This is a genomic window from Burkholderia sp. L-4 (assembly GCF_056856535.1).
The window spans coordinates 1,411,855-1,467,522 of the sequence record NZ_JBXEOX010000002.1 but is presented as its reverse complement, the minus strand read 5'-3'; the positions used below and the strand labels follow the sequence as shown (position 1 = coordinate 1,467,522).

56 protein-coding genes and 1 pseudogene (2 of these 57 cut by a window edge) are annotated in these 55,668 nt (G+C 65.6%); 28 read left to right on the top strand and 29 right to left on the bottom strand.

Annotation, left to right across the window (positions count from 1 at the left end; all coding sequences use genetic code 11):
• The 3 genes in view from AC1VVG_RS23540 to catC are tightly spaced (at most 43 nt apart) and all read left to right on the top strand, a layout consistent with a single transcriptional unit that may run on beyond the window.
• Positions 1-180: the final stretch of a muconate/chloromuconate family cycloisomerase gene (locus tag AC1VVG_RS23540; RefSeq protein WP_034185655.1), read on the top strand. It extends 954 nt beyond the left edge of the window; 180 of the gene's 1,134 nt are visible here — the last part of the coding sequence; its start codon lies off the left edge, out of view; its stop codon occupies positions 178-180.
• A gap of 32 nt (positions 181-212) precedes the next feature.
• The gene (gene catA, locus AC1VVG_RS23535) at positions 213-1,115 is read left to right on the top strand and encodes a catechol 1,2-dioxygenase (protein WP_482836409.1); all 903 of its coding nucleotides are present in this window, start codon (positions 213-215) and stop codon (positions 1,113-1,115) included.
• Between the two features lie 43 nt (positions 1,116-1,158).
• Entirely contained in the window at positions 1,159-1,449 is a 291-nt protein-coding gene (gene catC / locus AC1VVG_RS23530) for a muconolactone Delta-isomerase (protein WP_034185653.1), read from the top strand.
• Between the two features lie 139 nt (positions 1,450-1,588).
• Here the strand turns inward: catC and AC1VVG_RS23525 are convergent, their stop codons facing one another.
• Entirely contained in the window at positions 1,589-2,368 is a 780-nt protein-coding gene (locus tag AC1VVG_RS23525; protein ID WP_049036153.1) for an NAD(P)H-dependent oxidoreductase, read from the bottom strand.
• 86 nt (positions 2,369-2,454) lie between these two features.
• Between AC1VVG_RS23525 and AC1VVG_RS23520 the strand changes: the two genes are divergently transcribed.
• Together AC1VVG_RS23520 and AC1VVG_RS23515 are read left to right on the top strand one after the other, a co-directional pair.
• Positions 2,455-3,348: a LysR family transcriptional regulator gene (locus AC1VVG_RS23520; protein WP_034185652.1), complete on the top strand. Its 894-nt coding sequence runs from the start codon at positions 2,455-2,457 to the stop codon at positions 3,346-3,348.
• Positions 3,349-3,486: 138 nt separating this feature from the next.
• A complete protein-coding gene (locus AC1VVG_RS23515; protein ID WP_049036155.1) occupies positions 3,487-3,897 on the top strand; it encodes a DUF2471 family protein in 411 nt (136 codons plus the stop codon).
• A gap of 24 nt (positions 3,898-3,921) precedes the next feature.
• Here the strand turns inward: AC1VVG_RS23515 and AC1VVG_RS23510 are convergent, their stop codons facing one another.
• Positions 3,922-5,955: an NADPH-dependent 2,4-dienoyl-CoA reductase gene (locus AC1VVG_RS23510; RefSeq protein WP_034185650.1), complete on the bottom strand. Its 2,034-nt coding sequence runs from the start codon at positions 5,953-5,955 to the stop codon at positions 3,922-3,924.
• 75 nt (positions 5,956-6,030) lie between these two features.
• Between AC1VVG_RS23510 and AC1VVG_RS23505 the strand changes: the two genes are divergently transcribed.
• The 3 genes from AC1VVG_RS23505 to AC1VVG_RS23495 all read left to right on the top strand — a co-directional run bounded on the left by AC1VVG_RS23505 (position 6,031) and on the right by AC1VVG_RS23495 (position 8,358).
• Complete coding sequence (locus tag AC1VVG_RS23505; RefSeq protein WP_482836408.1) at positions 6,031-7,119, top strand: AraC family transcriptional regulator; 1,089 nt, start codon at positions 6,031-6,033, stop codon at positions 7,117-7,119.
• Between the two features lie 94 nt (positions 7,120-7,213).
• Complete coding sequence (locus tag AC1VVG_RS23500; RefSeq protein ID WP_482836407.1) at positions 7,214-7,759, top strand: hypothetical protein; 546 nt, start codon at positions 7,214-7,216, stop codon at positions 7,757-7,759.
• A 116-nt stretch (positions 7,760-7,875) separates the two neighbouring features.
• Entirely contained in the window at positions 7,876-8,358 is a 483-nt protein-coding gene (locus tag AC1VVG_RS23495) for a hypothetical protein (protein WP_226193645.1), read from the top strand.
• Positions 8,359-8,378: 20 nt separating this feature from the next.
• Here the strand turns inward: AC1VVG_RS23495 and AC1VVG_RS23490 are convergent, their stop codons facing one another.
• From AC1VVG_RS23490 to AC1VVG_RS23480, 3 genes and pseudogenes are all read right to left on the bottom strand, one after another.
• Positions 8,379-8,828, bottom strand: a complete 450-nt coding sequence (locus tag AC1VVG_RS23490) for an aconitase X swivel domain-containing protein (RefSeq protein WP_482836406.1) — start codon at positions 8,826-8,828, stop codon at positions 8,379-8,381.
• Positions 8,821-10,068 (bottom strand): annotated as a pseudogene (locus AC1VVG_RS23485) (aconitase X). Before AC1VVG_RS23485 ends, AC1VVG_RS23490 begins: the two are co-directional and overlap by 8 nt.
• A gap of 177 nt (positions 10,069-10,245) precedes the next feature.
• Positions 10,246-10,674: a MarR family winged helix-turn-helix transcriptional regulator gene (locus AC1VVG_RS23480; protein WP_482836405.1), complete on the bottom strand. Its 429-nt coding sequence runs from the start codon at positions 10,672-10,674 to the stop codon at positions 10,246-10,248.
• Between the two features lie 91 nt (positions 10,675-10,765).
• On the opposite strand from AC1VVG_RS23480, the gene AC1VVG_RS23475 reads away from it, so the two are divergent.
• The 5 genes from AC1VVG_RS23475 to AC1VVG_RS23455 all read left to right on the top strand — a co-directional run bounded on the left by AC1VVG_RS23475 (position 10,766) and on the right by AC1VVG_RS23455 (position 16,423).
• A complete protein-coding gene (locus tag AC1VVG_RS23475) occupies positions 10,766-11,686 on the top strand; it encodes a LysR family transcriptional regulator (protein ID WP_034185644.1) in 921 nt (306 codons plus the stop codon).
• 107 nt (positions 11,687-11,793) lie between these two features.
• A complete protein-coding gene (locus AC1VVG_RS23470) occupies positions 11,794-12,225 on the top strand; it encodes a MarR family winged helix-turn-helix transcriptional regulator (protein WP_034185643.1) in 432 nt (143 codons plus the stop codon).
• Between the two features lie 68 nt (positions 12,226-12,293).
• The gene (locus tag AC1VVG_RS23465) at positions 12,294-13,388 is read left to right on the top strand and encodes an HlyD family secretion protein (protein WP_482836404.1); all 1,095 of its coding nucleotides are present in this window, start codon (positions 12,294-12,296) and stop codon (positions 13,386-13,388) included.
• A 13-nt stretch (positions 13,389-13,401) separates the two neighbouring features.
• Positions 13,402-14,976, top strand: a complete 1,575-nt coding sequence (locus AC1VVG_RS23460; protein ID WP_034185641.1) for a DHA2 family efflux MFS transporter permease subunit — start codon at positions 13,402-13,404, stop codon at positions 14,974-14,976.
• A 16-nt stretch (positions 14,977-14,992) separates the two neighbouring features.
• A complete protein-coding gene (locus AC1VVG_RS23455; protein WP_482836403.1) occupies positions 14,993-16,423 on the top strand; it encodes an efflux transporter outer membrane subunit in 1,431 nt (476 codons plus the stop codon).
• Positions 16,424-16,568: 145 nt separating this feature from the next.
• Here the strand turns inward: AC1VVG_RS23455 and AC1VVG_RS23450 are convergent, their stop codons facing one another.
• The 3 genes from AC1VVG_RS23450 to AC1VVG_RS23440 form a co-directional block, all read right to left on the bottom strand.
• A complete protein-coding gene (locus AC1VVG_RS23450) occupies positions 16,569-16,979 on the bottom strand; it encodes a TIGR02594 family protein (protein WP_034185639.1) in 411 nt (136 codons plus the stop codon).
• Positions 16,980-17,249: 270 nt separating this feature from the next.
• Positions 17,250-17,474, bottom strand: coding sequence for a hypothetical protein (locus AC1VVG_RS23445; RefSeq protein ID WP_034185638.1), 225 nt, complete (start codon positions 17,472-17,474; stop codon positions 17,250-17,252).
• Between the two features lie 279 nt (positions 17,475-17,753).
• Positions 17,754-17,957 (bottom strand): cold-shock protein, encoded by a 204-nt coding sequence (locus AC1VVG_RS23440; protein ID WP_034185637.1) that lies wholly within the window; start codon positions 17,955-17,957, stop codon positions 17,754-17,756.
• Between the two features lie 370 nt (positions 17,958-18,327).
• Between AC1VVG_RS23440 and AC1VVG_RS23435 the strand changes: the two genes are divergently transcribed.
• The 3 genes from AC1VVG_RS23435 (at position 18,328) to AC1VVG_RS23425 (ending at position 21,941) form a co-directional block, all read left to right on the top strand.
• The gene (locus tag AC1VVG_RS23435; protein ID WP_482836401.1) at positions 18,328-19,239 is read left to right on the top strand and encodes a LysR substrate-binding domain-containing protein; all 912 of its coding nucleotides are present in this window, start codon (positions 18,328-18,330) and stop codon (positions 19,237-19,239) included.
• A 131-nt stretch (positions 19,240-19,370) separates the two neighbouring features.
• Complete coding sequence (locus AC1VVG_RS23430; protein ID WP_482836400.1) at positions 19,371-20,687, top strand: MFS transporter; 1,317 nt, start codon at positions 19,371-19,373, stop codon at positions 20,685-20,687.
• 12 nt (positions 20,688-20,699) lie between these two features.
• Positions 20,700-21,941: a metal-dependent hydrolase family protein gene (locus AC1VVG_RS23425; protein ID WP_482836398.1), complete on the top strand. Its 1,242-nt coding sequence runs from the start codon at positions 20,700-20,702 to the stop codon at positions 21,939-21,941.
• Between the two features lie 1,396 nt (positions 21,942-23,337).
• Here AC1VVG_RS23425 and AC1VVG_RS23420 read toward each other — a convergent pair.
• From AC1VVG_RS23420 to AC1VVG_RS23395, 6 genes are all read right to left on the bottom strand, one after another.
• On the bottom strand, positions 23,338-23,562 hold the full coding sequence (locus AC1VVG_RS23420; RefSeq protein ID WP_301741973.1) for a hypothetical protein: 225 nt from the start codon (positions 23,560-23,562) through the stop codon (positions 23,338-23,340).
• Positions 23,563-24,264: 702 nt separating this feature from the next.
• On the bottom strand, positions 24,265-26,127 hold the full coding sequence (locus AC1VVG_RS23415; RefSeq protein ID WP_482836397.1) for a methyl-accepting chemotaxis protein: 1,863 nt from the start codon (positions 26,125-26,127) through the stop codon (positions 24,265-24,267).
• A gap of 152 nt (positions 26,128-26,279) precedes the next feature.
• The gene (locus AC1VVG_RS23410; protein WP_069704567.1) at positions 26,280-26,951 is read right to left on the bottom strand and encodes an OmpA/MotB family protein; all 672 of its coding nucleotides are present in this window, start codon (positions 26,949-26,951) and stop codon (positions 26,280-26,282) included.
• Positions 26,952-27,008: 57 nt separating this feature from the next.
• Positions 27,009-27,773: a flagellar motor protein gene (locus AC1VVG_RS23405; protein ID WP_034185630.1), complete on the bottom strand. Its 765-nt coding sequence runs from the start codon at positions 27,771-27,773 to the stop codon at positions 27,009-27,011.
• Positions 27,774-27,786: 13 nt separating this feature from the next.
• On the bottom strand, positions 27,787-29,037 hold the full coding sequence (locus AC1VVG_RS23400) for a Crp/Fnr family transcriptional regulator (protein WP_034185629.1): 1,251 nt from the start codon (positions 29,035-29,037) through the stop codon (positions 27,787-27,789).
• A gap of 236 nt (positions 29,038-29,273) precedes the next feature.
• The gene (locus tag AC1VVG_RS23395; RefSeq protein WP_034185628.1) at positions 29,274-29,936 is read right to left on the bottom strand and encodes a glutathione S-transferase family protein; all 663 of its coding nucleotides are present in this window, start codon (positions 29,934-29,936) and stop codon (positions 29,274-29,276) included.
• A gap of 287 nt (positions 29,937-30,223) precedes the next feature.
• On the opposite strand from AC1VVG_RS23395, the gene AC1VVG_RS23390 reads away from it, so the two are divergent.
• Positions 30,224-31,579: a polyhydroxyalkanoate depolymerase gene (locus AC1VVG_RS23390; protein ID WP_049035779.1), complete on the top strand. Its 1,356-nt coding sequence runs from the start codon at positions 30,224-30,226 to the stop codon at positions 31,577-31,579.
• Between the two features lie 108 nt (positions 31,580-31,687).
• On the opposite strand, the gene AC1VVG_RS23385 is transcribed toward AC1VVG_RS23390, so the two are convergent.
• The 6 genes from AC1VVG_RS23385 to AC1VVG_RS23360 form a co-directional block, all read right to left on the bottom strand.
• On the bottom strand, positions 31,688-32,152 hold the full coding sequence (locus AC1VVG_RS23385) for a DUF3761 domain-containing protein (protein WP_034185626.1): 465 nt from the start codon (positions 32,150-32,152) through the stop codon (positions 31,688-31,690).
• 62 nt (positions 32,153-32,214) lie between these two features.
• Positions 32,215-32,352: an HHHH-motif protein gene (locus AC1VVG_RS23380; protein ID WP_006488624.1), complete on the bottom strand. Its 138-nt coding sequence runs from the start codon at positions 32,350-32,352 to the stop codon at positions 32,215-32,217.
• Between the two features lie 304 nt (positions 32,353-32,656).
• Entirely contained in the window at positions 32,657-33,091 is a 435-nt protein-coding gene (locus AC1VVG_RS23375; protein WP_049035781.1) for a cupin domain-containing protein, read from the bottom strand.
• Positions 33,092-33,115: 24 nt separating this feature from the next.
• Entirely contained in the window at positions 33,116-33,274 is a 159-nt protein-coding gene (locus AC1VVG_RS23370; RefSeq protein WP_185733030.1) for a hypothetical protein, read from the bottom strand.
• Positions 33,275-33,301: 27 nt separating this feature from the next.
• Complete coding sequence (locus AC1VVG_RS23365) at positions 33,302-34,309, bottom strand: glycine betaine ABC transporter substrate-binding protein (protein ID WP_241012823.1); 1,008 nt, start codon at positions 34,307-34,309, stop codon at positions 33,302-33,304.
• A gap of 143 nt (positions 34,310-34,452) precedes the next feature.
• Positions 34,453-35,313 carry a LysR family transcriptional regulator gene (locus tag AC1VVG_RS23360; RefSeq protein WP_231750644.1) on the bottom strand — a complete coding sequence of 287 codons (861 nt, stop codon included), beginning with the start codon at positions 35,311-35,313 and terminating at the stop codon, positions 34,453-34,455.
• A 275-nt stretch (positions 35,314-35,588) separates the two neighbouring features.
• Between AC1VVG_RS23360 and AC1VVG_RS23355 the strand changes: the two genes are divergently transcribed.
• Both AC1VVG_RS23355 and AC1VVG_RS23350 read left to right on the top strand, forming a co-directional pair.
• Complete coding sequence (locus tag AC1VVG_RS23355; RefSeq protein ID WP_206141133.1) at positions 35,589-36,377, top strand: HalD/BesD family halogenase; 789 nt, start codon at positions 35,589-35,591, stop codon at positions 36,375-36,377.
• An 81-nt stretch (positions 36,378-36,458) separates the two neighbouring features.
• Positions 36,459-37,679, top strand: a complete 1,221-nt coding sequence (locus AC1VVG_RS23350) for a M24 family metallopeptidase (protein WP_208456738.1) — start codon at positions 36,459-36,461, stop codon at positions 37,677-37,679.
• Between the two features lie 45 nt (positions 37,680-37,724).
• Here AC1VVG_RS23350 and AC1VVG_RS23345 read toward each other — a convergent pair whose 3' ends face one another.
• From AC1VVG_RS23345 to AC1VVG_RS23330, 4 genes are all read right to left on the bottom strand, one after another.
• The gene (locus AC1VVG_RS23345) at positions 37,725-38,492 is read right to left on the bottom strand and encodes an ABC transporter ATP-binding protein (RefSeq protein WP_034185621.1); all 768 of its coding nucleotides are present in this window, start codon (positions 38,490-38,492) and stop codon (positions 37,725-37,727) included.
• A gap of 33 nt (positions 38,493-38,525) precedes the next feature.
• Entirely contained in the window at positions 38,526-39,239 is a 714-nt protein-coding gene (locus AC1VVG_RS23340; RefSeq protein ID WP_034185620.1) for an ABC transporter permease, read from the bottom strand.
• Positions 39,236-39,925, bottom strand: a complete 690-nt coding sequence (locus tag AC1VVG_RS23335) for an ABC transporter permease (protein ID WP_034185619.1) — start codon at positions 39,923-39,925, stop codon at positions 39,236-39,238. Before AC1VVG_RS23335 ends, AC1VVG_RS23340 begins: the two co-directional genes overlap by 4 nt.
• A 173-nt stretch (positions 39,926-40,098) precedes the next feature.
• The gene (locus tag AC1VVG_RS23330; RefSeq protein ID WP_034185618.1) at positions 40,099-40,872 is read right to left on the bottom strand and encodes an ABC transporter substrate-binding protein; all 774 of its coding nucleotides are present in this window, start codon (positions 40,870-40,872) and stop codon (positions 40,099-40,101) included.
• A gap of 549 nt (positions 40,873-41,421) precedes the next feature.
• Here AC1VVG_RS23330 and AC1VVG_RS23325 point away from each other — a divergent pair.
• From AC1VVG_RS23325 to hutC, 3 genes are all read left to right on the top strand, one after another.
• Positions 41,422-41,736: a hypothetical protein gene (locus AC1VVG_RS23325; RefSeq protein ID WP_482836396.1), complete on the top strand. Its 315-nt coding sequence runs from the start codon at positions 41,422-41,424 to the stop codon at positions 41,734-41,736.
• Between the two features lie 132 nt (positions 41,737-41,868).
• Positions 41,869-42,996, top strand: a complete 1,128-nt coding sequence (locus AC1VVG_RS23320; protein WP_034185617.1) for a porin — start codon at positions 41,869-41,871, stop codon at positions 42,994-42,996.
• Positions 42,997-43,178: 182 nt separating this feature from the next.
• Complete coding sequence (hutC, locus tag AC1VVG_RS23315) at positions 43,179-43,874, top strand: histidine utilization repressor (RefSeq protein WP_034185960.1); 696 nt, start codon at positions 43,179-43,181, stop codon at positions 43,872-43,874.
• Between the two features lie 15 nt (positions 43,875-43,889).
• Here hutC and AC1VVG_RS23310 read toward each other — a convergent pair whose 3' ends face one another.
• Positions 43,890-45,131, bottom strand: a complete 1,242-nt coding sequence (locus tag AC1VVG_RS23310) for a glycosyltransferase (RefSeq protein WP_482837205.1) — start codon at positions 45,129-45,131, stop codon at positions 43,890-43,892.
• A 93-nt stretch (positions 45,132-45,224) separates the two neighbouring features.
• On the opposite strand from AC1VVG_RS23310, the gene AC1VVG_RS23305 reads away from it, so the two are divergent.
• Together AC1VVG_RS23305 and AC1VVG_RS23300 are read left to right on the top strand one after the other, a co-directional pair.
• Positions 45,225-45,845, top strand: a complete 621-nt coding sequence (locus tag AC1VVG_RS23305; protein ID WP_482836395.1) for a TetR/AcrR family transcriptional regulator — start codon at positions 45,225-45,227, stop codon at positions 45,843-45,845.
• 192 nt (positions 45,846-46,037) lie between these two features.
• Positions 46,038-46,391 (top strand): hypothetical protein, encoded by a 354-nt coding sequence (locus tag AC1VVG_RS23300; RefSeq protein WP_034185614.1) that lies wholly within the window; start codon positions 46,038-46,040, stop codon positions 46,389-46,391.
• Positions 46,392-46,428: 37 nt separating this feature from the next.
• Here the strand turns inward: AC1VVG_RS23300 and AC1VVG_RS23295 are convergent, their stop codons facing one another.
• From AC1VVG_RS23295 to AC1VVG_RS23280, 4 genes are all read right to left on the bottom strand, one after another.
• Positions 46,429-47,226: an alpha/beta fold hydrolase gene (locus AC1VVG_RS23295; protein ID WP_482836393.1), complete on the bottom strand. Its 798-nt coding sequence runs from the start codon at positions 47,224-47,226 to the stop codon at positions 46,429-46,431.
• 109 nt (positions 47,227-47,335) lie between these two features.
• A complete protein-coding gene (locus AC1VVG_RS23290; RefSeq protein WP_021157347.1) occupies positions 47,336-48,253 on the bottom strand; it encodes a LysR family transcriptional regulator in 918 nt (305 codons plus the stop codon).
• Between the two features lie 171 nt (positions 48,254-48,424).
• Positions 48,425-48,670, bottom strand: a complete 246-nt coding sequence (locus AC1VVG_RS23285; RefSeq protein WP_031399027.1) for a DUF3717 domain-containing protein — start codon at positions 48,668-48,670, stop codon at positions 48,425-48,427.
• 263 nt (positions 48,671-48,933) lie between these two features.
• Positions 48,934-50,469, bottom strand: a complete 1,536-nt coding sequence (locus tag AC1VVG_RS23280; protein ID WP_034185959.1) for an amino acid permease — start codon at positions 50,467-50,469, stop codon at positions 48,934-48,936.
• A gap of 587 nt (positions 50,470-51,056) precedes the next feature.
• On the opposite strand from AC1VVG_RS23280, the gene AC1VVG_RS23275 reads away from it, so the two are divergent.
• The 4 genes from AC1VVG_RS23275 to AC1VVG_RS23260 form a co-directional block, all read left to right on the top strand.
• On the top strand, positions 51,057-52,589 hold the full coding sequence (locus AC1VVG_RS23275; protein WP_059558532.1) for a sensor domain-containing diguanylate cyclase: 1,533 nt from the start codon (positions 51,057-51,059) through the stop codon (positions 52,587-52,589).
• Between the two features lie 129 nt (positions 52,590-52,718).
• Positions 52,719-53,789 (top strand): FUSC family protein, encoded by a 1,071-nt coding sequence (locus AC1VVG_RS23270; RefSeq protein WP_124609035.1) that lies wholly within the window; start codon positions 52,719-52,721, stop codon positions 53,787-53,789.
• A 330-nt stretch (positions 53,790-54,119) separates the two neighbouring features.
• Positions 54,120-55,454 carry an argininosuccinate synthase gene (argG, locus tag AC1VVG_RS23265; protein WP_034185610.1) on the top strand — a complete coding sequence of 445 codons (1,335 nt, stop codon included), beginning with the start codon at positions 54,120-54,122 and terminating at the stop codon, positions 55,452-55,454.
• A 212-nt stretch (positions 55,455-55,666) separates the two neighbouring features.
• On the top strand, positions 55,667-55,668 hold a 2-nt sliver of the coding sequence (locus tag AC1VVG_RS23260) for a shikimate kinase (RefSeq protein WP_226226880.1). The gene runs 496 nt beyond the window's last position; just 2 of its 498 coding nucleotides fall inside the window; only part of the start codon is in view: it crosses the right edge, with 2 bases visible at positions 55,667-55,668; the stop codon falls past the right edge of the window.

The window sequence follows — 55,668 nt, the reverse complement described above, 5'->3', positions numbered from 1 at the left end:
AGCACGTTCGATTCGCTGAAATGGGGCACCGAACTGTTCGGCCCGCTGCTGCTCACCGAGGAAATCCTCGTCGAGCCGCTGCGCTACCAGGATTTCAAGCTGCATCTGCCGGCCGCGCCCGGCCTCGGCATCACCTTCGACTGGGCCCGCATCGAACGGATGCGACGCGACGCCCGCTGATCCCCACACGACAACCGAAACCGGAGACACAGATGAACAAGCAAGCCATCGACGCACTGCTGAAGACCTTCGACGACGCCGCCGAGAAACCCGGCAACCCGCGCGTGCGCGCGATCGTCAACCGGATCGTGAAGGATATCTGCTACACGATCGAGGACTTCGACGTGCAGCCGAGCGAGTTCTGGACCGCGCTGAACTACCTGAACGAAGCCGGCCGCGAATTCGGGCTGATCGCCGCGGGCCTCGGCCTCGAGCGCTTCCTCGACGTGCGTATGGACGAGGCCGAGGAAAAGGCCGGCATCCAGGGCGGCACGCCGCGCACGATCGAAGGGCCGCTGTACGTCGCCGGTGCGCCGGAATCGGTCGGCCACACGCGTCTCGACGACGGCACCGATCCGGGCCAGACGCTGATCATGCGCGGCCGGGTGCTCGGCGAGAACGGCGCGCCGCTCGCGAACGCGCTCGTCGAGGTGTGGCACGCGAACCATCTGGGCAACTACTCGTACTTCGATCAGTCGCAGCCCGCGTTCAACCTGCGCCGCTCGATCCGGACCGACGCCGACGGCCGCTACAGCTTCCGCAGCGTGCTGCCGGTCGGCTACAGCGTGCCGCCGGGCAGCAAGACCGAGCAGCTGCTCGACCAGCTCGGCCGCCACGGCCACCGTCCGGCGCACATTCACTTCTTCGTTTCGGCCGACGGTTATCGTAAGCTGACGACGCAGATCAACATCGACGGCGATCCGCATCTGTGGGACGACTTCGCGTTCGCGACGCGCGACGGGCTGATCCCGCCGGTCAAGCAGGCCGAAGGCGCGGAAGGCAAGCCGTATGGCGTCGACGGGCAGTTCGCGCTGATCGACTTCGATTTCTCGCTGCTCAAGGACAAGCAGCACGTGCCGGGCAGCGAAGTCGAGCGCGCACGCGCACAGGCCTGAGCGCGCGCCGCGTTCGACGCATCGATCATTCAAGGAGTGCAGGATGCTGTTTCATGTGGAAATGACCGTTCGCCTGCCGGCGGACATGGATCCGGTCAAGGCGGCCACGCTGAAGGCGGAAGAAAAGGCGATGTGCCAGCGGCTGATGAACGAAGGCGTCTGGCGGCATCTGTGGCGGATCGCCGGGCAGTACGCGAACGTCAGCATCTTCGACGTCGAAAGCGTGCAGCAGCTGCATGACCTGCTGAGCCAGTTGCCGCTGTTCCCGTACATGGAGATGGACGTGCGGGCGCTGTGCCGGCACCCTTCGTCGATCCGGGACGACGATCGCTGAGCCACGATGAATCGCGGCCGTGCCCCACGGCCGCGCGATGTACGACACGAGCGGCCGGTGAAGTCTCGCGGGCCGCTCGTGTCGCTTTGCGTTTGGGAACGGTCGTCCGTGTCGCCGCGCACGCGGTGCGCGGCTGCCGTCATGCGGCCAGATGAACCGCGAATCCCGCCTGCCCCGGCGCGATGTCGTCCTTTAGCGTCAGCGCCGGAATCGCGTATTCCCCCGCGTTCTGCCGACGGAACGGAATCGGCGGCGTGGTCCACAGATCGTCGAGACGCCGGCCGAGCGCCGCGCGCGTTTCGTCGAAGCGTGCGTCGTTCATCTTCCCCGTCCGGTAGATCACGAACGGCGGCAGCACGTCGAACCCCGGGTAATACAGCACGCCGTGATGGATCGGGAACAGCACGTCCTCGATCGGCCCGTTGATGCCGCGCGGGCTGTAGTGCGACTCCCACCCGCCCGTCGTGACGACCACCATCGCCCGCTTGCCGGTCATCCTGCCTTCGCCGTAGCGATCGCCCCAGTGCGTATCGGAATGCTCGCCGACCCCGTACGCAAAGCCGTATGCATACACGCGCTCGAACCAGCCCTTCATGATCGCCGGCATCGAGAACCACCACAGCGGAAACTGCAGGATCACCGCGTCGGCCCACTTCAGCTTCTCCTGCTCGCGCGCGATGTCGTCGCTTTGCGTGCCCGCCGCGAATGCGCGCTTCGAATCGAGCGACGGATCGAAACGCGCGCCGGGCGCACGGTCGGTCACGTCGTTCGCATCGAATGCCGCCTTCCAGTTCATCGCGTACAGGTCGCTCACCTGCACCGCGTGGCCGGCCGCCTCGAGATGCCCGACGGCAAAGTCGCGCAACGCGCCGTTCAGAGACCGCGGTTCGGGATGGGCATACACGATCAGCACATTCATGTTCGTCACTCCGTCGATTGAATGACTGCAGGATGCGCCTGCCGAAGGTATATTTGAAATGAATTCCTGATATTCCAGGTATAGCCATGGACAATCTCAGACGGCTCGATCTGAACCTGCTCGTCACGCTGGACGTGCTGCTGGCCGAGCACAACGTCACGCGCGCGGCCGGGAAGCTGAACATGTCGCAGCCGTCGGTCAGCGTGCAGCTGCAGAAGCTGCGCGACCTGTTCGGCGATCCGCTGCTGCTGCCGGGGCCGCGCGGGATGCGGCCGACCGCGCGTGCGGAAGCGCTGCGCGAGCCGTTGCGCGATGCGCTCGAAGCGATCGAGCGCGCGGTGGTGCCGGCCACGCCGTTCGATCCCGCGACCGCGACGAACACGTGGCGCGTGGCCGCGACCGACTACGGCGAATCGACGATCGTGCTGCCCGCGCTGAATACGCTACGCTCGGCCGCGCCCGGTACGCGGCTCGCCGTGGTCGAACTCGTACCGCCGCGCATCGAGCAGGATACCGAACGAAACGGCATCGACCTCGTGTTCCATACGAGCGACGGGTCGCCGGCCGGCATGCGGCGCCTGCCGCTGTTCGTCGAACGCTACGTGCTCATCGGCCGCGCCGGGCATCCGAAGCTGAAGCGGCGCCCGACGCTCGCGCAGTTCGGCACGCTCGAACACGTGATCGTGTCGCCCGACGGCGGCGGCTTCTTCGGCGTGACGGACGAAGTGCTCGCGAGGGTCGGCGCCACGCGGCGCGTCGTGCTGTCGGTGCCGCACTTCCTGTTCGTGATGTCGGCCGTCGCGAGCACCGATCTCGTCGCGATGCTGCCCGAGCGGCTGGTGCGCGACGTGCCCGCGTTGCGCGTGGTGGACGCACCGGTCGAGGTGCCCGGCTATGAAATGTCGATGCTGTGGCATGAACGCGTGCATCGCGACCCGGCGCATCGGTGGCTGCGGGAGACGATCGCGGCGGCGGTCTGAACCGGCCCGGTTGCCGGACGACTGCCGCCTGCTGTCATCGGGGGCTTGAAAGTGCGTCGATTACTGTATATATTTACAGTGTTTCTGCGTCATTTGACCCGAATTCCGTCACCCGAGACGGTCTTTAGTGAGGCGACCATGTTCCAGTCATCCGCATTCGATCCCGAGCAACCCGGCTTCAATCCCGTCCACTTCGAGCGCGCCGCGCGGCAGGCGGTCGTCGATCTTCAGCGTGTCGTCGGCGGCCCCGCGCAGCGGGCGCTCGGCTTGCGGCGCCGCAGCCATCCGGCCGCCGTCCGCACGATGAGCTGGCAGGCGCTGCTGAATGTCGAGGAGCTGGCGTTCTCGAACACCGGCTTCCTGAACCGCAACGATCCGGCCGTCGTCGATGCCTTCATCCGGCTGCGCGACAGCCGGATGGTCGCCGCGGACATCGAGGAAGCCGTCGACTGGAAACGCGACGACGACGATCTGCCCGCCGTCTACCTGATCGTCAAGGCGATGCTGGAAGCGGAAGAGCGCGAGGCGCAACGCGTCGAGATGGAGTGACCGCCGCGACGCGCGGCCGTCCCGTTACAGCCGCGCCGCGAGCCGCGCGCCCTGGTCGATCGCACGCTTCGCATCGAGTTCGGCGGCCAGCTCCGCGCCGCCGATCAGGTGCACCGGGCGCCCGGCCGCCTGCAACGGCGCGAGCAGCGCGCGCTGCGGCTCCTGCCCCGTGCAGAGCACGATCGTGTCGGCTTCGATCAGTTCGTGATCGGTGCGCTGCTCGCCGTACGACACGTGCAGCCCGCGCGCGTCGATCAATTCGTAGTTCACGCCGCCGATCATCTTCACCTGCTTCATCTTCAGCGTCGCGCGGTGAATCCAGCCGGTCGTCTTGCCGAGCCCCTTGCCGAGCGGCGCGGCCTTGCGCTGCAGCAGCGTCACTTCACGCGCGGGCGCCGGGACCTGCGCGCGCGTCACGCCGCCGCGCGTCGCGGCGGGGTCGGTCACGCCCCACTCGGCCTTCCACGCCGGCAGATCGAGCGCCGGCGATTCGCCGTCCTGCACCAGGTATTCGGCCACGTCGAAGCCGATCCCGCCCGCGCCGACCACCGCGACGCGCCGCCCGACCGGCTGCTTGCCCGCGAGCACGTCGATATAGCTGAGCACGTTCGGCCCATCCTGCCCCGGAATCTTCGGGTCGCGCGGCGCGACGCCGGTCGCGAGCACGATCTCGTCGTAGCCGCCCGCGATCAGGTCGCTCGCGTCGACGCGGCGGTTCAGGTGCAGGTTCACGCCGGTCAGCTCGACCTGGCGGCCGAAGTAGCGCAGCGCCTCGTGAAACTCCTCCTTGCCCGGCACCTGCTTCGCCATGTTGAACTGACCGCCGATCTCGGCCGCGCCGTCGAACAGGTCGACGTGATGGCCGCGCTGCGCGAGCACGGTCGAGCATGCGAGCCCGGCCGGCCCGGCGCCCACCACCGCGATGCGCTTCGGCTGCGGTGCGGGCGTGTATTTCAGCTCCGTCTCGTGGCACGCGCGCGGATTCAGCAGGCACGACGCGATCTTGTTCCTGAACGCGTGATCGAGGCACGCCTGGTTGCAGCCGATGCAGGTGTTGATCTCGTCGGCGCGGCCCTGCGCGGCCTTGACGACGAATTCGGCATCGGCGAGCAGCGGGCGCGCCATCGACACCATGTCCGCGCAGCCGTCCGCGAGAATCTGCTCGGCCACTTCGGGCCGGTTGATCCGGTTGGTCGTCACGAGCGGAATGCCGACCTCGCCCTTCATCTTCTTCGTCACCCACGCGAACGCGCCGCGCGGCACCGACGTCGCGATCGTCGGCACACGCGCCTCGTGCCAGCCGATCCCCGTGTTGATGATCGTCGCGCCCGCGCGCTCGACGGCCTTCGCGAGCTGCACGGTTTCGCTCCAGTCGCTGCCGTCCGGAATCAGGTCGAGCATCGACAGCCGGTAGATCAGGATGAAATCGCGGCCGACCGCTTCGCGCGTGCGCTCGATGATCTCGATCGGCAGGCGGATGCGGTTCTCGTACGAACCGCCCCACTGATCGGTGCGCTTGTTCGTGTGCATCGAGATGAACTGGTTGATCAGGTAGCCCTCGGAGCCCATGATCTCGACGCCGTCGTAACCGGCCTCGCGCGCGAGCTTCGCGCAGCGCACGAACGCGCGGATCTGCCGCTCGACGCCGCGCGCGCTCAGCTCGTGCGGCGCGAACGGCGAGATCGGCGACTTGATCTTCGACGGCGCGACCGCGAACGGGTGATAACCGTAGCGGCCCGTATGCAGGATCTGCAGCGCGATCTTGCCGTCCTCCGCATGCACGGCCTCCGTGATCTCGCGGTGCCGCCGCGCGGCGGCCGACGTCATCAGCGTGCCGCCGAACGGCTTGGTCCAGCCGGCCACGTTCGGCGCGAAACCGCCCGTCACGATCAGGCCGACGCCGCCGCGCGCCCGTTCGGCGAAATATTCGGCGAGGCGCGGCAACGTCTTGCGGCTGTCTTCGAGGCCGGTGTGCATCGAGCCCATCAGCACGCGGTTCTTCAGCGTCGTGAAGCCCAGGTCGAGCGGCGCGAGCAGGTGGGGAAAGGAGGTGGTCATGATGGTCGAGCCTATAAGCGATGCTTGCCATCGTAGGCGCGCGCCGCCTTGAGCGTGAGGGGGCAAACAGCCATAATGCTTGTCATTTTCGGCCAAACAGACATGACCTCCCCTCTCGCCAAAGACCGCCTCGGGCTGCGCCGGCCGACGATTCCGGTCGCCTATACGCGCCTGTTGCTGCAGGCACTGGCCGCGCGCGGCGTCGACCTGGCCGCCGTGCGCGCCGGCACGGGCCTGCGCGACGCCGTGTTGGCCGAACCGGACGCGCGCGTCGCGCCGGCGCAATGGGGGCGGCTGGTGCTCAATGCGATCGAGATCGGCGGCGATCCCGGCATCGGGCTCGCGTTCGGGCTGCTGCTGAAGCCGACCGTGCACGGCTTTCTCGGCTACGCGACGCTGACCGCGCGGGACATCCGCGAAGCGTTGTCGGTCACGCAGCGCTACTTCCGGATGCGCAACCGCCAGTACCGGCTGACCTATGCGGAAGACGATCGTGGCGCGACGCTCGAACTGCACGGCGTGCAGGCGAGCCCCGTATTGCAGCATCACGTGATGTTCGAATTCGTGCTGACGGGGCTCGCGCAGAACATCTCGCAATGGGCCGGGCGCGCATCGCCGCCGATCGAGCTGCGGTTCGCGTGGCCGGAGCCTGCGTATTTCGCGCGCTATCGCGACCAGTTGCCGCCGGTGGAATTCGGCTGCGCGGCGAACGCGCTATGGATCGCGCGCGACGTGCTCGACTGGCCGCTGCCGCTCGCCGATGAAGTCGCGCACCGGCAGGCGCTCGTGCAGGTCGAGCGCGAGTATGCGCAGGTGCGGCAGGAAGAAGGCGACCTGGTCGGGCGCGTGCGCGCCGAGCTGGCGCGCGCAGCCGGCGACTACCCGGGGCCGGACACGCTCGCCCACGCGTTGCTCGTGTCGACGCGCACGCTGCGGCGCCGGCTGGAGGAAGCCGGGGCGAGCTACCGGCAGTTGCTCGACGAAGCGCGGTTTCGCGACGCAAAGCAGTTGCTCGCGGCGTCGGATCTCGACCTGAAGACGATCGCGGAGCGGCTGCAATTCACCGACCCGGCGAACTTCACGCGCGCGTTCCGGCGCTGGGCCGGGCAGACACCGAGCGCGTACCGGGAGGCGGCGGCGGCTGCGGGCGCGGCGCGCGACTGATGCCGGGCCGCCGGCACGAGGTGCCGGCCCGCGATTTCATCGGTATGATCAATGCCACGCCAAAGCGGCGCCGACCGGCGCACTCTCCCGCCCCATGTCCAATCAGACCACGCTGATCGAAGCGACGATCGACCGTATCGATACGAACCTCGTCCGGGTCGAGGCCAATATCGCGAAGGTGCCGCTTTACCGGCTCACGATGCAGAACGTCTGCTACTTCATCGGCGCCGGCGATATCGACGCGGCGGCCTTCAGGCAGATCGATCGATTGAAGCCCGGGATGGCCGTGCGCGCGTGCGTCTTCGACGATCGCGGCCGCCACCGGATCGCGTGGCTCAGAAGCGGCGATCTGGCGATCGCGCCTTACGATGCGCTCGGACAAAAGCGCCGCAACCTGTCGCTGCTGGCATGGGCGTCGTGCCTGTTCATGCTGAGCCTGCTGATCGGCGCGGCTGCGTTCAAAGCGGGCTGGGCGCTCGTCATCGCGCTGGCCGTGCTCGTGAGCATCATCAGCCTGCTGGGCACCCTGCTCGCGATCGCCGGCCTGTCCGAACGGGTCTTCCGGCCCCAGCGGCGCGAGGCCCAGGAAAAGTGGCGAGACGAACCCGCCGGATTCAAGGCGGAACGGGGCATCGGATGACCGATCGTGCCATGCAGATCGCGACCGGCGCCGTGACGTCCGTGAGCCAGAATACGATCCGTACGAAAGTCTGGAGCAACAACCTCGGCTGGACCACGCAAGGCATCGAGGAAATCGTGCTGCAACTCGACACGTTCGACGCACCGCTCACGGTCAGGACGGACAGCGCGCGAAGCCTGTTCATCGGCGCCGGCGACCGGCTGAATGTTGCGTACGTCCGAAGCCCGGATCGCGCCGCCATCTACGGCATTCGCAACGTCACTGACGGTTCGGTGTATCTCGTTCGCACCGCCGAAGTCGCCGGTGCCCGCACCGACGTATTCGTGACGATCGCCATTCTGGTCGCCATGGCCTTCGTCACCGGCATCATGTCCGCACTGCAACGCAGCACGGACGGCATGCTCGACATGGTGGCGTGGTTCGGCAGCACCGCGATTGGCCTCTTCGTGCTGAGTACGATCCTGCGCACCATGTTCGGCGTGATCGCGTGGCCGGAAATCCGGCGGCTCACGCAGCCCGGCGGCAAACGCGAGATGAATGCCGCCCGGCACGCGCTGTCGCTCACGCATGACGATACGCCGAACATCCGCTTTCTCTGACACGATACGCGCACGACGCGTCAGCCCCCGACGACGATCCGCGCGCCCCCTTCCCCCTCGCCCGCCTCGATCCGCACCTCCCCGGTCGCGGCGGCGATCGCGTCGTACACGTCGTCGCTCACGCACACCACCGGCACCGCGATCGCATACAGTTCGGCCGCCACGATCGCGCCGATCGAGATGATCAAGTCACGCTCCTTCAGCACGATCCCGACCGGCCCCGTGCCGTTGCGCACGGCTTCCGCGAGCACGCTGCTGCTCGAACTCGAACCCTTCGCATGCGGCATCACCATCACCTTGCCGGCGAGGCTCGCGCCGGCCTGCGGATGGCCGCGATCGACGATCCTGCCCGCGCCCGAGTCGTAGCCGCCCCAGAAGCTGAGCGGCTTGTCGAGCACGAACGGGCGCGCGCACGCGCTGCCCGGCACGAGCGTGTCGCCCGTCAGACCCTTGCCCGCGGCTTCAGTCATCGAATCGCACCTTTCCTTCGTACGCCGAGCGCACGCATTCGCGCATGCTGCCGTACGCGACCGTCACGCCGATGTTCGCGGGCGCATACGACGCCCATTTCCCCGAATTGGTCATCACGAGCCCCGACATCTGCTTCATCACGGGCGTGATGTACGTGCAGGTATCGACGACGATCTGGATGCCGCGCGCGGCGAACTTGCGCGCGAGGCCGGCCTCCTCCAGCTCCCACAGGATGAAGCGGCTCGTGTTCACGTAGAAATCGCACGCCGGCTTGCCGTCGAACGCGTCGAGCAACGTGTCGAGCGTGCGGAATTCGGCCAGCGAGAAATGCGGCGTGCCGAGCGCGACCGCGACGAGGGGATCGCCGGCCGCGCCGTGGTTCAGCGTGCGGCGAATCGCGTCGAGATCGGCCATCGCGACGTCGACCGTGCGTTGCGCCGCTTGCCCGTGCAATGCGACGTCGAGCGTCGGCGCTTCCGGCGTGATGCCCACCGCATGAAACAGCGCGACCGCACCGCTCGACGCGGCGGCCGCACCGAGTGCCTTGAGTTCGTCCTCGGTGGTGTCCGCCGGCAACCCGACGATCGCCGGCACGACCGCGCCCGCGATCCGGCCGATCAGCAGACCCAGCGCGGCAAAGTAGATGTCGCGCGACGGCAGGCCGGTGAAATCCGGCGCGTTGAACACGAGCCGCGCGGCGCGGTTCGCTTCGACATGGAGCCCCGCATACGGTGCGCGCCCGGTGATCGCGGCGGCCAGGTCGAGAAAATCGCCGTACCGGCTCGTGCGCGCGCCGAGCACCGAGTTCGCGAACACGATCGCATTCGATTCGGCCCACGCAATCTGCTCGCCCTTCGCGGGACGATGCTTCAGCTGATACGGCGCGCACGTGAAGCTCGATTCTCAACCGAGCTGCAGATGCGCATCCATCAGGCGCTGCGCGTCGCGCTGGATCGCGCGGTCGCCGTGGTACAGCTCGGGATGGATCAGGTCGAGCGACCCGACGTTCAGCGTGGTGGGCACCGCGACCTTCGTGCCGGTGTCGACGAAATACTCGACGAAATCGAGGCTCGTCCGGCCGTGGTAAAGACAGCCGTCGATGTGGGCGGACGTGATGTCGATCAGGTGCGGCGCGGACATCACGTGCGCGGTACGCACGACGATCCGCATCGCGCGCGCGACGCCGTCGCCGAAATCCCCGCGCAACATCGCGTCGTCGCGGTCGCTCAACTGCAGCATCGGTTGCTCCTCGTGACTCGTGCCCGGCAGTGCGCCGGTTCGTGTGATCCGTCAGAGGACTTTACAACTGGAAACAAAAACTGTCCAGATCAGGATTAATCCGGACAGTTTAAAAACCACTTCTCTCAGAAATCGACCACCAGCGCCATCATTGGATCGAAATTCGCTCCAGTTCGCCTAGCATTCCGCCGTCAGGCCGAACAGCTCGTCGCGCAAGGCATTCGCGCGATCGCGGCCGACCTGCGCCTCGTATTCGTCCTGCGCGGCCTGCCACGCGACCTGCGCCCGTGCGAACGTGCGCTCGCCGAGCTTCGTCAGGTGCAGCACATGCGCGCGCGCATCGTGCTCGGACGCGGTCGTCATGACGAAACCGTCGCGCTGCAGCGGTTTCAGCCCGCGCAGCAGGGTCGTCCGATCCATCACGAGCGTCTCGGCGAGTTCGCTCATCAGCTGGCCGGGCCGGCGCGTGAGATTCGCCATGATCGAGAACTGCGCGGGCGTGACGCCAACCGGGGCCAGATGGCGCTCGTACAGTTGCGTGACGAAGCGCGCCGCCTGACGCAGCGCGAGGCAGTGGCACGCCTGGGCAATCGAGGTGTCGTTCATGCTCCGCAATTTATATGTGCATATGCATAAAGTCAATGTACACTCCGCCGTAACGCGGCCGGCTGCCTGCCCTCGCGTCAAGGAGACGGACATGGACTACATCGACAAGCTGCGGATTTTCCGGTCGGTGGTGGAGATGCGCAGCTTCACGCGCGCCGCCGACATGCACGGTCTCGCGCGGCCGGTCGTGTCGCGCGCGGTCGCGGATCTGGAAGCGCGTTTCGGCAGCCGGCTGCTGCACCGGACCACGCGCCAGGTGTCGCTGACCGAAACGGCCGAGCGCATCTATGAACGCTGCGCGGCCGTGCTCGACGAACTCGACGCGCTCGAGGTCGAAGCGCAGACGCAGAACCGCGAACCCGAAGGGCTGCTGCGCCTCGTCGCGCACACGACGGCCGCGCTGAACCGCCTCGTGCCGCTGATCGCCGGCTTCAAGAGCGCGCATCCGAAGGTGCGCCTCGACGTCACGCTGACCGAGCGCCCGGTCGATCTCGTCGGCGAAGGCTACGACATCGGCATCGTCGTGCCGTACATGCTGACGAGCGAATCGACCGTCGTGCGGCTGATCGAGCGCATTCCGGTCGTGATCGTCGCGACGCCCGCGTATCTGCAAGCGCATGCGCGCCCCGAAACGCCGGCCGACCTGGCCGATCATCCGTTCGTGCCGATCTCGCCTTCGCTGCGCCGCCCCGCCCTGTCGTTTCGCGTCGACGGCGACCTGCTGACCGTGCCGTTCCGCTTCGACATCTCGTCGAACAGCCCCGTCTTCAACCGCGAAATGGTGATGAACGACTTCGGCATCGGCGTCGTCCCGAAAACGCTCGTCCAGGCCGAACTCGCGTCGGGCGCGCTCGTGCAACTGCTGCCCGACGCCGACCTCGTCGACGCATCCGTCGAGATCAAGCTCGCGTACGCGAACCGCGTGCTGCTGCCCGCGAAGGTGAAGGCGTTCATCGACTACACGGCCGCCTATTGCGACCGCGAAGGCTGGATCGTTCCCGCCGCGGCCTGACCGGGCGCGCGAACGCGCCATGTTGCAGTCGATTGGTACAGCCACGACACCAATCTGATCCCGCCCCGCCCATCGCTTCACGCGATCCCCCGCCCTAACATGTGCACATGCACAAGACCACGCTCACCGACGACGATTGCTTTGCGGTCCGCCAGGCCGCCCGGCGAATCTCGCAGTTCTACGAGCGCTATCTGTCGCGCGCGGGCGTCACGCCGTCGCAGTACAGCATTCTCGCGCTGCTGCGCGACCAGCCCGGCCTCACGATGGCAACCTTGTCGAGCGTGCTGGTGATCGAACGCACCGCGCTGCTGCGCGCGCTCAAGCCGCTCGTCGGCGCGGCGCTGGTGACGGGCCGGATCGAGCCGCCGTGCCGCGGCCAGACGTTCGCGCTCACCGCGCACGGCGAAACCAAGGTCGCCGATGCGCACGTGCACTGGCTCGCCGCGCAGGAAGCATTCGAGCGGTGTTTCGGGTCGGCACAGGCGGCCCGCCTCAGAGACGAATTGTTCCGGATCACGCACAACCTGCCGGAACGCTGATCGACGACTTCCCCGACGGACGGCACGCCGTCTTTCGTTTTGATAAGTGCATATACATAGGTGAATCGATGGAAACGACCCAAACCGCTGCCGCGTCACGCGAAGCAGCCACAACCGAGCAGCCCGCGAAGCAGCAACGCCGCGTGCCGTGGATGCGGATCGCGGTAGGCGCCGTCGTCGTCGTCGTGGCCGCGGCCGCGCTCGACTGGCTGTTCGTGCTGCGCTTCCAGGAGAGCACCGACGATGCGTACGTCGGCGGCGACGTGACCGTGCTCGCGCCGAAGGTCAGCGGTTTCGTCGACAAGATCCTCGTGACCGACAACCAGCGCGTGAAGGCCGGCGACGTGCTCGTGCAGCTCGACGCACGCGACTACGACGCGAAGCTCGCGCAAGCGAGCGCCGAAGTCGACAGCGCGCGCTCCGCCGTCACCGAACTCGAAGCGAAGCAGCAACTGCAATTCGCGGTGATCGGCCAGCACGCGGCGGACAAGAACGCGTCGTCGGCCGAACTGACGCGTGCCGCATCGGACCGCGTGCGCTACCGCGAACTCGTCAAATCCGACGCCGTATCGAACCAGATCGTCGAGCGCGCCGACGCCGATTACTCGAAAGCCGGCGCGGCCGTCGAACGCAGCGACGCCGCGCTGCTCGCCTCGAAGCGGCAGCTCGACGTGCTCGGCGCGCAGCTCGCCGATGCACGGGCCCGCGTGAACACCGCGCTGGCCGCGCAGCGCGTCGCGGCGCTCAACGTCGAATACACGACGATCCGCTCGCCCGTCGACGGCTACGTCGGCAACCGCACGGGCCGCGTCGGCATGCTCGCGAACGTCGGCGTGCCGCTGCTGACCGTCGTGCCGGCTTCCGGACTGTGGGTCGATGCGAACTTCAAGGAAGACCAGCTGCGTAAGATGCGCGCGGGCGATCGCGTCGACGTGTCGCTCGATGCGTCGAGCACGAAACTGCATGGCCACGTCGACAGCCTCGCGCCCGCGACCGGCGCGACCTTCAGCGTGCTGCCGCCCGAGAACGCGACCGGCAACTTCACGAAGATCGTCCAACGCGTGCCCGTGCGCGTGCATCTCGATCCGCAACCCGGTATCGATCACGTGCTGCGCCCCGGCCTCTCCGCGGTCGTGACCGTGCACACCGACCACGCGAACTGAGCGGGAGCCGACGATGACCACCGCGTTTTCCGGCGACCCCGCGTCGCAACCGACGAAGCAGCGCGTATTCGCGTTCGCGCTGATGTGCGTCGGCTTCTTCATGGCGACGCTCGACATCCAGATCGTCGCGTCGTCGCTGCGCGACATCGGCGGCGGGCTTTCCGCGAGCCAGGACGAACTGTCGTGGGTGCAGACGGCCTACCTGATCGCCGAGATCATCGTGATCCCGATGTCGGGCTGGCTGTCGAAGGTGATGTCGACGCGCTGGCTGTTCGTTGCGTCGGCCGTCGGCTTCACGATCACCAGCATGCTGTGCGGGCTCGCGTGGGACATCAACTCGATGATCCTGTTTCGCGGGCTGCAAGGCGCGCTCGGCGCCGCGATGATCCCGACCGTGTTCACCACCGCGTTCGTGCTGTTCCCCGGCAAGCAGCGGCTGATCGCGTCGACGACCATCGGCGCGCTTGCCTCGCTCGCCCCGGCGATCGGCCCGGTGATCGGCGGCTGGATCACCGACCAATGGTCGTGGCACTGGCTGTTCTACCTGAACCTCGTGCCGGGCATCGCGGTGGCCGTGCTCGTGCCGCGCTACGTGCATATCGACGAGCCCGACCTGAGCCTCATCAAGCGCGGCGACTATCTCGGCATCGTGCTGATGTCCGGCTTTCTCGGCTGCCTCGAATACGTGCTCGAGGAAGGCCCGCGCAAGAACTGGTTCGGGGACGACGTGATCATCATCTGCGCATGGATCTCCGGCATCTGCGGCTTCCTGTTCCTCGTGCATGCGCTGACCGCGAAGGATCCGATCGTCGACCTGCGCGCGCTCGCCGTGCGCAACTTCGGCATCGGCAGCCTGCTGTCGTTCGTGACCGGTATCGGGATCTTCGTGACCGTGTTCCTGACGCCGCTGTTTCTTGCGCAGGTGCGCGCATTCAGCTCGCTGCAGATCGGCATCGCGCTGCTGTCGGTCGGGGCGTTCCAGCTGGTCGCGCTCTGCGCCTATGCGTTCGCCGCGCGCTTCTTCAGCCTGCGCGCGCTGCTCGTGTTCGGGCTGATCTGTTTCGGCCTCGGCTGCTACCTGTACACGCCGATCACGCACGACTGGGGCTGGCGCGAATTGCTGCTGCCGCAAGCGCTGCGCGGCATCGGCCAGCAGTTCAGCGTGCCGCCGATCGTGACGATGGCGCTCGGCTCGCTGCCGCAGTCGCGGCTCAAATCGGCGAGCGGCCTATTCAACCTGATGCGCAACCTCGGCGGCGCGATCGGCATCGCGGTGAGCGCGACGATGCTCAACGACCGGCTGAATTTTCACTATCTGCGCCTGAACGAGCACGTGAGCGCCGGCGAACCGCAGATCGCGTCGCTGCTCGATCGACAGGCCGCGTACTGGGGCTCCGTCGCAGGCAATACGCTGAATACCGCGCAGGCCGGGCTCGCGAACCTGCATCGGCTGATCTATCGCGAAGCGCTGACGCTCACTTATGCGGATGCGTATTACGCGCTGTCGCTGTGTTTCGTCGTCGCGCTGCTCGCCGTCGTGTTTTCCAAACCCATTACGTTGAACGCGCCGCCGCCGGACGCACACTGAGGCCAAGGTCATCATCATGAAAAAGCTACTCGTCGCGCTGGCCGTCAGCGCATTCGCCGCCGGGTGCGCGGTGCAGCCCGCGCAGCATCCGGCGCTGTCCGAATCCGTCCAGACGCTCGCGCCCACCGCATGGGATACCGACGTGCCGCGCGCGGACATCGACGCCGCCGGCTGGTGGGCGCAATTCCACGATCCCGTGCTCGATCAACTGATCGCGACCGTGCTCGACGGCAACCTCGATCTGCAGGCCGCGGCCGAACGCGTGAAGCAGGCACAGGCGCTGACCGTGCAGAAACGTGCGGTGCTGCTGCCCGAACTCGACGCGACCGCGCACGCGTCCGACGCGCGGCAGAACACGCCGCCGCCGCTCGGCTACGTGCGGCAGGCAGGTGCCGGGCTCGCGCTGAGCTGGTCGCCCGACGTGTTCGGCGGCGAACGCCTCGACCTGCTCGCCGCGCAAGCGGAACTTGTCGGGCAGAAGCATGCGGAAGACGCGATGCGGCTCGCGCTGGCGGCCGATGCGGCATCCGCGTATGTCGATCTGCGCTGGGCGCAGCAGGAACTGAAGATCCTGCAGGACAACGCGAGGATTCGCCAGCATGCGCTCGAACTCACGCGCAAGCGGCAGGCGTTCGGGTTGTCGACCGAACTCGACGTGACCCGCGCGCAGAACCAGCTCGATGCGCTCGAAGCGCGGATTCCGCCGACGCAGGCGCAGATCTCGCATCAGCTCAACCTGATTGCCGTGTATTCGGGGCGCACGCCGGAAGCGGTCGACCGGCTCGTGCTGGCGCAGGCCGGGGAGATCCCGGCGCCGCCGATCGGGGCGCCGGGGACGCTGCCTTCGCAGGCGTTGTTGCGGCGGCCGGACGTGCTGACCGCCTATGCGCAGGTCGAACGGCGTGCGGCGCAAGTCGGTGTGGCGAAGGCCGAGCGGTATCCGAAGTTTTCGTTGAACCTGACGGACGGGATCCTGGCCGCGTCCTATCTCGGGTTGCCGACGTTGACCGACAACCTGTTCAGCGCGGCGCTGAGTGCGACGAGCCCGATTTTCAATGCGGGGCGGATTACCGCGGATATCTCGCAGAGTGAAAGCCAGATGCGCGAGTCGGAACTCGGGTTGCGGCAGACGATGCTGCAGGCATTGCGGGAAGTCGAGGATGCGCGCGCGAATCTCGTCAGCTCCGACGAGGCGACACGGAAGCTCGGTAGCGCGCTTTCCGCGTCGGACAAGGCGCTCGGATTGGCGAATCAGCTCTACAAGGGCGGTGCGACGGATTTTCTGGATGTGCTGTCGGCGCAGGAGGTGTATCTGCGGGATTCGGATTCGCTCAACCAGGTCAAGCGTGAGCATGCGCTGGCGGCGGTGGCGTTGTATCGGTCGCTGGGGGGTGGGTGGAGCAGGAATGACGCGGCCGGGGAGGTGGAGGCGGTGGCGAAGAACTAGGCGCGATCGCGATACGGTGCCGGCCGCTACATTGGCCGGCGCGCCGTGCATCAGCAGCACGATTCCGGACACTTGATCGACGACAACGCGATCGAGTCAACCGCCATCACGCGATTGCGAATTCGCACATGCCACCGCGACGCGGTCATCCCGCATCGGGCCAACGATAACCGATCACTTCGTTCAGCGGATACGCAAGCTCGCGCACCTCTTCCAGCTGATTGCCGCCGAACAGATGCACGTATTCGTCGTCGTGACGCAGATAGAACCCGACATGCCCTTTCCAGCTCGCCGGATCGTCGCGCGTCAGGATCGCGATGCAGCCATAGACCGGACGCTCCAGCGGCCGGCCCCATTCGAGCCATGAGCGCGCCAGTGCGGAGCCGGTGCCGCGGAATCCCGCGTGCGTCATGCACCAGTTGACGAAGGACGAGCACCAGGAAATCTTGTCGTCGTAGCCGACCAGGTTCGTGTGGTTGTTGTACTCGACGATGCGCGGGTTGATGCTGCCGGGCGGATGGCGGCGGATGCCGAGTTCGGCCAGCGCGACGGCCATCCATGGCGGATGGGCGGCCTCCGGATTGCGCTCAGGATTGGACAGGGTCACGTCGTTCTCGGGCGAGTGTGATGTGCGTGCAATCTTCGCACGAATCCGAAGGTTGGCAGCGCCACTCACCGACGACGTCGAAAAAGGAAAATCCGGCAGCCCGAACCGGGCGCGCGGATGCAATCGGAAGGTAGAGAATCGATCGCACGCGAGGTTCGGGCGCGCGCTGTTGCGCGCCCGGGTAACTACATGCGCCGGGTGGTCACCACGGCGTTGTGGTTAGCCGCGCGTATCGACCCAGTTGCGTGCCCAGTGTGCCGAGTGCCGCAGTGCCTGCGCTTCACTCTCGAAGTAGTCGAGCGAATAGAACCGGTAGCGGCCTTCCGCGGACGCGCTATCGACGCGCTCGAGCAGCAGGTTGGCTGAAAAACTGCCGTCGGGCAGACGATGCGCCGAGGGCTGGACGGCATAGCCGTTATATCGATGATTTTGTATGTTTTGCATTTCTAATTTTAATAATGTTCGACTGCGCGCGTGCCGTGCGATATGTGCACGGATGCGCCGATTCAACGCCATTGCGCGCTGAATCTCAAGCAGTCGGAAAGCGAAAATAAGGCGCTGCGGCCGGAGGAGGAATGAAGTGCAACGAGACGTGTGACGCCGGGTTGGCCGCTGAATGAACAGAAGCAGCCACGAACACGCGCGCCAACTTTAGGAGACCAGGCTCCGTGAGGATGTCGCTGCGACCCGGCGCCCATCGTGGGAGGCCGGGCCCTTCAAACTTTACAGCGGCTGGATGTTGGCCGCTTGCAGACCCTTCGGGCCTTGCTTCGTCTCGAAGCTCACTTTCTGGTTTTCAGCCAGCGTCTTGAAGCCGTCGGCACGAATTTCCGAGAAATGAGCGAACAGGTCGTCGCCGCCGTTGTCCGGCGTGATGAAGCCAAAGCCTTTGCTGTCGTTGAACCACTTGACGATACCGGTATCCATGAAGATTCCTTGAGAAAAAAATAGAGAGATTTGCTCTGTTGAAGAGCGCGTGAAGCGTCAAGGAGGGAGAGGACAACGAATACCGCTGTGGAGAGCGAGCAATTGATGAACAGCAATCGGACTTCTTGGACTTCGATGCACACACTAACCGCCGGGCAGGTGCGCGTCAACAGATAACTTGTAACTGTTTCATCTCGCGATCCGCTTTTCGGGCGAATCGATGTGGCCCCAACCGGCTGCGCGCCTGGCCTGGCGCGAATGGCACACGGTCCCCACGCGAATACGCCGATCGGCAACACCCTTCCCGCCGGATGATTTCCGCTCGATCCAACCGTATCATGTCGGTAGCCGCCTCCGATTCCCGCCTGCCATGCGCATCACGCCTCTCCCCCCACTGCAATGCCTCGTCGCGTTCGAAGCCGCCGTGCGGCATGCGAGCTTCACCAAAGCCGCCGCCGAACTGCACCTGACCCAAAGCGCGATCAGCCGCCAGATTCAACAACTCGAGGAATTCCTCGGCCGCTCGCTGTTCGTGCGCGAGCACCGCTCGCTGCGGCTGACGATCGCCGGCGAACAATACGCGGCACAGGTCCACCACCTGCTCACGCAATGCGCGGAAGCCACGCACGACGTGATGAAGCCGTACGGCGATCTCGAACTGACGATCGCGTGCTCGTCCGGCGTCGCGGTGCTGTGGCTGACGCCGCGGCTGCCGCACTTTCGCGCCGCGTATCCGAACATCAAGCTGCGCCTGATCGTGCGCGATGCGCTCGCATCGATGTCGCCGGCGGAATTCGACGTCGGCGTCTACTACGTGCGTCAGCAGACGCCGGCCGAATACACCGCGCGCCGGCTGTTCGACGAGGAAGTGTTTCCCGTCTGCGCGCCGGGCTATCTGGCCGGCCGCACGCTGGACGCGGCCGATCTCGCGAACGAAACGCTGCTGCGCCTCGAGGACGGCCAGCGCCAATGGATGTCGTGGTCCGAATGGTTCGACATGAACGACGTCGACCGGCAGAAGGCGCAACCGCAGGACATCACGATCAACTCCTATCCGCAGATCGTGCAGATGACGATTCTCGGCCAGGGCGTGTCGCTCGGCTGGCGCTACATGATCGACGCATGCATCGAAGCGGACCTGCTCGTGCGCGTGACGGAAGCGTCCGCGAGCCATGGCGGCGGCTATTACGTGATCTCGCCGAACGACCGCGTGCAGAACCAGGCCGCCCGCCTGTTCACGCGCTGGCTGTTCGAACAGGCGGAGCAGCAGACCGCGCCCTGACGCTCCGGGCGCGATGCATGCGTACAGCGCATGCGTGCATGCGAATCTTTCGTTTCAGAAAAAAATCCGGCTGTCCGTAGCATGGGATTCACGCGGGGCAGTCGTCCCGGCTTCTGACAAAGGAAAAGACCATGCAAGGAACGCTTTCCCCGCGCGCCGCGTCTGCCGTCGATGCGGCCGTGCAGCAACGCCGCCGCGCCATCGTCGCGACCGTGATCGGCAACGGCCTCGAATGGTTCGACTTCACCGTCTACAGCTTCTTCGCGGTGATCATCGCGAAGCTGTTCTTCCCGACCGGCAACGAACTGACGTCCGTGCTGCTGACCGTCGCGACGTTCGGCGTCGGCTTCTTCATGCGGCCGGTGGGCGGGATCGTCCTCGGCGTGTATGCGGACAAGGTCGGACGCAAGGCCGCGCTGTCGCTCACGATCCTGCTGATGGCGGCCGGCACGGCGCTCATCGGGATCGCGCCGACCTACGAACAGGCCGGCATCGCCGCGCCGCTCCTGATCGTCGTCGCGCGGCTGCTGCAAGGTTTCTCGGCCGGCGGCGAGATGGGCGGCGCCACCGCGTTCCTTACCGAATACGCGCCGCCGGAGAAGCGCGCGTATTACTCCAGCTGGATCCAGTCGAGCATCGGCTTCGCGGTGCTGCTCGGCGCGGCGACCGGCACGTTCGTCACGACATCGCTCGACACGCAGGCACTGCACAGCTGGGGCTGGCGGTTGCCGTTCCTGCTCGGAATCATCGTCGGGCCGGTCGGTTACTTCATCCGCAGCCACATCGACGAGACGCCCGCGTTCAGCGCCGTCGAATCGCAGGTGAAGGAAAGCTCGCCGCTGAAGGAGGTGCTGTCCACCTACCCGCGCGAGACGTTCGCGAGTTTCTCGATGGTCATCCTGTGGACCGTCTGCACCTACGTGCTGCTGTTCTACATGCCGACCTATTCCGTGCGCACGCTGCATCTGCCGCAATCGACCGGCTTCGTGGCCGGCATGATCGGCGGGCTGATGATCATGTGCTGCTCGCCGATCGTCGGCCGGCTCGCCGACGTGTGGGGACGGCGCGTGTTCCTGTCCGGCTCGGCGCTCGCGATCCTCGTGCTCGCGTGGCCGATGTTCGCGTGGATCAACCATGCGCCCGGGTTCGCGTCGCTGATCGTGTTCCAGGCCGTGTTCGGCGTGCTGATCGCGACCTATACGGGGCCGATCCTCGCGGCGTTCGCTGAGCTGTTTCCGACCAAGGTGCTGTCGACCGGGCTCTCCGTTGCGTACAACTTCGCGGTGACGATCTTCGGCGGGTTCGCGCCGTTCCTGATCACGTGGCTCATCGCCCGCACGGGCAGCAACATGGCGCCGGCGTTCTACGTGATGCTCGCGGCGGCCGTCAGTTTCGTCGGCACGCGCTTCGTGAAGGATGCGAAGCGTGCGGCCTCCACGACTCGATAAGGATTTTTCCATATGACCATTACCGTGCTGCAAGGCGGCGACGTGCTCGACCTCGAACGAGGCGTGTTGCTCGAACATCATCATGTCGTGATCGAAGGCGAACGGATCGTCGAAATCACCGATCGGCCGGTGGATTTGCCGAATGCGCAGGTGATCGACGTGCGCGGCAAAACCGTGATGCCGGGGTTCATCGATTGCCATGTGCATGTGCTGGCTTCGAATGCGAATCTTGGCGCGAATGCGACGCAGCCGAATATTCTTGCGGCGATCCGGTCGCTGCCGATTCTCGATGCAATGTTGTCGCGTGGGTTTACCAGCGTGCGGGATGCCGGGGGCGCGGACTGGAGTTTGATGCAGGCGGTCGAGACGGGGCTGATTCCGGGGCCGCGGATTTTTCCGTCGGGGAAGGCGTTGTCGCAGACCGGCGGGCACGGGGATTTTCGGCCACGGGGGGATTTGCTGGAGCCCTGCTCCTGCTGTTTCAGAACGGGGGCGATTGCGCGGGTCGTCGATGGGGTTGAAGGTGTACGGCTTGCCGTGCGTGAGGAGATTCAGAAAGGCGCGACGCAGATCAAGATCATGGCGTCAGGCGGCGTGGCTTCGCCGACCGATCCGATTGCGAACACACAGTATTCGGAGGACGAGATTCGGGCGATCGTCGACGAGGCCGAGGCCGCGAATACGTATGTGATGGCGCATGCGTATACGGGGCGAGCGATTGCGCGGGCCGTGCGATGCGGCGTGCGGACGATCGAACATGGGAATCTCGTCGATGAAGCGGCCGCGAAGATCATGCATGAGCATGGGGCGTTCGTGGTGCCGACGCTCGTCACTTATGACGCGCTGGCCAAACATGGGGCGGAGTTCGGGATGCCGGCGGATTCCATCGCGAAGGTGGCTTCCGTGCAGCAGAAGGGACGCGAGTCGCTTGAGATTTATGCGAAGGCCGGCGTGAAGATGGGGTTCGGGTCGGACCTGCTTGGCGAGATGCATGCGTTTCAGTCTGGGGAGTTTCGGATTCGCGCGGAAGTGCTCGGGAATCTGGAAGCGCTCAGGTCGGCGACGACGATGGCGGCGGAGATTGTGAATATGCAGGGGCAGCTTGGGGTGGTTGCCGTGGGGGCGATCGCCGACCTCGTCGTGCTGGATGGGAATCCGCTTGAGGATATTGGGGTCGTGGCTGATGAAGGCGCGCGGGTCGAGTATGTGTTGCAGCGGGGGGCGGTTGTGAAGCGGCGTGCCGGCGGGCGTTGATGTGAATTCATGCCGCGACTTCGGCAGGCGCGGTGCGGCCTCACGGACCACGCGGTCGTGACAGTTATCGAAGACGGCAGTGGGTGTGAGTCACGGCGTTTGCGGCAATGGCCGGGCGGCGTCGCCCCGGCCGGCCGTCGTGTTCATGCGACGCCTGCCTTCCATTCGCCAGAGCCGCATCAAACGGCCCGTGCAGGTGTTATAGCGGCGACGGCCCCCGGCCAGGTTCGTGGTATGGCTGCTCTTGGAGTGCCGGCGTCAGCCGTTGTCGACTCCTTATCTGCGTTGCCCGCAAACTCAAAGGCCGGTGGCCCCCTCGGCGCGATCAACACGGTGGCGCTACGCTCCTTGCCCTTTGTGTTTCGACTTCCGCCAGAATTCGCTTGCCTACCGCGCCGTAAAAGCGCAGCCCAGTAGAGCAACCGCGGATACGTAACGTGACCGTGCGTAAAAGGAACATCTTTCCTTGAGATGCGCTGATTGCATCCCAGGGTATGGAGATCGCCGGAAGTCGCAAGTTCAAGGGAAAGCCGGGGCGTATCCACAAGTGTTGAGGATAGAATTCAACGGCCACGCTGAAGCTGGTCCATTTTACTCGGCATGAAACCCAGCGATAGGAGCCATTGGAGATTGGCCTCTCGTTCGGGGCATCCCGCCTCGTCTTGTACCGCTCAAGATCCTTCCAGCCGGACAGCCACCGCACTACCTGGAGCCCGGAACCAAAGAAAACAATTACGACAAAGAAAAATCGGATGGTATCGAGCATATTCCGTGGCGTTAGGACGCACCCGCCACGAATCGCTTCGTCGGGTGCAGGTTGCCGACCACTCGTGCAGTGTGGGGACGGGATACCCAAATCTTGATGGCGCCGAAGGACCATAACGGGTCGAACGCGGGCGGTCATGGTCGGCTGCTTTCGACCCGGAGCGGACTGACCGGTTAGGCTACCTGTCCGTGGTAGTCCGGTCATCCTGCATATCTAGGCGTTTGGGGCGACTCGACCTACTCTGCTTGTCGGACTTCGAAATACAAATTGCCCGTTGTTTGTCGTGGCAGTTCATCTGATCCGACTTGATAACTAACCTCGAACGAACAGATATCCTCCTTTTGTTGCGCGGAATTATTTCGCACTGGCTGGCGCCTCTGCCGTTGAATTTACCCTCTCGACGACACAATAACGTAGTCGCAGATTGTTGACGATCTGTTGGCCCGCGTTGAATGGCCCTTCCTGGCCGGAACGCGACCAGCTGCCACCCTGTGACGTGCGGCCCGCGCAGATCGACCCGTTGCTGCCGTTCAATAACAAGGATGCCGACAGCTGTTTGAGTACCCGGAAGCGGACCCTCATGATGTGGCGTACGAGCTTTTTCGCCTCTTTCGCAAGCGAGCGTAGGCTCTACTGCGGGGGCTTCCACTCGCCCGCCCATAGATCGAAATACTTGAGAGCCGAGATGCGGCCGAGTACGACCTGTTCGCCAATATCGTCGACGACTTTGAACGGGATGGAAATCCCGAAATTGCCTCCCGACAATGGAAAGATCTCGGCGAATGGAGCCGCATTCCCCAATTTCTCAACCACCTCTGCTCGGCTCCTGGCGGCAACTATGACTTGAATGCCCATCAGCGCTTGAACTCCACGTTAGCTAGGTCGCAGAGCGCTGCCCTGACTTGGTCAATCGTCGCTTCGCTCACCGATTGACCGCGAACATCATAGACAAGCTGACATTTCCAGGGACCCGAAGGCAGGTGCGGTCGACCGTGCACGATGCGCGCTCGGTTGTACTCGATGCTTAGACAAGCGGCCTCCGCCGATTCCAAGCTATGGTTGGCTACTAGGACAAACTGGCGCAATTTTTCGTTTACAAATTCGGGTGTGAACATATGGGTCCGTTCTCGCCAAGAATGCCATTTTACTCAAAGCTTTCAAACGATTCTCAATGCGCTCGCGAAATGCTCGGATTACGATACGTGCTGCACCAGCGCGCTGTAGAGACGGCAGATTGAGACCCGAAAGCAGACTTCAGTGCGCGCCATGTGAGTGACCGCAATTAGCCGAACGCAGACAATGCGTCCGACAATCCGGCACCAAAACTGTGCTTCCTATTGAACAATGTCACTCAAGATAAGAATCCGGCGGCGACTTTCGCCACCATCGCAGCAATCACAGTGACAAACACCACCACATCCACCTCAGCCCTTCGATCTGGAAATGCGTTTCATTTCCATAATCGCCACAAATCCGGCACCAACAAGCAAAACGGCTGCCGCAGCCCCACGGCAGCCGTCCTCAGAAACGTCCCAACCCCAAACCCCAAACCACCCCTTACGCATCCACCTTAAAAGCCGAAACCAACTTGGTCAATTCCGCCGCCTGCTGCTTCAAACTCTCCGCCGCGGCCGCACTTTCCTCGACCAAAGCCGCATTCTGCTGCGTCATCTGATCGAGCGACTGCACCGCGTCCCCGATCTGATCGATCCCGGCGCTCTGCTCCAGGCTGGCCTCGGCAATCTCGCTCATCATCGCGCTCACGCCTTGAACCTGCGAGACAACGTCGCTCATCACCTTCCCCGCCTCACTCACCAGCCGCGACCCGGTATTCACCGTCCCCGCGCTATGCTCGATCAGCGCCTTGATCTCCTTCGCCGCCTGCGCACTGCGCTGCGCCAGATTCCGCACCTCCGAAGCAACAACAGCAAACCCGCGCCCCTGCTCTCCCGCCCGCGCCGCCTCCACCGCGGCATTCAGCGCCAGAATATTCGTCTGAAACGAAATACTGTCGATCATCACGATGATCTCGGAGATACGCTGCGACGCGTTGCTGATCTGCTCCATCGTCGTCACGACCTCGCCCACCACCTGCCCGCCACGCGCCGCCGTATCCGATGCGCCGTTGATCATCTTCGCGGCCGTCGTCGCCGTCTCGGTGTTGTTGCGCACCACGGCCGTGATCTCTTCCATCGACGAAGCCGTCCGCTCCAGGTTGCTCGACTGCCCTTCGGTACGCTCGCTCAGATCCGCATTCCCCGAAGCAATCTGCGCCGACCCGGTCGCAATCGACGCCGACGCCGCGCGAATCCGGTGCACGAGCGTCGACAGCGACGACACGAACCGGTTGAACGCATCCGACAACTGCCCGATTTCGTCCTGGCTCTCGACCGTCATCCGGCGCGTCAAATCGCCCTGACCACTGGCGATCTCCGACAGCAGCGTCGCCGCCCGACGAATCGGCGCGGCAATCGCACGGCCCACCAGCCAGATCACCAGCAGCGCAACCGCGAGGCCCACCACCGCCGCAACCAGCGCCGCGCTGCGAATGGCCCGCGTCACCGGCCCGAGCAATTCAGCCTGCGGTACTTCGACGACCACATACGCATTCAGCTCCGGAATGAACGACGTCGCGATGAAGCGCGCGCCGCCGTCGCCGTCGTAACTGAGGTACGCGTACGGCTTGCCGGCGAGCAGCGTCGACGACGCATCGCCCGGCAGCCCTGGCTGATCCTTCAGGAAATGCTTGCCGTCGATCAGCGACGTGTCGCGATGCATCATGAACGCGCCGTCGGGACGCACGAGATACGCGAACCCGGTCTGGCCGATCCGGTAGGCCGAAATGCCCTTCGCAAGCGCATCCACGGACAAGCTCATGCTCGCCGCGCCGATCGGCGCGCCGTCGAGTTCCACGCGGCTGTTGATGAACATCATGTAGCCGCCGACGGTCACCTCGCGATCCATGTTCACGTCGAATGCCTTGCCCGACGACAGGAAACGCGTCAGCCACTGATCCTTGTCGGTCACCTTCCGCTGCAGGCCGGCTTCGTTGTAGTAGTTGCCGCTCTTCACCGACACCCACTGCACGGACGCGGCCTTCTGCTCGTCCTTCACGTTCTTCGCGAGCTGGATCCAGTTGCGCGTGCCGGCGTCGGGTTCGCCGTCGGCTTCCCATTGCAGCAGGAACGCATCGCGCGCGAGAATGCGCGACGCTGCGATCGGGCCGGCCATCTGGCGCTGCACGTCGGCACGAATGCCGTTCACGGCGGTCGGCAACTCTTCACGGACGACGCGATCGCGCACCGCGTTGCCGATCAGACGAACGCTGAGCCCGCTCGAAATCGCGACAAACACGAGCAGGCAACTCGTCATGCTGAGAATCAGCTTGTTCTGAATGGAAAGCTTGCGCCAGAAGTGCATGGGGAACCCTCGGTAACCGCTCGGTCTGAGCCAGTTTGGGTTATCGGCATGCACGCGCGGAATCGCATCGCTGATTTCAGATATCGACCATGCGAGATTCGTTATGTTGATGACGGGCGGACATAAGCGTCGACCCATACGCAAGGATCGGATCAGTACGCAACGAAAATCGTGACGCGCCGATTCCTTGCCCTTGATGCGGCGTCGTCCCCCACAACGAGCGGCTGCGTATCGGCCCGCCCGATCGCCGCCAGCCGATGCGGCGCCACACCGCGCTCCGTCAGGTAGCGCACCACACTCCCCGCACGCGCCGACGATAGTTCCCAGTTCGATTCGTATTTGGCGTTGGCAATCGGCACATTGTCCGTGTGGCCTTCGACGAGGATGTCGCCGGTTGCGTGCGCGCTCAGTGCCTGCGCGATCTGGTTCAGCACCGGCGACGAATCGGGCAGCAGGCGCGCATCGCCGACATTGAACAGGATCTTCGCATCGATGCCGATCTCGACGCCGTGCGGCGCCTTAACCAGCGAGATCCGGCCATTCGACTTCAACGAATCGAGCAGCGCGAGCCACGGCGGTGGCGCATGGTCGGGTTTCACGGTGTCGGCAGCACTGGCAGCGCTTCCGGCCTGCCGCGCTAGCGTCTGGAAGCGCGCATCGAGCGCGTTGTATTTCGCGAGCTGCAGCACGTACAGCGCGAGAAACAGCACCATCAGCGTCGTGATGAGATCCGCGTACGAAATCAGCCAGCGTCCGGATTGCGCGCCTTCGAGTTCGTCATCGTCGCGATCGGCCGCGGATGCGCCGTCAGTTCGAGCTGTCATGCGGTCGAGAATCCCGGTTCGTCATATGGCGCTGGCGCCTGAACGCGCACACGTCCATCAAGCAAGCGATTCCGCCGCCCGCCCGCGCACATCGCCGGTCAGGCGCGTTTCGATCGTGTGCGGCGACTCCCTGCGCGAAATCGCGAGCAAGCCGTCGAGATACAGCTTGCGGAACCGCATCTCGCTGTCGATCTGCGCGCGCAGCTTGCCGTACAGCGGCAGAAACACGAGGTTCGCAAACGCGAGCCCGTAGAGCGTCGCGACGAACGCCACCGCGATGCCCGGCCCAAGCTGCGCGGGTTCGAGAATATGGCTCGTCACCTGCACGAGCCCGAGCACCGAGCCGAGAATGCCGAACGTCGGCGCATAGCCGCCGGCCTGCTGCCACACGCGCACGGCGGCGAGGCGGCTGCGCTCGTACGCATCGAGTTCGCGCTGCAACGCATCCTCGAGCACGGCGGTCGACACGCCGTTCGCCAGCAGTTCCAGCCCGCGGCGCGCGAACGGATGAATGCCGCTTACGTCCATCGATTCGAACGCGAGCAGCCCGTCGAGCTTCGCGCGGTCGCCCCATTCGAGCAGGTCGGACAGGTTCTTGCGATCGACCTCGCGCGCGCGCACGAACGCGAGCCGCAGCTGCTTCACCGCATCGAAGAAGCGTGCCCACGTGTTCTGGATCATCACCGCGCCGAGCGTGCCGCCGAGCACGATCACGAGCGCCTCGAACTGAAACAGCATCGAGAAATGACCGCCTTCCAGCGCGAAACCGAACACGATCGCCGCGCCGCCGAGCACCACACCGGCCAGGGTCAACAGATCCATACGCCTCCCCGTCTCATGCATCCGACGACGACGTCGACGCCACCGGCGCCACGCCCGCCGCAGGCGCCTTCGCCGCACGCACGGCATCCAGCACGCGCTGCTCGATTTCCTCGACCTCGATCGGGTCGAGCTTGATCTCGCGGCGCATCACCCATGACACCTCGTTGCGCCGCGCCTCGGTCATCACGGAAAACAGCTTGTCGGCCACCGCGCGATCGTCGAGGTTCGCGATCAGCTTCGCGAGATCGTACGTGTCGAACGCGCTGATCACGTCGAACAACGTGCGCTGGTCGACCCACACGAGATCCTCCAGCGCGCGCACGTCGCCGCCGCGCCGCGCGTTGCGCCGCGAGAAGTACGCAACGCCCTTCTGCTCGACGTAACTGAGCACCTTCGATTTGCGGAACGCGAACACTTCGTCGGCGATCTCGCCGTTCGACAGCTTGTTGAGCAGCAGCGTCTTGTCGACGCCGATCAGCGATTCGAGATCCGCCAGTTCGATGAGTTCGAGTTCGCTGTTGATCGACAGGTCGAGATCGTGATCGGCGACCTGCTGCGCGCGATCGATGATGCGCGCGGCGTCGAACGTGACGACCTGGCGCGCGTCCGATGAAGCCGCGTAGTCGACGGCACCGCCGGCACCGTCGGATTGCGCGGCTTCGATCGTGACGAGATTGAGTTTCTCCATGCGGCGCAGCATCGCGAGCACGTGCGGGCGCGAGTGGCCGGCAATCGCGCGGCATTTGCGGATCACCTCGGCGAGCGGCACGGAAGCTTCGGCGGCATGCGCCTGCATCGGCCGGCGCGCCCATGTATCGCCCGCGTCGCGCGTGTCGGCGCCCGCCATCAGCGACAGCACGTGCGCATACGACAGCACGCCCGGCATGAAGTCGGCATGCGTGTAAGTCGCAAGCTGGTCGTCCTTGCGCTTCACGCGGCGGATCATGGTTCGCACGATATGGCGCAGCAGCGCGGACACGCGCTCGATTTCATCGTCAAGCATGCCGGCTGGCACGACCGTGAGCTGACAGAACGACAGCGCCTTCGCGGTATGCGCGCGCGGCTCGGCCGCGAGCAGCGCCGATTCGCCGAAGAACTCGCCGCGGCCGAGCGTCGCGACGATCACGCGCTTGTCGTCGCAGCGCGTGGACAGCTCGACCTTGCCGTCGGTAATGAGGAAGATGACGGGCTCGCCGGCGAAGCCCTCGGAATAAATGATTTCTCCGGGCGCCGCCGTACGCGTCCACGATTGCTGACGATTCAAGTCGATTCCCCTGCTGCGCTGGTTGTTGCGGACTGCGCGTCGCCCGTCGAAAGCGCGCGATCGCGAGTCGTCCCCGTGACTCGTTTACGTCATCGGGCTCAACATCCTTTAGGGAATTCGTCCTCGTTTCCGACCGAAATCAAGGTAAAACGTTTGCGAGTGGCGCAAGCGCGTCGAATGTTCGTTTCGCCGCTTGCGCGCGTAGTGAAATTGAAAGCGTACGGCGGCCGTGTGCGTCAGAACTCCATGTCGAGTTCGTCGATGTCTTCATGCTCGGCCTTCGCCGCATCGATCCATTCCGCGACGAACGGCTGCGCGAGCACGCGCATGCAGTATTCGGCGATGTCCGGCTCGAGCTTGACGTCGTAGGTCAGGAAGCGCGTGACGACCGGCGCGTACATCGCATCGGCGATCCCGATCTGCGCGCCGAACAGCCAGGGGCCCCCGTACGCGGCGAGGCACTCGCGCCAGATCGTGACGATCCGCTCGATATCGTGCTGCGCGCGTGACCAGATCCGGAAGCCGGGAAAATGCGCGCGCAGGTTCATCGGCAGCGCGGAGCGCAACGCGCTGAAGCCGGAATGCATCTCGCCGCAGATCGAGCGGCAATGCGCGCGCGCATGCCGGTCGTCGGGCAGCAGCCGCGCCTGCGGCCGGATCTCGTTCAGGTACTCGGCGATCGCGAGCGTATCCCATACCTTGCTGCCGTCGTGCGTCAGGCACGGCACGAGGATCGACGGCGACAGCAACAGCAGTTCCGCGCGCGACGCCGCATCGATCGGCACACTGACCGTCTCGAACGCGAGGCCGCTCAGCTTCGCGAGCAGCCAGCCGCGCATCGACCACGACGAGTAATTGCGGCTGCTGATGGTCAGCGTCGTCAGTCCGGTGGATTCCATGTTGCTCCCTGCTGGTTGCCGTTCGTGCCCCTGCACCGAAACGGATGCATCACGCCGTGATCCGCACCACGCCTGTGCGACCCATTCGCCGAACTGGCGCAGCGCCGCACGGTGTCGCGACACGCATCGCACGCCGGAGCGGTGCGGCCACGCATCGACCGCACCTGCCCGTCGTCTTGCGCCGCCCGCGCCGCCGCGTTTCCGAACCGCGTGCAACGCGCGTGCCAGCCGCATGCTGGCACACGGCTTGCCTCGTTCCTTGCAACGCGGCGCAACGAGCGACGGCCATGAACCTGCTTGCCTATCCGTTTTACCAATGGTCTGCCGAATGCGTGCGCCCGGCGCGCGCATGGGCGGCCGCCACCCGTGCGACGATGTCGCTGTGGCCGCCCTCGACGTCGACGCCGACCGGCCGCATGCTCGACGCGCTGTGCGAACTGCTCGAATGCTGCGCATTCTCGCACCGGCGTCCGCCGTTCGGAATCGAATCGATCGCCGTCGACGGCGACACGGTGCCGATCGTCGAGGAAGCGGCGGCCGTCACGCCCTTCGCGACGCTGTTGCACTTCCGCAAGGCGCGGCCCGTCGCACGCCAGCCGCGCGTGCTGATCGTCGCGCCGATGTCCGGACACTTCGCGACGCTGTTGCGCGGCACCGTGCAGACGATGCTGGCCGATCACGACGTGTACATCACCGACTGGCACAACCCGCGCGACATCCCGCTGACGGCCGGGCGCTTCGGCTTCGACGAATACGTGGCGCACGTGATCGACTTCATCCGCCAGATCGGCCCGGACGCGCACGTGCTCGCGATCTGCCAGCCGACGGTCGCCGCGCTCGCGGCGGTTTCGCTGATGGCGGCCGGCGGCGATCCGGCGCAGCCCGCGAGCCTGACGCTGATGGCCGGCCCGATCGACTGCCGCGTGAATCCGACGAAGGTCAACGCGCTCGCGACGAGCCAGCCGATCGAATGGTTCGCGCGCAACCTGATCAGCGTCGTGCCGGCGGGCTTCGTGGGCGCGCAGCGGTGCGTGTATCCGGGCTTCGTGCAGGTCGGCGCGTTCATGTCGATGAACCCGGACCGGCACGCGGCGTCGTTCGCCGATCTGTACTACCAGCGCGCGAAAGGCGACCCGGCGAAAGCCGACACGCTGCGGCATTTCTACGACGAATATTTCGCGACGGCCGACCTCACCGCGGAGTTCTATCTGGAAACGGTCGAGAAGGTGTTCCAGCAATACGCGCTCGCGCGCGGGGAGCTGACGGTCGGCGACCGGCTCGTCGAACCGGCGGCGATTCATCGCACCGCGCTGTTGACGGTCGAAGGCGAGAAGGACGATATCTGCGCGGTGGGCCAGACGGTGGCCGCGCAGGAACTGTGTTCGGGGTTACCGTCGTATCTGAAGACGCACCACGTCCAGACGGGTGTGGGGCACTACGGCGTGTTCAACGGCAGCCGGTGGGAAACGCAGATCTATCCGATCGTGCGGGCGACGATCCATGACAACGAGCCGTACGATCGCACCGCGAATGCGGAAGGCGACCCAAGCGGCACCCACTACGTCACGCTGCGCGCCCTGCTCGATGCGCGCGCAACCGGGAGCGACGCAACGACGGAAACACGATCGCATCACGCGCACTGAGCGTGCGCGTCGCCGCAAACGAATCGCCCCGCCGAAGAGGCGGGGCGACGTTTGCTGCGGCGTTCGGGCGACGCGCGAGCGAAGGCACTCGCGCGCCGGCACCGCGCGTTACGAGCAGGCCTTGCCGTGCGACGCGTGGTAGCCCTTCGCCTTCGCGTCGGCTTCCGACATGTAGCTGCCGTGCTTCGTCTTGCCGTAGTACTTGTCGGTCGAGCAGTGGTAGACCTTCGTGCTGTCGTTCGCCCACACCTTGCCCGCACCGCCGCCCGGCGCGGCTGCCGTCGTCGCGGCGGCGCTCTTCGCGGGTGCCGTGCCCGATGCCGGCGCGGCGGACGCCGCCGTGGCCGGCGCCGCGGCCGGTGCGCTCGCCGCGGCGGCGGCCGATGCGCCGTACCACGTCTTCACACCCTTGTGGCCCGCACAGGCGCCCTTCTTCGATGCGCCCGAGTAGAACGAGCCGTCCTTGCACAGCCCGGTCGTGCCGGCCGGCGCGCTGGCCGGAACCTGCGCGAACGCACCGATCGACACACCCATGCCGGCGACCAGCGCGGCGATCAACATCGTTTTTTTCATGGTCCTCTCCTGATTTGCCTGAATGATGAAAACGTCCCGGGCATCCCCGGGCAAAGCCGCGGTTACCGCACCCAGCGGCACACGCGATGGTGGTGATGATCGAAATGGCACACGCGGTGCGAATGCGCTTCGGCCAGTGCCGGCACGAGCACGGCGCAAGCCAGTGCGGTTGCCGTCAGGATCTTCGCGATGCGGTTCATGGTGAAACTCTCCCGGATAAATCAGCCGGTGATCCGGCTGGTCACTCCTTAACGCCGGTCGTCGACCGGCCGTGCACCGCGCGGCCGCGCAATTGACGATCTTTGACATCGCGTCGCGAATCGGCGCTCGAAGCTGACGAATGTCTTTCTTTTCTTTCCGGATCTTCAGCGCCGCAACGGTTTGGAATTCGAAGCAACGTTCCGAAGCGGGAGGCGGGTCGCAGCAGTCCACAGCTCAATAAAAAACCGCCCGAAGGCGGTTGGTCTCGAGCATGCGCCCGGCGCGCGCCGGAAACCCGGCAAGCTATGCGCCCGCCTCGCCCCACGGCGTCGGCGCGGGTACCGCGCACGGCCCGTCGACGTCGATCGACTTGAAATCGGCGGGCCCGACGATCTCCAGGTACTCCATGTCCGGCGAATAGTCGAACAGGTAGTGGACGATCCCCGGCGCCTGGTGCACGCAGTCGCCGGCGGCTACCAGCGTTTCCTGTTCGCCATACATGAAGCGAGCCCAGCCCTTCAGCATGATCACGATATGGAACTCGGCCTCGTGACGGTGCCAGCCGGTGCCCGCCTCCGGTGCATGGTTTGCCCTGACGAGTTGCGCGACGACCTTGCCGTTCGTCGCGGCCGCGATGCCGAGATCGCGGTACAGGAAGAAGTCGCGCAGGCCCTCGCCTTGATAGGCGGTGTCCTGCGGCTTCACGTGGGAAAAAGCGGTGGTGGTCTGCTCGCTCATCGCTGTGCTCCTTCATCGAAAGGATCACGCGTGACAAGCATTTAGCGTTCCAGTTTGCAGCGGCGCGACGCCCGCGTGCGCAGCCCTGCCCGTCAGCAGCGTTTGCGCGATCATCGCCGCGCCGACATTCATGGCGCGTTTCTCAAACTGGGTTGCCGCCTGATCCGCAGGAATACCCGGCATGCAAAGCAGTCTTCGAGAAACCTGCTCTTAGCGTAGCCATTCACCCACCCGGGCGCGATTCGACGCGATCCATCGCGCGACACCCTTCTGCGGATCGGATTCACCGGCGGCACGGATATCGTTCATCAGCGAGCCGAGCGTCTGGTCGTCCATCTTCCATGCACCGAGCCAGCGCGCGACATCCGGACGTGTCTGACTGAAGCCGGCCTTCGCGATTGCATAGATCGCATCGGGTTGACCGAACACCTGCTTCGGGTCTTTCAGGTAGTGCATCGGATACTTCGCCCACACCCAATGCGGATTCCACAGCGTGACGACGATCGGCTGGCGACGCTTTGCCGCGCGATCCAGCGCGAGCAACATCGCAGCCTCCGATGACGGCAACACAGTCGCGTCGAGCGCATAAGCGGTGCGCGCCTCGCCCGTCAGTTTCATCAGGCCGCTGCCGGGTTCGATGCCGAAAATCGTCGGCTTGCCGTCGTGGCTGAACTGGGCGGCATGTGCGTTCAACTGGTCGATGCTGTCGATCGCGACGTAATCGGGCACCGCGAGGCCCAGCTGAGCGCGGGGAAACCACGGGCCGATCTTCTCGACGCGCGACTTGATCGCATCGTACGGCGGGCCGTCCGCGGATGGCAGCCAGACTTCGAACGTCAGATCGAGCTTGCCCTGCGCGACGCCGTTATAGATGATCGCCTTGTCGCCCGACTGCAGCGTGACGTCGTAGCCTTTTTCCGCAAGCAGCGCCTTCCACAGATTCGCGACCGCGATATTCTCGGCCCAGTTGTTCACTCCGATCACCACCGTTCCGTTGCCGGCGGCGTGCGCCGACGCCGAAACCGATAGCACGAAGAAAAGCATGAACCGCCCGAGTACCGGGCGACGCATGGTGACAATAAACAGGCGGGCAAGCAACGACAGGATCATGAGAAGGGCTCCTATTGAATGGGGAAGGCACTGAGGCAAGGCATAACGCGGCCGATGGAACCGGGCGGGAGCGATCGCGCGGACACCGGCATCCGTGGCAACGGTCATCCGTTCGCTCACAGATATATTTATTGCGCCAATTTCGTTTTGACAGCGAGGAATTCCGATAGGGACCATCGGAGAGGCCGAACGATCGCGTCGTTGCGTTGGGCCCGGCTCCCGCGAGGCTACGGGATGCGATGCACGATCATTCAGGCCGGCGACGGCGCGCTCGCCGCGCGGCGGCGCTCCTCGACCATCGTCTCGATCAGCAGAGCCAGATCGTCGGCTGCAGGATTGCGACTGCCGGGTGAGCGCAGCAGCTCGAGATCTGCGGGCGGCAGCGCCGGCAAGCCGTCTTCCATGTCCAGCACGCGCCAGTTCGCGGGCAGCGTGCAGCGGTCGATGATCGTCACCGCCGCACCGTGATTGACGGCGACCTTGATGCCGGTCGGGCTCTGGCTCGTGTAGATCACGTGATACTGCCGCCCGAGTGCCGCCAGTGCCGCGAGTCCACGCTGACGGTAGCAGCATGTTTCCGGAAACAGCGCGAGCGGCACGGACGCGCCGCCCGGTAACACGAAATCGCGATGCGCGGCCCACACCACGTCCTCGCGGCCGAGATGACGCCCACCGCTTTGCGCGCCGTGCCTGACGACCAGTGCCAGATCGAGTTCGCCCGCCTGCAGGCGCTCGATCAGCTCCAGCGACATTCTGCAATCGATATGCGGGCGCGCATCCGGCCGCAGGCGATAGAACTTTTCGAGCAGATCGGGCAACCAGAGCTCCGCGTAATCCTCAGGCAAGCCGAAGCGAATCACGCCATGAGCGCTCGTGCGTTTGAGTGCCGCTATCGCTTCGTTCTGCACCTGAATGATGCGGCGCGCATGGATCAGGAAGTTTTCCCCGTCTCGCGACAATGCCAGACGGCGACTGTCGCGCAGAAACAGGTGCGTTTCCAGCCGCTCTTCGAGCGTACGGATGCGAAGGCTGATCGTCGATTGCGTCCGGTGCATCTGCCTGGCTGCGGCGGTCACGCCGCCGCTGTCGACCACCGTGATGAACGCGCGCACCAGTTCTCCGTCGAGCGAGCTGAGTTGAGACCAATCGGGTTCGCTGATGTCAGTCATCGAAATTACTCGTTATCCAAGGGAATTTGTCGATCGAATCATTGACGCATCGATAGGCCGATTGTTGTCGAAAACAATTCAGGCCACAAACGCCTCACCCCTCGAAACTGGAGCCAACCGTGCAAGCAAGCCCGCCTCTCGCCGACGCAGAATGTACTGATCTGAGCGACATCGTCGATACCGACCACTATCCGTTGCATGACCCCGGGCACGCCGGAATGCGCGACCTGCTCGCAACGTGCCGGGCCCAGCTGACCGCCAGCGGCAGCGCGGTGTTGCGCGGCTTCCTGCGCCCCACCGCACTGGAACAGGCGCGCGTCGAAGGGCTCGGCTTCGCGAAAAAGACCTATTTCTCGAGCCGCAAGGTCAATGCGTATTTCACCGCCGACGATCCGTCGTTGCCCGCCACGGATCCGCGCCGCATCTTTATGGATCGCACGAGCGGCTTCGTCACGCGCGACGTGATCCCGGCCGATGCAATCGTTCACCGAATTTACGTGGCGCGTGCGATGAAGCAATTCGTCGCTGCATGTCTCGGCGAAACGCAGATCTGGGAATACGCGGACCCGTACGCCGGACTGGTTCAGAACGTCATGCCGCCCGGCACCGAACAGCCGTGGCACTACGACACCAACGAATTCATCGTGTCGATGATGACGCAGCAGCCCACGGCAGGCGGCGATTTCGAGTACTGCCCGAACATCCGGTCGCCCGAGGGTGAAAACTACGATGCGGTCGGCGCGGTGGTGCGCGGAGAGACGCGCACGCCGATCAGCGTGATTACGCTGCAGCCGGGCGATCTGCAACTGTTCAAGGGCCGTTTCTCGCTGCACCGCGTGACCCAGGTGCGCGGCGACATCGATCGTCACACTACGATCTTCGCCTATTCGAAGAAGCCCGGGGTGGTCGGCCGCCTCGAGCGAACCCGCCAGCTGTACGGCCGCGTATCCGAAATGCATCTGGAAGCCGAACAGACACTGGTCCGCGCGGACAACCTGGTCGACTGACGATGCGATTTCCCGATGGGTAGACCCATCCCATTACTTCGTTGTACTGACACTTATAACGTTACCCCTGCCATCATGACGATGCTTCGACCGACTCACCGCCCGGAAGATTGCGAGCCTACCGCCGACGAAATCGCCCAGATCCAGCGCGACCGGCTTGCCGCGGTTCGCCGCGAACTGAAGAAACGCGACCTGACCGCCGCTATCCTGTTCGACCCTACCCACATGCGATACGCCACCGGCTCTCGCAACATGCAGGTGTATTCGATGCGCAATCCCGCACGCTATCTGTTCGTGCCGGCCGAGGGAAAAGTCGTGCTGTTCGAATACGCGGGATGCGAATTCCTGGCCGACGGACTCGATACCGTGGATGAAGTCCGGCCCGCGACCGCGATTTCGTACTACTTTTGTGACGACATGCTGCGTCAGATCACGGAGCGCTGGGCGGACGAGATTGACGATCTGGTTCGCTCGTGCGGTGGCGGCAAGCGGATCGCGATCGAAAGTGCGACATCGGCGGCCGCATTTGCGTTGCAAGCGCGCGGCTATGAGATTTCGGACGCCCAGGAGCCGCTCGAACGCGCCCGTGCAATCAAGGTGCCGAACGAGATCAAGATGATCCGCGCGTCACTGCGCGCGGCGGAAGCGGGTGTGCGCAAGCTCGAGGCCGCCCTCGTGCCCGGCATCAGCGAGAACGAGCTGTGGTCGTACCTGCATCAGCATGTGATCGAGACCGACGGTGACTATGTCGAGACCCGCTTGATAAGCTCGGGCCCGCGCACGAATCCATGGTTCCAGGAAAGCAGCCCACGCAAGATCCAGGCGGGAGAACTGGTCGGGCTCGATACCGACGTGGTGGGCCGCTTCGGCTACTACGCGGATTTCTCGCGCACTTTTCTTTGCGGCGACGGTCCCGCGTCCGCCGCGCAAAAGACGCTGTACCGCCTCGCCTATGAGCAGATCCACACGAACATGGAGAACGTAAGGGCCGGCACCACGTTCCAGGAATTCATCGCGAAGGCGTGGCAGATCCCGCAGCCGTATCGCGCACGCCGCTATTTCGCGCTGGCCCACGGCGTCGGGATGACAGGCGAATACCCGTATATCTGTCATCGCGAGGACAACGATGCAAAGGGCTACGACGGCGTGATCGAACCCGGCATGACGCTGTGCATCGAGAGCTACATCGGCCACGAGGACGGAGGCGAAGGCGTGAAGCTCGAGGAACAGGTCTACGTCCGCGACGACGGCCAGCTCGAACTGCTGTCCGACTACCCGTTCGAGCGCCGCCTGCTCGCCTGAACGCCGCGCGAGACCGATCCCACGGGGCCTTTATGAAGCCGTCTCCTACTTCAAGCGCCCCGACAGAAACTGCCCGAGCCGCTCGCTCTTCGGATTCACGAGAATCTCCTGCGGATCGCCTTCCTCCTCGATCTTCCCCTGATGCAGGAAGATCACGTGATTCGACACGTTGCGCGCGAAGCCCATCTCGTGCGTGACGACGACCATCGTGCGGCCTTCCTCGGCGAGCTTCTGCATCACCTTCAGCACTTCGCCCACCAGTTCGGGATCGAGCGCCGACGTCGGTTCGTCGAACAGCATCACCTCCGGCTCCATCGCGAGCGCACGCGCGATCGCGACGCGCTGCTGCTGGCCGCCCGACAGGTGCGACGGATACATGCCCTCGACGCGCGGCGCGAGCCCGACCTTCTCCAGATACGTGCGCGCGCGTGCGATCGCTTCGTCCTTGCCGATCCCGAGCACGGCCATCGGCGCCTCGATCACGTTCTCGAGCACCGTCATGTGCGCCCACAGGTTGAAGTGCTGGAACACCATCGACAGCTTCGTGCGCATCCGTTGCAGCTGCTTCTGGTCGGCCACGCGCAGCGCGCCGTTGCGGTCGCGGGTGGTCTGGATCGGCTCGCTGCCGATCGTGATCTGCCCCGAGCACGGCTGCTCGAGGAAGTTGATGCAGCGCAGGAACGTGCTCTTGCCGGAGCCGCTCGAACCGATGATGCTGATCACGTCGCCGGCCTTCGCCTTCATCGACACGCCCTTCAACACCTCGTTGTCGCCGAATTTCTTGTGCAGGTTGTCAACGGTAAGCTTGTACATGCTGGGTCCTTCGTTGCGAATCGTGCGGATGCGTTAATGGCTGCGCGGCGCGAGGTACGCGAGCCAGCGCGTCTCGAGCTTGCGGAACGCCCAGATGAGCGTGAACACGACGGCGGCGTACAGCACGGCAGCGATGCCGTAGGCCTGGAACGACATGTAAGTCGCCGAATTGACGTCGCGCGTGACCTTCAGGATGTCGGGCACGGTGGCGGTGAACGCGAGTGTCGTCGCGTGCAGCATCAGGATCACTTCGTTGCTGTAGCTCGGCAGCGAGCGGCGCAGCGCGGACGGCAGGATGATGCGCGTATACAGCTTGAAGCGCGACATCCCGTAGGCCATCCCGGCCTCGATCTCGCCGGCCGAGGTCGCCTTGATCGCGCCCGCGAAGATCTCCGTCGCATACGCGCATTCGTTCAGCACGAACGCGAGCAGCGTGCAGTTCATCGCGTTGCGGAAGAACGTGTCGAGCAGCACGTGGTCGTGCACGACCTGCAGGCTGTAGATGCCCGTGTAGCACATCAGCAACTGCACGTAGAGCGGCGTGCCGCGGAACACGTACGTGTAGAGCCAGACGGGGCCCGAGATCCAGCGGTTCGACGACGCACGCGCGATCGCGAGCGGCACGGCGAGCGCGAAACCGAGCGCGATCGACACGACCAGCAGCCACAGCGTGATCGCGAGGCCGCTGAAGCGGTAGCCGTCGGAATAGAGATAGCTTTGCCAGTACTGGCTGACGAGTTCGATCACAGTGCGAGCCTCCGGACACCGACGGAATAACGCTTCTCGAGGTGATGCAGCACGACGTTCGACACCGTCGTGATCGCGAGGTAGATCGCGCCCGCAGCCAGCGTGAAGAAGAAGAAATCGAGCGTGCTCTTGCCCGCGTCCTGCGACGCCTTCACGACGTCGGCCAGGCCGATGATCGACACGAGCGCGGTCGCCTTGACGAGCACCTGCCAGTTGTTGCCGATGCCGGGCAGCGCGAAGCGCATCATTTGCGGAAACAGGATGCGATGGAACACGCGCCAGCCGCTCATCCCGTACGCGAAGCCGGCTTCGAGCTGGCCGCGCGGCACCGCGAGGAACGCGCCGCGAAACGTCTCGGTGAAGTACGCGCCGTAGATGAAGCCGAGCGTGATGACGCCCGCCACGAACGGGTCGATGTCGATCTGGTCCCAGCCAAGCATGTCGGTGAAGTTGTTCAGCAGGATCTGGATCCCGTAGAACAGCAGCAGCATCAGCACGAGGTCCGGCACCGCGCGGATCAGCGTCGTGTAGAAGGTGCCGATCGACTTGAGCATGCGGTTCGTCGACAGTTTCGCGCTCGCGCCGATGAGGCCCAGCACGAGCGACGCGGCGAGCGACAGCACCGCGAGCTTCACGGTCTCGACCGTGCCGGCCCACAGCAGCGGGCCAAATCCTTGGAAGATCATATGTGGGGTCCAGAGCGAGGTGGCTGGATTGTCAATAGCCATTAGCCGTGCATCAAACGATATCTGCGCACAACCTGATGCACGCTGCTCATCAAGTCGGACGCATCGCGTGAAGCGGGTTGCACCCGGTCACTAACGCGGCGCGCCACAACCGATGCGCGCCGCATGGACGTTCAGCCGCCGTAGACGTCGAACGCGAAGTACTTCTTCTCGAGCTTCCTGTACGTGCCGTCCTTGATGATGTCGGCGATCGCATGGTCGATCTTCGCCTTCAGGTCGGCGTCGTCCTTGCGCAGGCCGATGCCGGCGCCGTTGCCGAGCGTCTTCGGATCGTCGATGTCCTTGCCGGCGAATGCGAAGTTCGCGCCGCGCGGCGTCTTCAGGAAGCCGATGTCCGCCTGCACCGCGTCCTGCAGCGCCGCGTCGAGACGGCCCGACATCAGGTCCTGGTACACGCCGTCCTGGTTCTGGTACGGCACGACCTGCACGCCCTTCGGTGCCCAGTAGGCCTTCGCATAGGTTTCCTGGATCGTGCCCTGCTCGACGCCGACCGACTTGCCCTTCAGCGATTCGGCCGTCGGCTGCAGATTCGCGCCCTTCCTCGCGACGAGACGCGTCGGCGTGTTGAACAGCTTGTCGGAGAACGCGATCTGCTCGGCGCGCGCCGGCGTCATCGACATCGACGACAGCACGCCGTCGAACTTCTTCGCCTTCAGCGCCGGGATCATCCCGTCGAAGTCGTTCTCGATCCATACGCATTTCGCCTTCAGGCGGGCGCAGATCTCGTTGCCGAGATCGACGTCGAAGCCGACGACCTTGCCGCTTGCATCCTTCGATTCGAACGGCGGGTAGCTGGCGTCGACGCCGAACCGGATCGTCGACCAATCCTTGGCGTGAGCACCGACCGCGATGCAGGCAAGGGCAATACTGAGCGCGAGTTTCTTCATCGTGTTCCTGTCAAAGGCGAACTGGGCCGGGTTCCGGCCGGACTGCCCGCCGCGAACCCTTCCAACCCGGATATGCCCCTTCCGGCGGCGCTCCAAGTTGTACATACAACTTTGCCTTTTTCGGGAAGGTGCCAGCAATCCGTGTTTATCTCTAATTGTCGGCTGATTATGGTCGTGGTCCGTAATTTTCCTTAACTTTCAATTAATTAACGATTACACGATGTTGAATGAAGGCTTTCTCGCGGCAGACTGCTCCAGCCTGGAGCCGCGCGAAACCTGTCTAGACCTCGTGCCGCATGCCGTCCGCTTCCCAACCCGACCAGCCGGTAACCGGACAGCAGCTCCGTCAACGGGTGCCACGGCCGAGGGCGGGGCGCGTCGACGCATCGCGGGGATCGATCCGGGGCCGACCAATGCCGTTTTTATGCGTTCTTTTCAGGCCCGGCGCGAGTCTATACACCGTATCGTCACCGCGATTCCTAGAATGGGCGTCATGTCAAAGACGAGATCGCCACGCTGCACGGCACGAGGCGACCCGGGGATGCATGCATGAAACCGACCAGAACCGAATCCGCCGCTTCACACGATCTGCTGCCCGTGCGTTCGCGGCGCACGGGTCCCGACGACGACCTCGTGCTGCTGTCGATCCGCGTCGAATCGGACAACCTCGCGGCCGTGCGGCGCCGGCTGCATCGGGCCGTCGGCGCCGCGCTCAATTTCTATACGGCCGTGATCGACCGCCGCACCGGGCGCGCGTGCATCGAGTTCGAAGTCGCGCGATCGCAGGCGTCGCCGGCCATCCTGTCGATCCTGCGCGAACTGCCGGCCGCCGAGTTCGGCACGATCCGCCTGTTACAGCACTAACCGGCGTTCGCCGCCGCGCGTGACTCGCGTCACGCGCTCCCCCTTTCATCGATTCGAACGCGCGGATCCGCACGGACCCGCGCGGCGAATCGTCGTTCCCGTCTCGACGGGCCTTTCCAGGAAGCACACGCAATGAAAAAAGCAGTCGTCGGCACCCTCTCCCTCGCGTTCTTCGGCGCCGCCGCGCATGCGCAAGGCAGCGTCACGCTCTACGGGATGCTGGATGCCGGTATCGCCTATACGAACAACCAGTCGGGCAAAAGCGCGTGGCAGCAAGGCAGCGGCCTGCTGTCGAACACGGTCTTCGGCCTGAGCGGCAACGAGGATCTCGGCGGCGGCCTGCATGCGCTGTTCCGCCTCGAGAACGGCTTCAACCTGAACAACGGCACGCAGTCCTACAAGAACACGATGTTCGGGCGCCGCGCGTACGTCGGCCTGCAGAGCGACCGATACGGCGCGCTGACGCTCGGCCGCCAGTACGACGCCGTGGTCGACTATCTCGGCCCGCTCGCGATGGCCAACAACGGCGACGGCAACAACCTCGCGTCGCACCCGTTCGACAACGACAACATCGACGATTCGTTCTACATCGACAACGCGGTGAAATACACGAGCCCGACGCTCGCGGGCTGGCAGTTCGGCGGCCTGTACGGGTTCAGCAACGCGGCCGGCGGCTTCGCGAACAACCGCGCGTACAGCGCGGGCGTGTCGTATGCGAACGGGCCGGTCAGCCTCGGCGCCGCTTACCTGCAGCTCGATCGCGGCGGGCTGACGGCAAGCGGCGCGCTGTCGACCAACGACGGCGCGAACTTCCCGGCCGTGCGCCAGCGCGTGATGGGCGCCGGCGGCAGCTACGCGTTCGACCGGCTGACGGTCGGCGCGCTGTGGACGCATTCGATGTTCGACGAAACGGCCGCGTCGTCGCTGCCCGGTGCACTGAATGCGCTGCGGTTCGACAACTACGAGGTCAACGCGCGTTATGCGCTGACGCCGGCCGTCTCGCTCGCGGGCGCCTATACGTTCACCGACGGCCGCTACGACGACGCGGCCGGCAGCCACCAGCCGAAATGGCAGCAGGTGACGCTGATGGCCGATTACGCGCTGAGCAAACGCACCGACGTGTATGCGGAAACCGTGTACCAGCACCAGTTCGGCGTGCCGTCGGGCGCGACGCTCGGGTTCGCGAACGTGACGGGGCTCGCGGCTTCGTCGACGAATACGCAGGTCGTCGCGACGGTCGGCATCCGGCATCGGTTCTGACCGCGCGCCGGCTGTCGCGGGCCGGCCGCTCTGTGCAATCCCGCATGGACGCGCGCCGGCCGAACAGGGATCATTCGGGGCATCCGGGCCGGCGCGTCCGCGAAACCGGTACACTCGGCGCCGGGCGCGCGCCGGATCGGCATTCGGCGGCGGGCCGCTGCCGACTCTGGAATCGTGATCCCATGACCACACCGATCTATCAGGAAATCAAGGACTTCATCCTCGCGCGCATCCATGCCGGCGAATGGGCGGAAGGCGACCAGGTGCCGTCGGAGAACGAGCTTGCGCGCGAATTCAACGTCGCGCGGATGACCGTCAACCGCGCGCTGCGCGAGCTGACGGCCGAGCAGGTGCTCACGCGCACGCGCGGCTCCGGCACGTATGTCGCGTCACCGAAATACGAATCGACGCTCGTCGCGATCCGCAGCATCTCGGACGAAGTCGCCGCGCGCGGCCACGGTTATCGCGCGCAGGTGCTGCAGGTCGGCGCGGCCGTCGCCGACGCGAAGCTCGCCGACGAACTGCAGCTCGATACCGGCCGCCCGATCTTTCATTCGCGCGTGCTGCATTTCGAGAACGACACGCCCGTGCAGCTCGAGGAACGCTGGGTCAATCCGGCCTGCGCGCCGGAATACGCGCTGCAGGACTTCACGACGACGACGCCGAACCAGTACCTGACGCGCGTCGCGCCGCTGCAGCGCGTCGAGTACCGGATCGAGGCCGCGATGCCCGACGCCGAAACGCGCCGCCACCTGACGATGGACGACCGCGAACCATGCCTGATGCTGCATCGGCGCACGTGGTCGCAGGGATTGGTCGCGTCGGTCGCCAATCTGTGGCACCCGGGCAGCCGTTACCGGTTCACCGGGCATTTCTGATGCCGGTGCGCGGGTTCACCGCGCACCGGCACGCGCCCATCGTTCGATCGTGCTGACGGCCAGCGCCAGACCGTCCTCTTGCGCGATGCGCGTGCCAAGCTCCGTCGCGCGCGCCTGCGTCTCGCTCCGTTCGGCGAACGCAATGGCCCGCGCCAGCGCGGCGGCATCCACGCGCCGTCCCGCCACGGGCGCATCGGCCACGCCGAGCCGCTGCAACCGGTTCGCCCAGAAGAACTGATCGCCCGCAAACGGCACGACGACCGACGGAATGCCGGCCCGTGCGGCCGAATGCGTGGTGCCCGACCCGCCATGATGAATCGCCATCGATACGCGCGGAAACAGCAAGTCGTGCGGCGTGTCGCCGATCACGCGAACGTGTGCCGGCAGCATCGACGCCTCGATGCCGCTCCAGCCCGGATAGAACAGCGCGCGCCGGCCCGCGAGCGCACGGGTCAGCGCGTCGGCCATGGCGGCCCGGTCGAAGCCGGCCATGCTGCCGAAGCCGATGTACACGGGCGGATCGCCCGATTCGAGAAACGCCGACAGATCGCACGGCGGCGCCCATGCACGCCCGTCGACCCGCCATTGCCCGCATGCCCGCACATTCGGCGGCCAGTCGGCCGGGCCTGACAGCAGCGCCGGCGACACGCCATACAGCATCGGATGATCGGTCCACACATGCTTGCGCGGCGGCAACCCGCACACGCCGGCGCGTGCCGCGTTCGTCGAGTTCCGGAACGCCTGCCACAACAGCGCATTCACGAACCGATGGCTCGCACGATTCAGCCAGCCCGGCACCTTCCCCGGCGGCAGGAACGGCGACGCGAATCCGGCGGTCGGCGTGATCGGGATCATGCCGGTGCCGATCGCCGGCACGCGGCGATATTCGGCGACCGACAGCCCGACGAACGACGCAAGTCCCGACACGAGGAGCGCGTCGCAGCCGTCCGATGCATCCGCGACTTCGCGCATCCACGCGGCCGTATTCGCATTCGCGATTGCCGCGAGCGCCTTCGACGTGTCGTGGAAGCCGCCGCGCCCGCGCACCGCGTCGGCCAGCGCGCCTTGCGGCGCGATCGCGCGGCGGATCTCGCCGGACAACGGCGCCGACGGCACGCCGAGCGCCGCGGCCGCCCCGAGTGTCGCGGCGTCCGCGAGCAACCGGACGTCGTGGCCGGCGTCCATCAGCGCGCGACCAAGCGCCGCGAGCGGGCGCGTATCGCCTTCGGTGCCATAGGTGGCGATGACGAGCTTCATGCACGACTCCTTGCACGGCGAAAACGGGGTGGATTCACAAAAATGCACGTCGTATACTAATGTAATTCGTGCATTTTCAGCCAATCCCCCGCCATGCCGATTCAGACCGACGATCCGGGCCGCCGCGCACGCAAGCGCATCCAGATGCTCGCGCATCTCGCCGCCACCGCCGCGCGCCTGTTCGACGCGCACGGCTACGAGGCTGTCACGATGGAGCAGATCGCCGCCGAGGCCGATGTCGCGAAGCGCACGCTGTACAACCACTTTCCGACGAAGGAAGCCGTGCTCGCGCACTGGCTCGAAGGCGAACTCGCGCGCGATCTCGCGCCTCTTCAGCGCGACGTCGCGCGGCGCAGGACCTTCGCGTCGCGCATCGGTTGCGTGCTCGACGCATCGGCCGCGTGGTGCGAGCGGCATCCCGCGTACCTGCTCGCGTATCTGCGGCACCGGCTCCTGAGCATCGGGGCGGCCGAACCGGAAAGCGCGGGACAAAATGGCAGCGACATCGCGCGGGTGTGGCAGCAGCTGATCGTCGCCGCGCAGCAGGCCGGCGAACTGAACGGCACGCTGCGGGCCGATCAGCTCGCGACGTGGTTCCATCACCTGTATCTCGCGGCGATGCTGCGCTGGCTGACCGTGCGGGGGTTGTCGCTGAAACGGGAGTTTCAGTCGGTCGCGAAGCTGTTCATCGAAGGAGCGGAAGCAAAACGCTGACGGGCCGCGGCCGACCCGCGTCGTGCGATGTACACACCTTTTTGCGGCGAACACACGCACCGCATGCCAAATTTCCCGCGCGGCAGTATGCTGATGTCGTACGGCAGCGCACTGTGCATAGGGCAATCCCGTAGTCTGCCTGGACTCGCGCCGCCGTCGCGACCGCAATCATGCGTTGCAAGGAGGGTTGTGATGGCTACCACGCATCAGCACTTCCACCTCGAACTACGGCACGCCACCGCGCCGACCTACTTCATCAGTTACCTGTTCCCTGCGTTGCTGTTCGCGTACGAACTGCTGCGCGTCGGCCAGTGGATTCGCGATCACGGGATGCACTTCGCCGCGTTCAAGCAAATGGGCTACGAGTACCTGCTGATGCTGCTGTTCGTCGGGCTGCAGATCGCCGTCGAGGCGATCTTCCTGCTCGGCGCCGCGATGCGCCGCGACAATCGCGACTTCGAGCACCGGCTGCCGAACGTGATCCTCGGGATCGGCTGCTCGATCGCGCTGCTCGCGATCGATCTCGCGATCCAGTTGTCGTTCTGACGTCCGGCGGGCACCCGCCCGCCGGGGGCGGGCGTGCTCAGGCGCCCGCGTCGCGCAGCAGCGTCGCGACGGCGGCCAGCACGTCGTCCGGCCGCTCGCGGTGCGGCATGTGCCCGCATCGAGCGAGCAACAGGAACGACGACGGCCCCGCGACGCGCGCGGCGATCCGCTTCGGATGCACGTCGGAGCCGTATTCGTCGTCCTCGCCGTGAATCGCGAGCGTCGCGCATCGCACGCGCGGCAGTTCGTCGTCGAGACGCCAGTCGCGAAACGCCGGCGACAGCCACATGTCGACCCACGCGCGCAGCACCCATTCGGCCTTGTCGCCGTGATAGCGCGCGAGCCGGTCGAGTTGCCCCGGTTCGTCGAACTGCCGCGCCGCCTCGCGAATGCCGGCGAGCGTGCGATCCTCGACGAACGCCTGTGCGGCGACCGTCACGAGCGCACGGCAACGCTCCGGATGCGCGGCCGCACAGCCCACCGCCATCCCGCCGCCGACGCTGTGCCCGAACGCGACGAACGCATCGACACCCAGTTGCGCGAGCACCGCTGGGAACGCATGGTCGGCCTCGTCGCGCACGAACGTCGTGCCGAGCGCCCCCGGACGGCGATCCGAGCGGCCGAACCCGAGGCGGTCGTAGGCGATCACGTCGCGTTGCGTCGCGCGGGCGAGCTGTGCGGGGAAATCGCGCCACAGATCGACGCAGCCGAGCGAATCGTGCAGCAGCACGATCGGCGCGAACGCGTCGTGCGCCGCACGCGCACGCCAGCGTTTCGCGAAGAGACGCCCTTGCGGCGTCCCGACGGTCGTCTCCTCGGTCACGATATCGGTCATGGGTCGGTCGTCTGCGTGAAAGCGGCCGCACACCGGCGGCCGCATCGAATCGGGTCATGGTGGCCTGCCGGCGCGCACCGCGTCAAGCAAGCCCCTACCGCCCGCGCGCTCATTCGGGCTGCGGCGGCAGGTACTCCATCTGCGCTTCGTCGTACAGCCGGTAGATCAGCGCCTGCATCGCGCGGATGTCCTCCGATTCGTCGAGCATCCGCATGCTCATGATGATCGGCGACACGAGGTTCGGATCGTCGAGCGGCTTGTAGCTGATGTCGTCGCGCTTCAGCCCGTACACGCTGTGCGGCACGACCGACACGCCCTCGCCCATCGCGACGAGGCCGAGCGCGATCTGCAGCTCGCGCGTCTCGTAGATCTTGCGCGGCTGCAAGGCGCGATCGTGGAAGGCCGCGAGCACCTGGTCCGCATAACTCGGGCGCGGCGCCTTCGGGAAGATGATCAGCGTGTCGTTCACGAGATCGTGCAGCGACAGCACGGGTTTCGCGCTGTCGAGCACATGGCCGACCGGCAGCGCGACGATCATCCGCTCCTCGCGCAGCACGACGCGCCGCACGCTCGGATCCTCGTGGCGGATGCGGCCGAACCCGACGTCGATGCGCCCTTCCTTCAGCGCCTTGATCTGGTCCATCGTCGACATCTCGTGCAGGCTCAGCTCGACCGCCGGATACTCGCTGCGAAAGCGCCGGATGATCTTCGGCAGCATCCCGTACAACGTCGAGCCGACGAAGCCGACCGACATGCTGCGCTCGATCTTGCCGACCCGCTTCGTCATCGATTCGAGCTCGGTCGTCTGCGCGAGCAACTGCACCGCGTGCGAATAGAAGAAGCGCCCCGCGTCGGTCAGCTTCAGCGGCCGCGCGTTGCGCTCGAACAGCGGCACGCCGAGCGCCTCCTCGAGCTGCTGGATCTGCCGGCTCAGCGGCGGCTGCGCGATGTGCAGCCGTTCCGCCGCCCGCGTGAAATTCCGCTCTTCGGCCACCGCGACGAAGTAGCGGAGATGTCTCAACTCCATGTTGATGTCTCCCGGACAGCCATCCGGCGCACACCCCGGCCGGACGATGTCGTCACGATACCGCAGGCGGCGCCCGCCGCCACGCGCCGCACCGCGCAAAGCAAAACGGGAAGCCCGCGGGCTTCCCGTCGTTTCATCGCGGTGGCATCGCGATGACGTCGCGACCGCGCATCACACCTCGGTCGCGTAGAGCGCGTCGCGCTGCGCGTCGCTCAGCGTGTCGAGCGGCACGTCCGGCAACCGATAGCAGATCATCGTGCCGTACAGCTCGGCGAGGCAGTTGCTGCCGGCGTCCAGCGCGTAGCCGTCCTCGCCGTCCGGCGCCGGCGGGTACACTTCGCGCCACGCGTTGATCGCGGCTTCGATTCGCACGATGGAAACGGGTCCGGCCTTCCGCTCGGCGGGTGATGCGCTCATGGATTCCTCTGGGTTGCGCGCTCCGCGGGCCAGGCGGCCCGGATGGAACGATGAAAACGCCGGGCATCTCGCCGGCCGCCGCGCGCCGCGCACGCCGGATGCCGATCCGCGCCGCGCGTGTCGCGCCGGCCGGGCCGTGGCCCGGTAGGGTCGGGCAATATAACCGGCTTTGACCCCGTGCAGGCGAAAGCCGGGCAAAAAAAACGGGAAGCGCGCGGCTTCCCGTTTCATCGTCCGTCGCGCGGCCGCCTGCCGCGCCCGCGTCAGCCCGCGGTTTCGCGGTTCGCCACCGGCTGGCGCTGCGCGCCGCGGTTCGCGGCGATCCACGGCGCGATCTCCATGTCTTCGTAGCGCACGAAGCGGCTCTTCTTCAGGAACCGGTAGCCGAGCCACACGATGAGGAACAGCGGAATGCCGACGTAGGTCGCGGCGACGCCGGCCCAGTCGATCCGGTTCGCGAGGAACGCCTGGTAATCCTGGCCGAGCGCGATCACGAGGCACAGCACGAACGCGAACAGCGGGCCGAACGGGAACCACTTCGACTGGTACGGCAGCTGGTCGAGCACATAACCCTGCTTCACGTAGCCCTTGCGGAAGCGGTAATGGCTGACCGCGATGCCGAGCCACGCGATGAAGCCCGTCATCCCCGACGTGTTCAGCAGCCACAGGTACACGGTCTTGTCGCCGTACAGCGACGTGAAGAAACACAGCGCGCCGACGGCGGTCGTCGCATACAGCGCGTTGCGCGGCACGCCGCCCCGCGACAGCTTCGCGAAGATCCTCGGCGCGCGGCCTTCGGTCGCGAGGGTGTAGAGCATGCGCGTCGACGCGTACATGCCCGAGTTGCCGGCCGACAGCACGGCCGTCAGGATCACCGCGTTCATCACGCCGGCCGCGAACGCGAGGCCCGCGTGGCGGAACACGAGCGTAAACGGGCTCACGCCGATGTCGGTCACGTCCGTCTTCAGCAGGTTCGGGTCGGTGTAGGGAATCAGCACGCCGATCACGAAGATCGCGAACACGTAGAACAGCAGGATCCGCCAGAACACCTGGCGCACCGCGCGCGGGATCGTCGTGCGCGGGTTCTCCGATTCGCCGGCCGCGACGCCGATCAGCTCGGTGCCCTGGAACGAGAAGCCCGCGATCATCGCGACGCCCATCAACGCCGGCAGCCCGCCCGCGAACGGCGCGTCGCCGATCGTCAGGTTGCCCCAGCCGTTGCCCGGCGCGCCCTTCAGAATGCCGAAGATCATCAGCAGCCCGACGCCGATGAACGCGACCACGGTGACGACCTTGATCAGCGCGAACCAGTATTCGGCTTCGCCGAAACCGCGCACGGTGAGCGCGTTGAGCAGGAACATCACGCCGAGGAAGGCCGCGCTCCACCACACGCCCGGCACGTCCGGAAACCAGTAGTGCATCACGAGCTGCGCGGCGACGAGTTCGACCGCGATCGTCACGGCCCAGTTGTACCAGTAGTTCCAGCCGAGCGCGAAGCCGAAGCCTTCGTCCACGTATTTCGCGCCGTAGGTCGCGAACGAACCCGACACCGGCATGAACGCGGCCATCTCGCCGAGGCTCGTCATCAGGAAGTACACCATCAGGCCGATCAGCATGTACGCGACCATCGCGCCGCCGGGGCCGGCCTGCGAGATCGACGCGCCGGACGCGACGAACAGGCCCGTGCCGATCGAGCCGCCGATGGCGATCATCGTCAGGTGGCGCGCCTTCAGCGCGCGATGAAGCTTGGGTGGGTTCGCGGACGAACCGGGTGGGTCGGAATTCGGAATTGCGGACATAAACGAGACGAACGTTGAGCGGGCCGGCATCCGTAGCCGGCGCATGCGGAACCGGAGCGCGGTGCGCGTCCGGCGATGCATTCGATGCGGCCCCGATACGCGTTGCGCGGCGGGCGCCTGCGGCGAAGCGCGGATTCTACCTGATTCGCCAACGGGACCGGTCGGCCCGGCACGCATGCCAGCGCGGGGAGATGTCGCGCCGTCGGGGCGTTGGCTGCGTCGGCGCGGTCGCAACCGCATGCCGCCCCAAAAACCCACGCGTTACTCGTGGTTATCCGGTTTTTCATTCCGGCCCGAAAGCAGCCAATCCTGTCGCGATCCGCCAAATACCGCGCCGACGCGCAAAATCGACACTTCTTCACTCCATTAATCAGACAAAATGACCTGGTCTGATAATTGATTCAAATCAACCTGCGCGCGCGCGATGCGGTAATGGCGCGTAACGGTTTCGAATTGCCGTTTCCGCATGCATGTTTTGCATGCGCACGCGAAAATCATGATTTCGCGAGATAATGCGGATTAATTCGAAATAATCCGCGCGCGGAACCGCCAGTCACGCGAATATCCGCCGCCCGCCACGCCCGAGGATGAAGTCACTCCCGCTGCCCGCCACGCTGCGCCGCCACACCGCGTCGATCGTGGCACGCGTTCTGTCGCCCCGCGGCGTGCTCGTTGCGGGCATCTTGCTGCTGATGTTCAGTTGGGGACTTTCCACGTCGCTATTAATCGAGGCAAGGCGCGACGCGTATGACCATGCGGTCGAAAATGCGCGCAACCTGATGCTGCTGATCGAGCGCGATATCGCGCGCAATATCGAACTCTACGATTTGTCGCTGCAAAACGTCGTCGACGGCGTCACCGATCCCGAGCTGATGACATTGCCGCCGCGCCAGCGCCACCGGCTGCTGTTCGACCGCGCGGCAACCGGCGAGTATCTCGGCTCGATTTTCGTGATGGATCCGCACGGCAATATCATGATCGATTCGAGTGCGTCGCCTGCCCGGCAAGGCAATTTCGCCGACCGCGACTATTTCGCCGTGCATCGCGACGGCCTCGCCCGCGGCCTCTACATCAGCCGCCCGTACGCTTCCCGGCTGCGCGGCGGCGCACTGACGATCGCGCTCAGCCGCCGGATCACCCTGCCCGACGGCAGTTTCGGCGGCATCGTCGTCGGCACGCTCAGCATCGACTACTTCCGCGCGCTGCTCGACGGCCTCGCGGTCGGCCGGCACGGCAGCGCGGCGATCGTCGAGGACAACGGCACGCTCGTATCGCGCCTGCCGTACGACACCCGCGTGGTCGGCCTCGACTTGCACGACTCGCCGCTGTTCATCGAGTCGCAGCGCAGCCGCATCGGCGAGCTGACCGGCATCGGCGCGATCGACGGCGTCCGGCGCATCTACGTCTACAAGCATCTCGCCGGCCTGCCGCTGATCGTCGACGTCGCACCGGCCGAGCTCGACATCTACGCGTCGTGGCACTACCGCGCGGTCTGGACCGTCGTGCTGATGTGCCTGTTCACCGGATTCATCGCGTGGGGATCGCTCGCGCTGTCGCGCGAACTGAAGCGCCGGCAGGTCGCCGAATCGAAGCTGTACCGGCTCGCGCACACCGATTCGCTGACGGGCCTCGACAACCGCGGCACGTTCGACACGGTGCTCGCGAAAGAAGCGCAGCGCGCGGCACGCAACGGCCGGCCGCTGTCCGTGCTGTTCGTCGACGTCGATCACTTCAAGGCATTCAACGACTACTACGGCCACCCGGCCGGCGACGACGTGCTGCGCCGCGTCGCGCAATCCGCGTCGGGCTGCCTGCGCCGCAACAGCGACCATGTCGCGCGCTACGGCGGCGAGGAATTCGTCGTCACGCTGCCCGACACCGACGCGCAAGGCGCGGCCACCGTCGCCGAAGCCATCCGGTACGCGATCGCGGAGCTCGGCATCGAACACGTGAAGAGCCCGTACGGGCGCGTCACGGCCAGCATCGGCACCGCGACCACCGCCGACGGCCGGATGAACGCCGCGACGCTGCTGCGTCGCGCCGACGAAGCGCTGTACCGCGCGAAGTCCGGCGGCCGCAACCGCGTGCTGGAAGCGCTGCCGACTCCGGCCGACGCGTGACGTCGCGTGCCGCCCGGCCGCGCCGTGGACAGCCCGCGCGCGTTCGGTTAGCGTGACGTCTGCTGCGCCAGCGGCGTCGCGCCTGCCCGCGCACGCCGCCGTGCGCGTTCCGGCCACCTCCGTTTCGTCATGACCACCCCGCTCCCTACCCGACTGCCGCCCCTGCTGCGCAATGCGCTCCGCCCGCTGCTCGACCCGTATCGCCGCTACCGGCACGCGAAGCTGATCCATGCGGCGCGCGTCGCGCTCGCGATTCTCGTGTCGATCGCGCTGTCCACCGGCCTGAACGTGCCGCACGGCGAGTGGTCGACGATCACCGTGCTGATCGTCGTCGGCGGGCTGCAGCATCACGGCAACATCCGCAAGAAAGCGGCCGAGCGCGCGCTCGGCACGTCGATCGGCGCGCTCGCGGGGCTCGGGCTGATCGTGCTGTATTCCGTCTTGCATGCGCCCGTCGCGATCTACCTGCTGATGGCCGTCGCATGCGGCATCTGCGCGTATCACGCGATCGGCAAGGCCGGCTACATCGCGCTGCTGTCGGCGATCACGATGGTGATCGTCGCCGGGCACGGCGACAACGAGATCGTCGACGGCCTGTGGCGCGCGGTGAACGTGCTGACCGGCATCGCGATCGCGCTGGCGTTCTCGTTCGCGCTGCCGCTCTACGCCACCTATTCGTGGCGCTACAAGCTCGCCGACGCGCTGCGCGCGTGCGCGGCCGTGCATGCCCGGCTCGCGGGCGACCGCCCGGTCAGCGACGACGCGCACCTGAAGGAAATGGCCGCGCTGAGCGCGCTGCTCGTGCAGCTGCGTTCGCTGATGCCGTCGGTGTCGAAGGAATGCGAGACGTCGATGGCGCAGCTCGAGGCGATCCAGCGCAGCCTGCGCCTGTGCATCGGCTACCTGGAGATCCTGTCGAGCGCGGTGCCGGCCCGCGACGACGTGGCGGCCCGCGAATACATGCGCGCCGAGATGAAGGCCGTGAACCGGCGCATCCGCGACACGCTGGTCGGCGCCAGCCGCGCGCTCAAGTTCGGCACGCCGAGCCGGCTTGCGCCGCGCCGCCGGCCGGCCGACCCGCCGCACGACGTGCCGCCGCCGCAGCTGTCCGGCTATGTGTCGATCACGGCCAAGCTGGCCGGCGAAGTCGACCAGTTGCGCGAGAAGCTGCTGGATACCGCGCAGTCGTGGAATATCTGAGGTTCCCGGCGGATTCCGGGTGTCGGGCGCAATTCTTTCATATTCCTTTCGGAATGGCGGACCGGCATTTCCATCGCGGCTGCCGCGCGTTTCGGCCGATCCGGCCCCGCAAGCCGGCCTCGCGACCGTGCTCGCCGCGGCCGGTTTCAGCCGCGATTTCGCGCCTTCCGGCCTCGCGTTCTCCGCGTGGTTAACCGCCCGTCCGGCCCGCCCGACGGGCCGGACGACGATTCCGCACGAAAATCAGCCCTTGCCCCAACTTCCCGGACAGCCGATACTCGCATATTCCGCGAAATACGATCCCACCGGCTTCAATCCACGGTAATTCCTATGAGCACGATTCTCGAAAGCCTCCCGACCGGCCAGAAGGTCGGTATCGCCTTCTCCGGCGGCCTGGACACCAGCGCTGCGCTGCACTGGATGAAACTGAAGGGCGCCGTCCCGTACGCATACACGGCGAACCTCGGCCAGCCCGACGAAGACGATTACGACGCGATCCCGAAACGCGCGATCGAATACGGCGCAGCCGGCGCCCGCCTGATCGACTGCCGTGCGCAGCTCGTCGCCGAAGGCATCGCGGCGCTGCAAAGCGGCGCGTTCCACATCACGACGGCCGGCGTCACGTACTTCAACACGACGCCGATCGGCCGCGCCGTGACGGGCACGATGCTCGTCGCCGCGATGAAGGAAGACGGCGTCAACATCTGGGGCGACGGCAGCACGTACAAGGGCAACGACATCGAGCGCTTCTACCGCTACGGCCTGCTCGTGAACCCGGATCTGAAGATCTACAAGCCGTGGCTCGACCAGACCTTCATCGACGAGCTCGGCGGCCGTGCCGAAATGTCCGAGTTCATGAACCAGGCGGGTTTCGCGTACAAGATGTCGGCCGAGAAGGCGTATTCGACCGACTCGAACCTGCTCGGCGCGACGCACGAAGCGAAGGATCTGGAAAGCCTCGAAAGCGGCATCAAGATCGTGAACCCGATCATGGGCGTCGCGTTCTGGCGCGACGACGTGAAGATCGCCGCGGAAGAAGTGACGGTGCGCTTCGAAGCCGGCCAGCCCGTCGCGCTGAACGGCGTCGAGTTCAAGGATCAGGTCGAGCTGCTGCTGGAAGCGAACCGCATCGGCGGCCGCCACGGCCTCGGCATGAGCGACCAGATCGAGAACCGGATCATCGAGGCGAAGAGCCGCGGCATCTACGAAGCCCCGGGCCTCGCGCTGCTGTACATCGCGTACGAGCGCCTCGTTACCGGCATCCACAACGAAGACACGATCGAGCAGTACCGCGAGAACGGCCGCCGCCTCGGCCGCCTGCTGTACCAGGGCCGCTGGTTCGACCCGCAGGCGATCATGCTGCGCGAAACCGCGCAACGCTGGGTCGCACGCGCGATCACCGGCGAAGTGAAGATCGAACTGCGCCGCGGCAACGACTACTCGATCCTGAGCACGAAGTCGCCGAACCTCACGTACCAGCCGGAACGCCTGTCGATGGAGAAGGTTGCATCGACGTTCTCGCCGCGCGACCGGATCGGCCAGCTGACGATGCGCAACCTCGACATCACCGATACGCGCGACAAGCTGCGCGTGTATGCGCAAGTCGGCCTGCTGACGCCGGGCGAAGCGTCGGCACTGCCGCAGATCAAGGGCGACGACAAGTAAACCGTCTCGCTCGACGCCGTGCCGCATTGCTGCATGCGGCACGGTCAGGCAGGCTGCATGTGCGACGCCTCGTCGCGCACGCAGCCTGCCGCTCCCCCTCCCGGCCTGTCCGCTTTCCCCCCCTTCGCATTGCACCACGCGACGCCCTCACGGCACCGCGCCGCCGCGCCCGTCATGGCAAGCTGCGAGTCATCCGCTTCCTGCCTCGACCCAT

Coding starts and splice junctions, on each gene's coding strand:
- AC1VVG_RS23470 (WP_034185643.1), top strand. CDS start 11,794: ATGCACAAGACCACGCTCACCGACGACGATTGCTTTGCGGTCCGCCAG.
- AC1VVG_RS23285 (WP_031399027.1), bottom strand. CDS start 48,670: ATGAGCGCATCACCCGCCGAGCGGAAGGCCGGACCCGTTTCCATCGTG.
- AC1VVG_RS23440 (WP_034185637.1), bottom strand. CDS start 17,957: ATGGATACCGGTATCGTCAAGTGGTTCAACGACAGCAAAGGCTTTGGC.
- AC1VVG_RS23280 (WP_034185959.1), bottom strand. CDS start 50,469: ATGTCCGCAATTCCGAATTCCGACCCACCCGGTTCGTCCGCGAACCCA.
- AC1VVG_RS23320 (WP_034185617.1), top strand. CDS start 41,869: ATGAAAAAAGCAGTCGTCGGCACCCTCTCCCTCGCGTTCTTCGGCGCC.
- AC1VVG_RS23450 (WP_034185639.1), bottom strand. CDS start 16,979: ATGGCCGTCGCGCTGGCCGAACTCGGCATCCGCCGCCATCCGCCCGGC.
- AC1VVG_RS23415 (WP_482836397.1), bottom strand. CDS start 26,127: ATGCACTTCTGGCGCAAGCTTTCCATTCAGAACAAGCTGATTCTCAGC.
- catC (WP_034185653.1), top strand. CDS start 1,159: ATGCTGTTTCATGTGGAAATGACCGTTCGCCTGCCGGCGGACATGGAT.
- AC1VVG_RS23275 (WP_059558532.1), top strand. CDS start 51,057: ATGAAGTCACTCCCGCTGCCCGCCACGCTGCGCCGCCACACCGCGTCG.
- AC1VVG_RS23365 (WP_241012823.1), bottom strand. CDS start 34,309: ATGACCGTTGCCACGGATGCCGGTGTCCGCGCGATCGCTCCCGCCCGG.
- AC1VVG_RS23515 (WP_049036155.1), top strand. CDS start 3,487: ATGTTCCAGTCATCCGCATTCGATCCCGAGCAACCCGGCTTCAATCCC.
- AC1VVG_RS23325 (WP_482836396.1), top strand. CDS start 41,422: ATGAAACCGACCAGAACCGAATCCGCCGCTTCACACGATCTGCTGCCC.
- AC1VVG_RS23295 (WP_482836393.1), bottom strand. CDS start 47,226: ATGACCGATATCGTGACCGAGGAGACGACCGTCGGGACGCCGCAAGGG.
- AC1VVG_RS23395 (WP_034185628.1), bottom strand. CDS start 29,936: ATGGAATCCACCGGACTGACGACGCTGACCATCAGCAGCCGCAATTAC.
- AC1VVG_RS23300 (WP_034185614.1), top strand. CDS start 46,038: ATGGCTACCACGCATCAGCACTTCCACCTCGAACTACGGCACGCCACC.
- hutC (WP_034185960.1), top strand. CDS start 43,179: ATGACCACACCGATCTATCAGGAAATCAAGGACTTCATCCTCGCGCGC.
- AC1VVG_RS23475 (WP_034185644.1), top strand. CDS start 10,766: ATGGACTACATCGACAAGCTGCGGATTTTCCGGTCGGTGGTGGAGATG.
- AC1VVG_RS23370 (WP_185733030.1), bottom strand. CDS start 33,274: ATGCCGGGTATTCCTGCGGATCAGGCGGCAACCCAGTTTGAGAAACGC.
- AC1VVG_RS23460 (WP_034185641.1), top strand. CDS start 13,402: ATGACCACCGCGTTTTCCGGCGACCCCGCGTCGCAACCGACGAAGCAG.
- AC1VVG_RS23480 (WP_482836405.1), bottom strand. CDS start 10,674: ATGAACGACACCTCGATTGCCCAGGCGTGCCACTGCCTCGCGCTGCGT.
- AC1VVG_RS23330 (WP_034185618.1), bottom strand. CDS start 40,872: ATGAAGAAACTCGCGCTCAGTATTGCCCTTGCCTGCATCGCGGTCGGT.
- AC1VVG_RS23510 (WP_034185650.1), bottom strand. CDS start 5,955: ATGACCACCTCCTTTCCCCACCTGCTCGCGCCGCTCGACCTGGGCTTC.
- AC1VVG_RS23345 (WP_034185621.1), bottom strand. CDS start 38,492: ATGTACAAGCTTACCGTTGACAACCTGCACAAGAAATTCGGCGACAAC.
- argG (WP_034185610.1), top strand. CDS start 54,120: ATGAGCACGATTCTCGAAAGCCTCCCGACCGGCCAGAAGGTCGGTATC.
- AC1VVG_RS23380 (WP_006488624.1), bottom strand. CDS start 32,352: ATGAACCGCATCGCGAAGATCCTGACGGCAACCGCACTGGCTTGCGCC.
- AC1VVG_RS23390 (WP_049035779.1), top strand. CDS start 30,224: ATGAACCTGCTTGCCTATCCGTTTTACCAATGGTCTGCCGAATGCGTG.
- AC1VVG_RS23420 (WP_301741973.1), bottom strand. CDS start 23,562: ATGGGCATTCAAGTCATAGTTGCCGCCAGGAGCCGAGCAGAGGTGGTT.
- AC1VVG_RS23270 (WP_124609035.1), top strand. CDS start 52,719: ATGACCACCCCGCTCCCTACCCGACTGCCGCCCCTGCTGCGCAATGCG.
- AC1VVG_RS23425 (WP_482836398.1), top strand. CDS start 20,700: ATGACCATTACCGTGCTGCAAGGCGGCGACGTGCTCGACCTCGAACGA.
- AC1VVG_RS23500 (WP_482836407.1), top strand. CDS start 7,214: ATGTCCAATCAGACCACGCTGATCGAAGCGACGATCGACCGTATCGAT.
- AC1VVG_RS23525 (WP_049036153.1), bottom strand. CDS start 2,368: ATGAATGTGCTGATCGTGTATGCCCATCCCGAACCGCGGTCTCTGAAC.
- AC1VVG_RS23335 (WP_034185619.1), bottom strand. CDS start 39,925: ATGATCTTCCAAGGATTTGGCCCGCTGCTGTGGGCCGGCACGGTCGAG.
- AC1VVG_RS23350 (WP_208456738.1), top strand. CDS start 36,459: ATGCTTCGACCGACTCACCGCCCGGAAGATTGCGAGCCTACCGCCGAC.
- AC1VVG_RS23445 (WP_034185638.1), bottom strand. CDS start 17,474: ATGCAAAACATACAAAATCATCGATATAACGGCTATGCCGTCCAGCCC.
- catA (WP_482836409.1), top strand. CDS start 213: ATGAACAAGCAAGCCATCGACGCACTGCTGAAGACCTTCGACGACGCC.
- AC1VVG_RS23375 (WP_049035781.1), bottom strand. CDS start 33,091: ATGAGCGAGCAGACCACCACCGCTTTTTCCCACGTGAAGCCGCAGGAC.
- AC1VVG_RS23465 (WP_482836404.1), top strand. CDS start 12,294: ATGGAAACGACCCAAACCGCTGCCGCGTCACGCGAAGCAGCCACAACC.
- AC1VVG_RS23455 (WP_482836403.1), top strand. CDS start 14,993: ATGAAAAAGCTACTCGTCGCGCTGGCCGTCAGCGCATTCGCCGCCGGG.
- AC1VVG_RS23405 (WP_034185630.1), bottom strand. CDS start 27,773: ATGGATCTGTTGACCCTGGCCGGTGTGGTGCTCGGCGGCGCGGCGATC.
- AC1VVG_RS23490 (WP_482836406.1), bottom strand. CDS start 8,828: ATGACTGAAGCCGCGGGCAAGGGTCTGACGGGCGACACGCTCGTGCCG.
- AC1VVG_RS23505 (WP_482836408.1), top strand. CDS start 6,031: ATGCTTGTCATTTTCGGCCAAACAGACATGACCTCCCCTCTCGCCAAA.
- AC1VVG_RS23430 (WP_482836400.1), top strand. CDS start 19,371: ATGCAAGGAACGCTTTCCCCGCGCGCCGCGTCTGCCGTCGATGCGGCC.
- AC1VVG_RS23385 (WP_034185626.1), bottom strand. CDS start 32,152: ATGAAAAAAACGATGTTGATCGCCGCGCTGGTCGCCGGCATGGGTGTG.
- AC1VVG_RS23310 (WP_482837205.1), bottom strand. CDS start 45,131: ATGAAGCTCGTCATCGCCACCTATGGCACCGAAGGCGATACGCGCCCG.
- AC1VVG_RS23290 (WP_021157347.1), bottom strand. CDS start 48,253: ATGGAGTTGAGACATCTCCGCTACTTCGTCGCGGTGGCCGAAGAGCGG.
- AC1VVG_RS23305 (WP_482836395.1), top strand. CDS start 45,225: ATGCCGATTCAGACCGACGATCCGGGCCGCCGCGCACGCAAGCGCATC.
- AC1VVG_RS23410 (WP_069704567.1), bottom strand. CDS start 26,951: ATGACAGCTCGAACTGACGGCGCATCCGCGGCCGATCGCGACGATGAC.
- AC1VVG_RS23520 (WP_034185652.1), top strand. CDS start 2,455: ATGGACAATCTCAGACGGCTCGATCTGAACCTGCTCGTCACGCTGGAC.
- AC1VVG_RS23355 (WP_206141133.1), top strand. CDS start 35,589: ATGCGCGACCTGCTCGCAACGTGCCGGGCCCAGCTGACCGCCAGCGGC.
- AC1VVG_RS23435 (WP_482836401.1), top strand. CDS start 18,328: ATGCGCATCACGCCTCTCCCCCCACTGCAATGCCTCGTCGCGTTCGAA.